The following is a 52355-nucleotide window of genomic DNA, read 5'->3' as shown; positions in this document are numbered from 1 at the left end:
CAACCAGAAATATCGACCGTTCATCGCCGGTCTTGAGCGCCAGCATCATGCGACATCCCTCCCGAGGTGCTTTGCACGCAGGCTCTGGATGTAGCGCAACAGGGCCTTTTTGCGGGCGTCGAAGTCCTTCCCCTGGCCAATCAGCAGCACGTCGCGGATCTCGATGAGAGAAACCAGCAGCAACTCCTGGGCGCTGAGCTGATCACGATCCCGGCCGGCGAACTGTCCGGTGATCACGTGGTTGATCAACCGAGCTTCGTTGATGAAGTGGTGGCGCTGGGGCGCCTTGCCGCGCTCCTCGCAGGCGATAGCGAGGGCATCGCACAGACCGCGATAGCCGACAGCAGATTGCAGGCGGGCCTGCTGCCAGCTGCCTTGCTCACCGCGTAGCAGGGCGTCGATTTGCTCGTCGCACCAGATTTCAAAGTCCACGGAAAGCCAGCGGGCGAACTTCACCGCCAACTTCGGGTGCAGCCACGTACCGCCACCACGATCCGCACGAGCACGGCTGGTTTTTACATACGGGATTTCCCCGTATCTACGTTGCAACCCTTCAAGGTAACGCTCGGTATCTGGCAGTCGCAGCCATTCGTGAGGCTCCTTGCCGAAGCGGGCAGCGGCCTCAGTGGCATGAATCCAGCCGTCAGCATTGAAGCGCACGACCTGGCCATCGTAGTCGAAGGGAATGATCTTGGCCGTCATACCGCCACCTTCTGCGCCTGGCTGGCGCTCAGGAAGTAGGTGGCCACCTTCCGGTGCTCGCGGCCTTGGTCGTCCTTGAGCGTGCCCAGGTGGGTGACGATGTGATGGCCCAGGTCCCGCAGCTCAGAGATGCGTGCACCGGGGCGCAAGATGTTCAGCAGCGTAATCGCCTGGAAAGTGTTGATCGAACCATGCTGGCGCAGATGTGCAAGAAGACGACTACGTTGCGCGCTGCCGCTGGTATCATGGACCTGCATATCTTTGGGGCTGGCCTGTTGGTCGGCCTTTCTTTTGCTCATTAGGCAGCCACCTCGCGCAATGCGATGCGCTGGCGCACCCAGGCCTGAACCTCCGCGAGCACCCAACCAACCGGAGCGCCCCGAGATTTGCTGTTGCTCAGCGGCACGGGCCTGGGAAAGGTAGGGTCATCTTTGAGACGCTTATAAACAGTCGGACGCGCTAATCCGGTCATAGCCTCAACATCAGGCATCCTGATGAGAGTATCCGCAGGGCTGAGCTCCAGACCAGAGCTAGTTGCAAAAACAGGCGTGGCGTTCATTGTGACTCCCGATACTGGTTTAGACGGGAGTCAGCGTGTCAGGTGATGCTCTGCCGGGCATTGCAGCTGCAATTTTCAGATTTGCAACTGCAATTCTAAGGGCTATCCGCGGGTAGCACGCTCTCGAATTTCGGCTTTGCTTTGGGCGGTATTTTCCGCATCCCGCGCCACTTTCTTGGCATCTGCCACCAAGTGGTTGAGGGTCGACTCACTTGCCCCAGCCCAGCCTTTGGCCGCTACTTCAGCGATGACATTTTCTTGGGTGTGTCGGTTACGAGTCGTGGTAGTGATGTACTCAACCATTCCCGCGATCAGCAAGTAAGCAGATTTTTTCGGCGATTCAACTGCCTGCTGCTCAGATAGCTCCTGCGCTCGCGCAAGCTCATCCCGCAGCTCGCCAAGTCGCTCATTCGCATCATGCAGGCTCAACAAAGCTTGCTGCTTTTCGGCCCGGAGCTGATTAGCGATCTGCTGATACTCCTCGATTTTGCGAGCCTCAGCCGCCAGCTCCTCAGCGTTAATAAGGTCAGCTAGCGCCTGGATGTGAGGTGATTTGAAAACGGGCGCGAAGTCCTCGAACTGCCCCGTAGTGAACCAGCAGGTTTCGGCATGGTTGATGGACTTGTCCGATTCAAAAATCATCACCTTCCCAGAAAGCTGGAAGGTCACCTGAGCCCCAGACCTGCTCCTAAGCACTTCTGGATTTTTCAGAAGGTGATAACCAGAGCCACTGACTTCCTTTGTCCAAGTCTCCTCGTCGTTACCCGAGCAGCCGCCACCAACATTCACGTAGACAGAAATGCGGCCGGCTTCACAGAAGCTCAGAACGATGTCCTCGGTAATACCGACCCGGGTCAGAGACCGAAGCCACTCTGCTGCCTGATCTAGCCGCAGCCAAGGAAGAAGTCTGTAAACCTTATCCATGCCCATCCCTTTGGGTTTCACGGTCCGATACGTGAGCCCGCAAATGACGCGGCAGGCCTTTAGATTCTTTTCGAATGCTGGTTGCTTAACCAGTGGTTAAACAGTCTATATCTGTCCACACACGCAATGGAAGGCCCGCTTCAGGCCCTCTTGATCGGTACCACGTTGGCAGAGTCTTCTGTTCGATGGGCATAGTCATAGGGTGTGATATGCCTTTCCCGGTTCGCTTCAAGGTAGTCGGCCCACCACTGGACCATCAGCCGGCGCTCCTCGATGTACTCAGCCTTGTGGATGTAGGCTGCTCGCACGCTGTTTCGCTCTTGGTGGCTCATCTGCCGCTCTACCGCGTCCTTGCTCCACAGTCCCGACTCGACCAGGGCGGAACAGGCCATGGCCCTGAACCCGTGCCCGCACACCTCAGTCTTGGTGTCGTAGCCCATGCGCCGAAGCGCCTTGTTCACCGTGTTCTCGCTCATGGGCTTCCAGTGGTTACTGTCGCCGGCGAACACCAGGTCGAAGCGCCCGGTAAGCTGGCGCACCTGCTCAAGCGTGGCCAAGGCCTGGCGACTCAGCGGCACCAGGTGGGGCGTGCTCATCTTGGAGCCGCGATGCGAGTTCTTCACGCCCTCGATTTGCTGGCGCTCGCCGGGGATCTCCCACATGGAGCGGCCGGTGTCGATCTCTGGCCAGCGAGCAAACCGCAACTCACTGGATCGGATGAAGACCAGCAGGGTGAGCTGGGTTGCCAGGCGGGTCAGCGGCCGGCCGGTATCGCTGTCGATTCTTTGCAACAGCTCGGGCAGCCGATCCAGCGCCAGCGCAGGCCGGTGGACAGTCTTGCGTGTGGCGGTTGCGCCCTGGAGGTCCACCGCTGGGTTGGTGTCGATGTGTCCGTGCTGGACAGCCATGCGCATGATGCCGGTCATGTACTGCCGTAGCCGGCCGGCAGTATCCAGGACTTCGCGTTTCTCCACTGCCTTGAGCGGCGCCAGCAGGTCTCGGGTCTTCAGGCCGGCCACCGGGCGCTGGCCCAAGGCCGGGAGTAGGTAAGTTTCGATCCGCCGCCACACCGTCGCCGCATGACCTGATGACCATTTCTTGGAACAGGCCTCATGCCAGTCCTTGGCCAGCACGCCGAAGGTGTTGGCCCTCGCATTCGCCGCTTCGAGCTTCCCCTGCCTGGCGCTCTCGATCGGGTCTTTCCCATGCGCCAGCAACTCCAGCGCTTCGGCCCGGCGCTCACGGGCGGCTTTGAGCGTCAGTGCGGGATAGTTGCCGAAGGTGGCCAGCCCCTCCCTGCCATCCGGTCGCTTGAACTTCATGCGCCAGATTTTGCTGCCGTTCTTCTTGACCAGCAGAAACAGGCCCTGGCCGTCGAACAGGGTGTAGTCCTTGTCCCGCGGCTTGGCGGCCTCGCATTTGGGGTCTGAGAGGGGCGTAACGGTGCGTGCCATAGGTATACGTTTTCTCGTCGAACCGGCGTATACCCTAACGTATACCTAAAATCGGTATATGCCTAGAGACAGAACGAGACAGCCAGAAACAAGAAAGCCCGCACTTGGCGGGCTTTTCAGGGGGTTCCGTATACAAGGGGAGACGTATCGGAACAGTTGGATGGTGCCGGAGACAGGAATCGAACCTGCGACCTTCGCGTTACGAGTGCGCTGCTCTACCGACTGAGCTACACCGGCGTGAGCGCAACGCTACCACTGCCGCCACGCTTACGCAAACCCCTGTTTCCCCTCATTTATTCCCCTCCCCCGCCCCAACCCTCAAGCCCCGCCACAACCGCTGGGCGCGAGGTCGGCCTCGATATCGCTGGAACACGCCCACCCAGTGGCCGAGCGGGTCAGCGTAATCTGCTTGCCGACCACGTTCGCCGGCGCATCCGCCAGGGTGCAGGTAATGCTGGCCGTGCCGTCCGCCGCCGTGCCGCGCGCGGTGATGGCGCAATGCGCGGTGCTGGGCTGGCCGCCGAGGGCGGCGACGTCGGTGACGTCCTTGCCTTCGTTCAGGCGCAGGTCCATCGGGGTCTTGAGGGCGGAAATCTCCAGCAGCGCCGCCGCAGCCTTGGTGCGCGACTGGTGGTTGGTGTACATCGGGATGGCGATGGTCGCCAGGATGCCGATGATCGCCACGACGATCATCAACTCGATGAGGGTGATGCCTCGTTGTCCTTGCATGAAGGTTTTTCCTTGTTGATACGGGTAGTGATTGGATCCAATCTTCGACCCCATGCCGCCAGCCGCGCAGTAGAGCCGAAAGGACACCTTTTGTCACCCCTGCCCGGCTGGACGTGATGATCGCTGAACTACTCTAGTGACCAGCAGGGAAATCCGCCCAGGAACGGGCGCGGCAAGCTGTTTCGAGGCTTGTCGTCACAGTGGCAGGGAGCGTTGCATGAGTCGATCGACACGGTTGTACGCCTGGGAAGGTGACGATGCCAGTGGGGCGCGGGTACGGGGCCAGGCGCAAGGGCGCAGCCCGGCGTGGGTGCGGGCGGGGTTGTTGCGCCAGGGGGTGCGGGTGGCGTGGGTGCGGCCGGCCGGGGGGATGGGTTGGCAGTTGCCGGCACGGCGCGAGCGGGCCGACCCGGCGGGGTTTTCTCGGCAGTTGGCGACCTTGTTGAAGGCCGGGGTGCCGTTGTTGCAGGCATTCGACGTGATGGCGCGCAGCAGTGGCGATGCCGGGTGGTTGGCGCTGTTGCGCCAGCTTCAGCAAGACGTGACGGTGGGGTTGGGGCTGGCGCAGGCGTTGCAGCGCCACCCACGCTGGTTCGATGCGTTGTACTGCAACCTGGTGCGGGTGGGCGAGCAGTCGGGCACGCTGGATCGCCAGCTGGAACAGCTGGCCCAGGTGCTGGAGCGGCGGGCGATGCTGCGGCGCAAGCTGCGCAAGGCGATGGTGTACCCGCTGTTTCTGCTGTTGACCGGGCTGGCAGTGGCGGCGTTGCTGTTGCTGGAGGTGGTGCCGCGCTTCGAGGGGTTGTTCGCGGGTGTGGATAAAGCACTGCCGGCGTTTACCCAGTGGGTGATCGATTTATCCACAGGGCTGGGTCGGCACTTGCTGACAGTGCTCGGGGTCGCGGGGGTGTTGGGGCTAGGGGTTGCGCGATTGTATCGTCGGCACCTGCCCTCGCGCCTGTGGATGCTTCGTCAGGCGCTGCGGCTGCCGGTGCTGGGGCGGTTGTTGAGCCGCGCGGCGCTGGCGCGCTTTGCGCGCAGCCTGGCGACGGCCTATGGCGCGGGGGTCGCCTTGCTGGATGCGCTGGATACGGTGGCGGCAGCCAGCGGCGATGCGCTGCACGAGGGGGCGATTCGCCAGTTGCGCCAGGGCATGGCCAATGGGTTGGGGTTGCACCAGGCGATGGCTGCGCAACCGCTGTTCGCGCCGCTGCTGGTGCAATTGACGGCGATTGGCGAGTCCAGCGGTACGCTTGAAATGATGCTGGGCAATGCGGCCGATCATTACGAGGAGCAGGTCGGGCAGGCCTTGGAGCAACTGACCAGCTTGCTGGAACCGGCCATCGTGCTGGTGCTCGGGGTGTTGGTGGGTGGCCTGGTGGTGGCCATGTATTTGCCGATCTTCCAGTTGGGAAGTTTGATCTGACATGAACCTGTGGACTTTTCTGGTCGACCAGCCGGGTGTTTTCCTGGCCTTCGCCACGGTACTGGGGCTGCTGGTGGGCAGCTTCCTCAACGTGCTGGCGCACCGCTTGCCATTGATGCTGGAGCGCCAGTGGCAGGACGAGGCGCGCGAGGTGCTGGGGCTGCCCGGGGTGGCGCATGCGCGGTTCGACCTGTGCCTGCCGGCCTCGCACTGCCCGCAGTGCCAGCACCGCCTGCGCGCCTGGGAGAACATTCCGCTGCTGAGCTACCTGCTGCTGCGCGGGCGCTGCTCGGCGTGCAAGGCGCGCATCAGCCCGCGCTACCCGCTGGTGGAACTGGCCTGCGCGGGGCTGTCGCTGGCCACCGCGTGGCATTTTGGCGTGAGCCTGGCGGCGCTGGGCGCCTTGCTGCTGGGCTGGTGCCTGTTGGCGTTGGCGCTGATCGATGCCAAGCACCAGGTGCTGCCGGACGTGCTCGTGCTGCCGATGCTGTGGCTGGGGCTGGTGCTCAATGCGTTCGAACTGTTCGTGCCGTTGGCCGATGCGCTGTGGGGCGCGGTGGCCGGCTACTTGAGCCTGTGGACGGTGTACTGGGCGTTCAAGCTGGTCACCGGCAAGGAGGGCATGGGCTACGGCGACTTCAAGCTGCTGGCGTTGCTCGGCGCCTGGGGCGGCTGGCAGTTGCTGCCGCTGACCCTGCTGCTGTCGTCGCTGGCGGGGGCGCTGATTGGCCTGTGCCTGCTGCGTCTGCGCAGGGCGTCGATGGGCACGGCGCTGCCCTTTGGGCCGTACTTGGCCATCGCGGGCTGGATCGCTTGGCTCTGGGGTGATGAAATATACGCTTCCTACCTGCAACTGCTTGGATTCCGATGACCACTGCTGTATTCACCCCCTGGATTCTCGGCCTGACCGGCGGCATCGGCAGCGGCAAGAGCGCCGCGGCCGAGCGCTTCGTCGAGCTGGGCGTGCACCTGGTCGATGCCGACCAGGCCGCGCGCTGGGTCGTGGAGCCGGGCCGGCCGGCGCTGACGAGCATCGTCGAGCGCTTCGGCGCGGGCGTGCTGCTGGACGACGGCCAGCTCGACCGCGCGGCCCTGCGCCAGCTGATCTTCGCCGACCCGGCCCAGCGCCGCTGGCTCGAGGAACTGCTGCACCCGTTGATCGGGCAGGAGATCTTCAGCTACCTGGCCAAGGCCGAATCGCCTTACGCGGTGTACGTGTCGCCGCTGCTGATCGAGTCGGGGCAGTACCGCAAGACCCAGCGCATCCTGGTGATCGACGTGCCGCAAGAGGTGCAGGTGCAACGCACGCTGCTGCGCGACAACACCAGCGAGGCGCAGGTGCAGGCGATTCTCAAGGCCCAACTGGCCCGCGAGGAGCGGCTGCGGCATGCCGACGATGTGGTGGTCAACGACCGCGACCTGGCTTGGCTGCACGAGCAGGTCGACCGCCTGCACCATTTCTACCTGACTTTACGAGGAGGCCAACCATGAGCCAGCCACTGACCGTTGATTGCCCCACCTGTGGCGCGCCCGTGGAATGGAACGAGAAAAGCCCGAACCGGCCGTTCTGTTCTGACCGTTGCAAGTTGATCGATCTGGGCGCCTGGGCGGCCGAAGAGCACAAGATCCCGGGGGCGGCGGAGTCGGAAGATGAGCTGTATTCGGGGGACCTGGAGCCTCGGCATTGAGCCTGGCGAAATGAATGCGCTGAGTCGGCGGGCCCTATCGCGGGCCCGCGATAGGACCGGCACAGCCCCCCACCCTCACCGCTCATCATCCTTCCACGGCGCCTGCAAATAGCGGGTGCGGTTGAAGGTCTCCAGCCACTCGGGGCAGAACACCACCAACGCGCTGACCACGGTGCCGTTGATGAAAGCCTCGGGAAAGATCATCAACCAGAGATAGCCGACGAAGTCGCCGAGCCATTCCGGCATGGCGAACCGCCCATCCAGCCACAGCAGCCCAAGCCCGGCCAGCAGGCACAGCAAGGTCGCCAACGCGGCGGCGAAGAACCCCGAACAGAAGATATACACGAACAGGTTGCGCGGCTGGGCGCGCTCGACCAGCAGCGCGCACACCTCGGTCACCAGCACCGGCAGGCCGATGATCAGCAGGCCGTTCACGCCGACGGCGGCAAGGTCCTGGCGGCCCAGGGCGAGCAGGCCAAGCTGGGCGAGGAAGCCGCCGAGAATGGCCAGCGGCCAGTCCAGCAGCAGGGTCACGGCGGTCATGCCGATGAAGTGGTACGACACGCCCGTGTCGAAGTCACGCCGCACCAACCACAAGGCGAACAGCGCGAACACCGTGCCGAACAGCAGGTGCTGGCGGCGGGTGTCGCTGAACAGCTCGACCCAACCGGTGCGGCTCGCCGCCCAGAGCAGCAGCGGTACGTAGGCCAGCCAGCCGACGGTCAGGCTGGTGGTGGACAGGACCTGTGCGCTGATCACTTCGACCTCGCGTGCATGTCGGACTGTTTCGAGTCTACACCCCCTGCCCGATTCCTACGGGCAAACAGGACCTTACCGTTCACAATTGCAGGCTAAGCTTGTTCCCATGGATGACTCAGACTACCTGCGCCTGCTCACCATCCAGGCCGAACAAGCCAATGCGTTCCTGTCCAATGCCCGCAAATGGGAGCGTGAGCGTTGGGTCTGCCAGCGCCTGCTGCAAGGGCTGAACATCCCCTACCGCAGCGAGGATTTCACCCCCGCCGGGCAAGAGCCGCCGGACGTGCTGTTCCGCGACGCGGCGTTCGAGGTGTTCTTCGTGCTCGACGAGGGGCGTCGGCTCAACGACGAATGGCGCGAGGAGCTGCAACGCCGGCGCAGCGCCTTTTCCCTGAGCCAGCTGGTGCGCCGCGAAGCACGCCCGAGGCGGATCAGCGCCCAGGAGTTGCTGGCGCGCCTGGCGCCGACCCTGCGCAAGAAGTCGCACAACTACCGCGAACGCGGGCTGGATTTGAGCGAGCTGGACATCATCGCCTTCGCCAGCCTCAAGCGCGAGGTGCTCGACCTCAACAGCCATTTTCCGCCGCCGACCGAATACCTGCGCCAGGGCTGGCGCTCGCTGTCGCTGGTGGGGCCGACCTTCGCCCGGGTGCTGTTCGCCCACCCCGACGCGCCAGACTTTTTGCGCGGCAACCTGGGGCGCAGCATCGTGTTCGACGTGGGTATCAGTCTTTGATCCTGTGCCGAGTGTGTTTGCGATGGCGTACACTCGGCGCCGGGGATGGAAAGTATTATCATTTGTTTCAGCCGTTTGCGGGAACGTTGTAGCGTTCCCACGATCCCAAGCGTCTACAAGCGAGGCCCACCATGACCAGCCGCCTGAATCCGGAAGATCAGCGTCGTGTCGATGCGTACCTGCGAGCCCCCCAGCACCAAGTCGAGCGCAAGCCTTTCCGGCCGTTGCTGCTCCTTGCCCTGGTGGTGATCGTGACCATTGGTCTGGGCCTGCTCAGCCGCCTGCTGAGTGGACTGGTGCTATGAGCTGCCTGGCGCTCGCCCTCCCCTCTCGCCTGCTGCGGCCGGGCGTCGTTGCCACGACGACGCCCACGAATTCCGTAAAACTTGTGAGATATCCCAATGACTCATCGCATCGTGATTGTCGGCGGCGGCGCCGGCGGCCTGGAACTGGCGACCCGCCTGGGTAAAAGCCTGGGCAAGCGCAAGCAGGCCGAAGTGACCCTGGTCGACGCCAACCTGACGCACATCTGGAAGCCGCTGCTGCACGAAGTGGCCGCCGGCTCCTTGAACTCCTCGGAAGACGAACTGAACTACGTGGCCCAAGCCAAGTGGAACCACTTCAACTTCCAACTGGGGCGCATGAGCGGCCTGGACCGCGCGGGCAAGCAGATCCAACTGGCCGCCACCCTCGACGAAGACGGCCGTGAGCTGTTGCCGGCACGCACCTTGGGCTACGACACCCTGGTGATCGCGGTGGGCAGCAACACCAACGACTTCGGCACCCAGGGCGCGGCGCAGCACTGCCTGTTCCTCGACAGCCGCAAGCAGGCCGAGCGCTTCCACCAGCAACTGCTCAACCACTACCTGCGCGCGCACGCCGGGGACGTGGCCAGCGAGAAGATCAGCGTGGCCATCGTCGGCGCTGGCGCCACGGGCGTGGAACTGGCCGCCGAACTGCACAACGCCGCGCATGAACTGGCGGCCTATGGCCTGGACCGCATCCAGCCCAAGGACATGCACATCACCCTGATCGAAGCCGGCCCGCGCGTGTTGCCAGCACTGCCGGAGCGCATCAGCGTGCCGGTGCACAAGACCCTGGAGAAGCTTGGGGTCACGGTGATGACCAACGCGGCGGTCAGTGAAGTGACCGAGAGCGGTTTGAAGACCGCCAGCGGCGAGGTGATCCAGGCCAGCCTGAAGGTGTGGGCGGCGGGCATTCGCGCGCCGGGGTTCCTCAAGGACATCGATGGGCTGGAGACCAACCGCATCAACCAGTTGGTGGTGCGCCCGACCCTGCAGACCACGTTGGATAACGACATCTTCGCCTTCGGTGATTGCGCGGCCTGCCCGCAGCCGGGCAGCGACCGCAACGTGCCGCCACGGGCGCAGGCGGCGCACCAGCAGGCTTCGATGCTGGCCAAGAGCCTGAAGGCGCGGCTGGAGGGCAAGGCGCTGCCGACCTATGCGTACAAGGATTATGGGTCGCTGGTGTCGTTGTCGCGGTTCTCGGCGGTGGGCAACCTGATGGGCAACCTGACCGGGAGCGTGATGCTGGAGGGGTGGTTGGCGCGGATGTTCTATGTGTCGTTGTACCGGATGCACCAGATGGCCCTGTATGGGACGTTCCGCACGTTGATGTTGATGCTGGGCAGCAAGATCGGGCGCGGGACCGAGCCGCGGTTGAAGCTGCACTGATTGGGCTGGACGGGCGGGCCCCGCGATGGGGCCCGCCACTACACCACCATCCCATCGAACCCCACACGCACCCCGGTCGGCAGGCTGCCCGGGTGGTCGATGAGCCAGTCATCCAGCGTATGCCCCGCATGGGTCAACACCGCCTCCTTCGGCGCCAGCCGTTCGATGATATCCAGCGCCAACGCCAGGTCATTGTGGTTGCGCGGCGCCACCGGCTGCGGCGGCATCGAGCAATCCAGCACCAGCGTATCCAGCGCCTCGCGCGAAAGATGCGCGAAGGTGTCTTCCGGCAACCCCACCGTATCGGTGAGGTAGGCGATTCGCCGCCCCTCCCCCTCCAGCAAATACCCCAACGTCGGCTTGGAATGCAGCAACGGCAACGCCGTCACCCTCAACCCGCCCAGCATCCGCCGCTCCAACGCCGTGAACGGCTGGCTGAAGTCGAGCATGCCCGGGTGCTTGTACAGGTCGGCCAGCCCCTCCGGGTCCACCGGCCCATGCACCGGCACCACCCAGCCCTGCCCCCAACGCAGGTGCAACAGCCCCTGGGCATGGTCGGCGTGGTAATGGGTCTGCAGGATGCCGTCGAAACTGCGCGGCGGGAAACGCTCGGTGAGGTCCGGCAAGCCGCTGTCGATCAACCAACGCTGCCCGCCGCACTCGACCAGCGCGCTGCACGGGCCACGACGGTACCTCGGCTCATCGCGCGCGCGTTCGCAGGCCCGGCAAGCACAGCCATACACCGGCACCTGCCGGGCGTCGCCGGTGCCGAGCAAGGTCAGGCGCATGCGTTCTCCAGGTGCGCGAGCAGGCGCGCCACGGTGTCGGCCAGCGGGCCGGAGTTGTCCAGCACCAGCACCGTGGCGTCGTAGTCGAACAGCTCGCTGGCGAAGCGGGCATTGCGCGCAAGGCGCGCCTCCACCTCCACCGGCAGCTCGCGGCCCCGCGCCAGCAGGCGCTGGCGCAGCACCGCCGGCTCGACGCTCAGCAGCACCACCTGCGCATCCGGGTAGCGCTGCCGGGCTTGGGCCAGGTAGCCGCGCGAGCCATTGACCAGCACGTCATGCCCCTGCGCCAGCCAGGTGTCGATTTCCCGAGGGATGCCGTAGTGCAAGCCGTTGGCCTGCCAATGCAGGGCGAAGGCACCGTCGGCGCGCAACTGCTCGAACTGCGCCGCGCTCACCGCCAGCGCGGCTTCGCCCATGGCCTCGGCGGAACGGGTGATGACCCGCCGGGCGATACGGCAGCCGCGCGCCACCAGGGCCTCGCGGGCGGCGTCGAGCAGGCTGTCCTTGCCCGAACCCGAAGGGCCTATCAGGTAGATCAGCCGGCCGGCCATCAGTACACCCTCCTCGCCTCGCGCCACACCTGGCGCAACAGCGGCGTGCGCGGGTGGTGGCGCACCTGCAGGAGGTCGGCGCGCAGGCCGGCGCGGATGTCGCCACGGTCGGCCAGCCCCGCCGCGCGGGCCGGGGCGCCGCTGACCATCTGGATCGCCTGCGGCAGGCCGACGCCGCTGCCCTCGGTGGTGCCGAGGATGAACGCGGCGTGCAACAGGCTGGCTGGGTAATAGTCGCTGGAGAGGATGTCCAGCAGCCCCTCGCGCGCCAGCGCCGCCGCCGCCACGTTGCCCGAGTGCGAGCCGCCACGGACGATGTTCGGCGCGCCCATCAGCACCTTCATGCCCAGGCGCTGGCAACTGCGCGCGGCCTCCAGGGTGGTGGGGAACTCGGCGATGCTCATGCCGAACGCCGCCGACTCCTCCACGTGCGCCACGGTGGCGTCGTCGTGGCTGGCCACCGACAGGCCGCGCGCCCGGCAATCTTCGACGATGGCCTTGCGGTAGCGGTCGCTGTAGGTCTTGGCGTTGGCCACCTGCTCGACGATGAACGCATCCATCTGCGCGTCGCTGAGGTGGTACTTGCCCATGTAGTACTCGCGGTACTTCTCCTCCAACGCGAACTGGCGCTGGCCCGGCGAGTGGTCCATGGCCGACACCAGTTGCACCAGCGGGTGGCCGACCAGGTCGCGGAACACCGCCAGGGTGTCGGGGTGGCACACCTCGCAGCGCAGGTGCAGGCGGTGTTCGGCGCGGGTCTGCCCGGCGCTGCTGGCCTCGCTGATCGCCGCCAGCATGCCGGGCAGCTGCTGCATGCGCTTGCCCTTGGGGTTCACGTCGCCGATCGACAGCGCGTCGAATACCGTGGTGATGCCTGCGGCGATGATCTGTGCATCGTGCGCCAGCACCGCCGGGGCCGAGGGCCAATCGACGCCGGGGCGTGGGCCGAGGTACTTCTCCAGGTTGTCGGTGTGCAGCTCGACCAGGCCGGGCAGCAGGTAATCGCCCTCCAGGTCGATGGCCTGGGGCAGTTGGCTGGCGCCGCAGTCCACGGCGGCGATGTAGCCGCCGCGCAGCAGCACGCTACCGTGGAACTCGCCGTCGGCGGTCACCACCCGGGCGTTGCTCAGAATCGTCTCGTTCATGCCGGAAGCTCCTGTTCGCTCATGTCCAGCCAGCGGTCGGCCACGGCCTCGCGCGCCAGGCGGTCGTGGAAGATGCCGATCACCGCGCTGCCGGCGGCCTTGGCTTCCTCGATCAATGCCAGAACCACATGACGGTTGTTGTCGTCCAGTGACGCCGTGGGTTCGTCGAGCAGCAACACCGGCCACTCGACCATGAAGCCACGGGCGATATTGACCCGTTGCTGCTCGCCCCCGGAGAAGGTGCCGGGCGCCAGTTGCCAGAGGCGCTCGGGAATGTTCAGCCGGGCCAGCAAGGCTTCTGCGCGGGCACGGGCCTGGGCCTTGGGCCAGCCGCGGGCCAGGGCGGGCTCCATCACCACGTCGAGCGTCGCCACACGGGGGATCACCCGCAGGAACTGGCTGACATAGCCCAGGGTGCGCTGGCGCACGCCGAGCACCTGGCGCGGCTCGGCGCCGACCAGCTCCAGCCAGTCGCCGTCATGGCGCACACGGATGCTGCCGCCCGCGGCCAGGTAGTTGCCGTAGAGCGTGCGCAGCAAGGTGCTCTTGCCCGCGCCGGACGGGCCGTGCAGCACCAGGCACTCGCCCGCCTGGACGCTGAACGACAGCGCGCGCAGCACGTTGAGCACCAGGCCGTCGTGCTGGTGCAGGGTGAAGGTCTTGGCCAGGCCGACGACCTCGAGGGATGGGTTCATGGGTTCACCTGCGTCGCGGTTCATGGTTGCAGCACCGAAGACACCAGCAGCTGCGAATACGGGTGCTGCGGGTCGTCCAGCACCTGGTCGGTGAGGCCGGTCTCGACCACCTGCGAGCGGCGCATCACCATCAGCCGGTCGGCCAGCAGGCGCGCCACGGCCAGGTCGTGGGTGACGATCACCACCGCCAGGTCCAGTTCGCGCACCAGGCCGCGCATCAGGTCGAGCAAGCGCGCCTGCACCGACACATCGAGGCCGCCGGTGGGCTCGTCCATGAACACCAGCCGTGGCGACGACACCAGGTTGCGGGCGATCTGCAGGCGCTGCTGCATGCCGCCGGAGAAGGTGCGTGGCAAGTCGTCGATGCGCGCCGGGTCGATCTCCACCTGGCGCAGCCAGTCGATGCCGGCCTGGCGCAGTTGCTGGTAGTGCCGCGCGCCCTGGGCCATCAGGCGCTCGCCGATGTTGGCGCCGGCCGACACGGCCATGCGCAGGCCGTCGCGCGGGTTCTGCTCGACGAAGCCCCACTCGGTGCGCAGCAGGGTGCGGCGCTCGGCTTCGCTGGCCTGGTACAGGTCCAGCCAGCGCGCGTCGCGGCCCCGGTAGCGCACGCTGCCGGCGTCCGGCGGGCAACGGCCGCTGAGCAGCGAGAGCAAGGTCGACTTGCCCGAGCCGGACTCGCCGACGATGCCCAGCACTTCGCCGGGGTACAGCTTGAAGCTCACGCCCTGGCAGCCCTTCTCCGGGCCATAGAGCTTGCCCAGGCCCTGCACGTCCAGCAGCGGCTGGTCGGCCAGGGCCGCTGTGTCGATGGCAACCGGTGCCGGTGCGCCACTCATGGTCGTTCCCCTTGCTGGCTGGCGCGCTGGGCGCAGTAATCGGTGTCGGAGCAGACGAAGCGCTGGGTGCCGGCGTCATCGACGATCAGTTCGTCGAGGAACGACGCGCGGCTGCCGCAGATGGCGCAGGCGTGGCTCCAGCGCTGGGCCTCGAACGGGTGGTCTTCGAAGTCCAGGCTCACCATCCGGGTGTAGGGCGGCACGGCGTACAGACGTTTTTCACGACCGGCGCCGAACAGCATCAGCGCCGGGTTCATGTCGAGCTTGGGGTTGTCGAATTTGGGGATGGGCGACGGGTCCATCACGTAGCGTTCATCCACCGTCACCGGGTAGGCGTAGGCCGTGGCGATATGGCCGAAGGTGGCGATGTCTTCGTACAGTTTCACGTGCATCACCCCGTAGTCGCCCAGGGCGTGCATGGTGCGGGTCTCGCGCTCGGACGGCTCGATGAAGCGCAGCGGTTCGGGGATCGGCACCTGGAACACCAGGATCTGCTCTTCGTGCAGCGGGGTTTCCGGGATGCGGTGGCGGGTCTGGATGATGCTCGCCTCGGGCGTGCGCTCGGTGGTGGCCACGCCGGCGGTGCGGGCGAAGAAACGCCGGATCGACACGGCGTTGGTGGTGTCGTCGGCGCCCTGGTCGATCACCTTGAGGGTGTCGTCGGCGCCGAGGATGGCGGCGGTCAGCTGCATGCCGCCAGTGCCCCAGCCATAAGGCAGCGGCATCTCGCGGCCGCCGAACGGGGCCTGGTAGCCGGGGATGGCCACGGCCTTGAGCAGGGCGCGGCGGATCATGCGCTTGGTCTGCTCGTCGAGGTAGGCGAAGTTGTACGCCGGCTCGGTTGTGGTGAGGGCGTTCATCAGCGGGTCTCCTGCGGGTTGTGCGGCGCGCGCAGCTTGCGCAGCAACTCCAGTTCGGCCTGGAAGTCGACGTAGTGCGGCAGCTTGAGGTGCGAGACGAAGCCGGCGGCCTCGACGTTGTCGCAATGCGCCAGCACGAACTCTTCTTGCTGGGCGGGCGAGACCACCTCCTCGGCGTACTCCCCGGCGCGCAGCGAGCGGTCGACCAGGGCCATGGCCATCGCCTTGCGCTCGGCGTGGCCGAAGGTCAGGCCGTAGCCACGGGTGAATTGCGCGGGCTCGGTGGCCGAGCCGACGAACTGGTTGACCATCTCGCACTCGGTGATGGCGATCTCGCCCAGAGCGATGGGGAAGCCCAACTCCTCGGGCTCGATCCACACCTCCACGTGGCCGATGCGGATCTCGCCGGCGAACGGGTGGTTGCGGCCATAGCCGCGCTGGGTCGAATAGCCCAGCGCCAGTAGGAAGCCTTCGTCGCCCCGGGCCAGCGCTTGCAGGCGCTCGGCGCGGTTGGCCGGGTACTCCAGCGGTTCGCGGGTGATGTCCGGCACCGGCGCGCCATCGTCGGCTTCCTGCTTGACCAGGCCCTCGCGGGCCAGCAGGTCGAGCACGTGCGGGCAAGGTTCGGTGGCCTTCGCTGCGCGGGTGTCGGGGCCGGGGAAGTCGCCCTCGGCCAGCAAGGTGAAGTCCAGCAGGCGGTGGGTGTAGTCGAAGGTCGGGCCAAGGCGCTGGCCGCCGGGCAGGTCCTTGAAGGTCGCCGAGATGCGCCGCGACAGCTGCATGTTCGCGGTGTCCAGCGGCAGGCTGGCGCCGAAACGCGGCAGCGTGGTGCGGTAGGCGCGCAGCAGGAAGATCGCTTCCACCAGGTCGCCGCCGGCCTGCTTGATCGCCAGCGCGGCGAGCTGTTCGTCGTACAGCGAGCCTTCGGTCATCACCCGGGCCACGGCCAGTGGCAGTTGCTGGCGGACCTGCTCGACGTCGAGCTCGGCGATGGCGGTGTCGCCCCGGCGCTGCTTGGCCAGCAGGCGGTGGGCATTGTCGATGGCCTGTTCGCCACCTTTGACGGCTACGTACATCAGTTGCCCTCCTGTGCGCTGACGCGGGTGCTGCGGGGCAGGCCGAGCAGTTGCTCGCCGGCAATCAACAGCAGGTCGAGGCCACGCGGGAATGCGTTGCGCGCGGCACGCTGCCGCCAGAAATCGGCGGCCACCGGCAACATCACCGCCTGTTGCTCGCGAATGCCGGGGCCGCGCCACAGCGTCACGTCGCCGCCGTCCAGGGCCGGCAGTTGCACCAGCAAGGTGCAGGACTGGTCCGGGTAGCGGTCATTGCCGCTGTCGAAACCGGACAGGTCGTCCAGCCCGCTGGCATTGAGCAGGGCGAAGCGCGCCTGCGGGCGCTCAGCGACGATCGGGCAGCCGCAGTGGAAGCCCAGGTTGGCGCGGATGGCCGGGGTGTCGAAGGCCGGCGCCAGCCACAGCGGCGTGTCGACATCCAGCAGCGCCAGGCACAGGGCATAGGTGGCCGGGTGCAGGCCGTTGAGCGGCGCAGGCAGGGTCGCGGGCGCCAGGGCCTGGGGCTGGCCGGGGTTGGCCAGGGCCTTGAGGGCCGCGCGGAAGCTGCGCTGGGCGTCCAGCACCGGGTCGCTGAAGGCCGGTTGCAACAGGGCACTGCTCATGGGTTTTCTCCTCTGACCAGGGTGAAGAACTCCACCCGCGTGGCGGCGGTTTCCGCGTCGTGGCGCGCGCGGCGTTCGGCCTGGGCGCGGGCCAGCGGCTCGATCAATTGGGCCAGCCAGTGGGCCTGGCGGGCGCCTTGCAGGTGGGCGTCGGCCAGCGCGGCCAGCTCGGCGCAGCGCTTGTCACGCCCGGCCAGGTAGCTGTAGCCGGTGCGGCCATCGGCCAGGCGCACCACGCAGCGGGTCACGGTCATCTCGCCGAGGTTGAACGGCGCGCCGCTGGCGCCCATGCGGCCGCGCACCAGGGCCATGCCGATTTCCGGGGCGCGGATCAGTTGGTAATCGACGTCGCGCAGGGCGGCCTCGTGGGCGCCGAGCTCGCCGGGGTGGGCGCGGCCGAGCACACCGATCCACTGCTGGCGCGGGGTAAGCTGCGATTGCGAAGGGGTCATGGGTGGTTCCTCCCTCAGGTCATGACCTGGTACTGGAAGCGGTCGGAGCGGCTGATGGAGTAGGCGATCTCCACCGGTTGGCCGCTCGCGTCGCGGGACAGGGTGAGCACGGTGAGCACCGGCAGGTGCCGGGGCATCAACAGGTCGGCGGCCTCGTCACGGCTGGGCAGGCGCGCGCCGATCACACTGAAGGCGCGCGACAGCGGCAACTGGCGTTCGGCGAAATAGGCGCGCAGCGAGCCGCCGTGGTAGTCGGCGAGAAACGCCGCGCGGCTGGCGCAGTAGCGGTGGCGAATCAGGCTCACCGGTTGCTCGTCGAGGCGGCGCAGGGTGTGCAGTTCGAGCAGCGTGGCCTGCTCGGCCAGGCCCAGGTGGCCGGCCTCCTCCGGGCTGGCGCGGCAGGGCCGGCGTTGCAGCAGTTGCGCCTGCACGCCCAGGCCCTGGGCCGAGAGCGATTGGCTGTAGGCGCTTTCGGCGGCCATCGGGTACACCAGCGGGCGAGTCAGCACCTGGGTGCCCTTGCCTTGGCGGCGCAGCAGGCAGCCCTCCTGCACCAGCTCGTCGACGGCGCGGCGCACGGTGTGGCGGTTGACCCGGAAACGCGCCGCCAGCTGGACCTCGGCGGGCAGGAAGTCGCCGGCACGGTAGTCGGCCAGTTCGCGGCGCAGGGTGGCGGCGAGCTCCAGGTAGATGGGCTCGGCTTGTCTAGACATTTCCATCGTTTAAAAAAGGGCCAATGCCCTCTCCTGTCGTTCGAATCAGATGAACTGCTTGCGCAGGCGCTGGGAGGCGACGTCGATCAGGCTGACCACCAGGATGATCACCAGCAGCACCGAGCAGGTCTGGGTGAACTGGAAGGCGCGGATGTTTTCCCAGAGGATCACGCCGATACCGCCGGCACCGACCATGCCCACCACCGTGGCCGAGCGCACGTTGGACTCGAAGCGGTACAGCGCGTAGGAGATCCACAGCGGCAGCACCTGCGGGATCACTGCGAACACCACTTCCTGCACGGCGCTGGCGCCGGTGGCGCGCACGCCCTCGACCGGGCCGGGGTCGATGGCCTCGACCGCCTCGGCGAACAGCTTGGCGAGCACGCCGGTGGTGCTTATCCACAGGGCCAGCACGCCGGCGAACGGCCCCAGGCCGACGGCCACCACGAACAACATGGCGAACACCATTTCGTTGATCGAGCGGCAGGCATCCATGCAGCGGCGCAGCGGCTGGTGCACCCACCAGGGGGTGATGTTGTCGGCGCAGAGGATGCCCAGCGGGATGGCGCAGACGATGGCCAGCACGGTGCCCCACAGGGCGATGTGCACGGTCACCAGCATTTCCTTGAGGTAGCTGCGCCATTCGGTGAAGTCGGGCGGGAAGAAGTCGGCGGCGAAGGTGGCCATGTTGCCGCCGTCGCGCAGCAGCGCCTGGGGGTTCATTTCGGCGCCGTTCCAGGCCCAGGCCATGACCACGGCGAACAGGCCCCACCCCAGGTAGCGTGACCAGCCGCGCCGGTCGGTGGGTGGGGTGGCAATCGCGGATGTACTCATCAGGTCGTCCTCTGCAAGGGGCGCGGCAGCGCTTGGCCGCGCCCTGGGTAGGTCAGCCGGCGCGGGCCGCGGCTTTCTGGTCGAGTTCGGAGATGCGCTGTTGCAACTTGGCCAGGCCGTCGTCGAGCTCCTTCACGCGCTTGGCTTTTTCCTCCGCGGACAAGCCGGTGCTGGCGAGCACTTCGGTGCGCTGCTTGTAGAGCTCGAGCTGGCGGATGGTCAGCAATTGGTCGTCGCTGGAGCTGCGGAACTTGCTCATCTGCATGTTGGCCAGCACGGCCTTTTCCTCGTCGCTGTCGCCGTAGCGGGCGAAGAATTCGCGCACCTTGGCCTTGGTCGCGTCCGACAGGCCCTTGCGCCAGACCATCGGGTCGGCCGGGATCAGCGGCGACTTCCAGATCACCTTGAGCAACGCGGCCTTGTCCGGCTGGGTGACTTCCAGGCGGTCCCAGCTCTCGGTGTTGAAGGTGGCGACGTCGACCTGGCCCTTGGCCACGCTCAGCGCGTTGACCTCGTGGCTGGAATTGAGAGTGCGCTTGAAGATCTTGCTGGGGTCGACGTTGTTCTGGGCGAACACGTAGTAGCCGGGCACCAGGTAGCCGGAGGTGGAGTTCGGGTCGCCGTTGCCGAAGGTCAGCTCCTTGGCGTGCTTGAGCAGGTAGTCGACCGAGTCGACCGGGCTGTCCTTGCGCGCGATCAGCACGCTCCAGTAGCCCGGCGCGCCGTTGGCGGCGGCGGTCTGGGCGAAGATCTCGCCACCGGCGCGGTCCACCGCTTCCAGGGCCGCCTTGTTGCCGAGCCAGGCGACGTCGACCTTGTCGAAGCGCATGCCCTGGATCAGGCCGGCGTAGTCGGAAGCGAAGGTGGCGTTGACCTTCAGGCCGGTCTTCTTGGCCATGTCGTCGAGGAACGGCTGCCAGATGCTCTTGAGGTTCTGCGATGACTCGGTGGACATGATGCCGAAGTTGATGCTGGTTTCACTCGCCTGGGCAGTGCCTAACAGGCTGCTGGCCAGCAGCGCGGCGGCGGCGCAGGCGCGACCGATACGGTTGAACATGATGAGCTCCTGGGTGTGGGGGCGTGGGCAGGGGTTGGGTCAGGCGCGCGCCAGGGTCAGTGGCACGGCGCGGCTGTGTTCGGTCTGGCCGCCGAACATCAGGCTCGCGCCCTCGTCGGCGCCGTACAGGTCGTTGAGGAAATCGGGCTTCAGGTTGGCGGCGGGCCCGTCGAAATGGATGCGCCCGGCCTTGAGCGCGACGCTGCGCCGGCAATAGCGCACGGCGTAGTCGACCTGATGCAGGGTCACCACCACGGTCTTGCCGTCGCGGCGGTTGATGTCGGCGAGGATCTCCATGACCTTGCGCGCCGACTCGGGGTCGAGCGAGGCGATGGGTTCGTCGGCGAGGATCACTTCGGCACGCTGGGTGAGCGCGCGGGCGATGGCCACCCGCTGTTGCTGGCCGCCCGACAGCGTCGAGGCGCGTTGCCGGGCGCGGTCGGCCAGGCCTACGCGCTCCAGGGCATGCAGGGCGCGCTGTTGCTCTTCGGCATTGAACAGGCCCAGGGTGCCGCGCCAGCGCGGCATGCGCCCGAGGCCGCCGAGCAGCACGTTCTGCAACACACTCAGGCGCGCGACCAGGTTGAACTGCTGGAAGATGTAGCCGATGTCGGCGCGCTGGCGGCGCAGGCTGCGGCTCATGCGCCCGTCGCACTGCACGTCGCGGCCCAGCACCTGGATGCTGCCGCCGTTGTGCTTGTCGCAACTGGCCAGGCCCGCCAGGTGGCGCAGCAAGGTCGACTTGCCGGAGCCGGACGCACCGATCAACGCGACCATCTCGCCTGGTTGTATGGACAACGACACGTCCGTGAGCGCGGACTTGTGGGCGAAGGATTTGTTCAGGTGGTCGATGTGGATGACTGCGTTCATGGGCGGTCTCTGTCTTGTTGGATGAACAGGCCGGCCAGCCATGGGCCGGGTTCGGTTGCAGATGAACCTAGGCCCGATGTGTGGCAGTTCGGTGAAGCGTGGGTGACGGAGTGCTGACAGCAGGGTGACGGTTGGGTGCTCGGGGGAAGGTGGTCCAGGTGGACAAGTCGGGGGGATGGGGCTGGGATGGGGGGATGGCGGGTAGACAACCGAGGGTGTTGTCTAGACATCGAAGGAGGGATGACCGTTCGTCGGTTTTTCAGAAAACAACCGGGGCCGCAGGGTCGACGCTGTTGTTTGGTCGGGCCCTGTCGCGGGGCAAGCCCGCTCTTACCGATGCGGCGCTGTGGGCCAGCCCTGAAACCTCCAGAGGTTTTTCAGGCGCAAAGAAAAAGGGCATCTCATGCGAGATGCCCTTTTTACATGGTGGGTCGTGTAGGATTCGAACCTACGACCAATTGGTTAAAAGCCAACTGCTCTACCAACTGAGCTAACGACCCGGAAAATGGTCGGGGTGAGGGGATTCGAACTCCTGACATCCTGCTCCCAAAGCAGGCGCGCTACCGGACTGCGCTACACCCCGAATTTGGCTCCGCGACCTGGACTCGAACCAGGGACCCAATGATTAACAGTCATTTGCTCTACCGACTGAGCTATCGCGGAACTACAACTTCGTTTACAACTTCGAAGGCTGGTTAGCTTCGATCTCTTCGGCATCCGCTTTCGCGTTGTTGCCTCTGAGGCGCGCTATTCTACATCCTCCGATTCGCTTGTCAACCCCCAATTTGCTTTCAACTTACTGATTTGCAAATTGTTTTCAGATCGCCTTTACCGCCGGTGATCTGTGTAGTGCCTGACAGCGGGGCGCATATTAAGCGCACTCGAAGCGAAATGCAAAGAAAAATTTCAAGATTCTCAAAAGGTTATACAAACCGGTACGCCAAGCCCCGTGCCCACGAGGGGTACGGCATGAAAAAGCCCCGCCATGGGCGGGGCTTGGGGGTCAGCCGAAGACGATCTCGTCGCCCTCCACCTTCGCGGTGATCGCCGCGCCGGGCAGGAACTGCCCGCTGAGGATCAACTGCGCCAGCGGGTTCTCGATCCAGCGCTGGATCGCCCGCTTCAAAGGCCGCGCGCCATACACCGGGTCGTAACCCACGGCGATCAGCTTGTCCAACGCCTCCGGGCTCAAGCTCAACGACAGTTCGCGCTCGCCCAGGCGGCTGCGCAGGCGGCCCAGCTGGATCTCGGTGATGCCGGCGATCTGCTCGCGCCCCAGCGGCTCGAACACCACCACTTCGTCGATACGGTTGATGAACTCGGGACGGAAGTGCGAACCCACCGCGTCCATCACCGCCGCGCGTTGCGCCTCGCGATCACCGACCAGCTCCTGGATCTGCGCCGAGCCCAGGTTGGAGGTCATCACGATCACCGTGTTGCGGAAGTCCACGGTGCGGCCATGGCTGTCGGTCAGGCGGCCATCCTCCAGCACCTGCAGCAACACGTTGAACACATCCGGGTGGGCCTTCTCCACTTCGTCGAGCAGCACCACCGAATACGGCTTGCGACGCACCGCCTCGGTCAGGTAACCGCCCTCCTCATAGCCAACGTAGCCTGGCGGTGCGCCGATCAGGCGCGCCACGGAGTGCTTCTCCATGAACTCGGACATGTCGATGCGCACCATCGCCTCTTCGGTGTCGAAGAGGAATTCGGCCAGCGCCTTGCACAGCTCGGTCTTGCCCACGCCGGTGGGCCCGAGGAACAGGAACGAGCCACTGGGCCGGTTCGGGTCGGAAAGCCCGGCGCGGGAACGGCGCACGGCATTCGCCACGGCGGTCACCGCCTCGTTCTGGCCGATCACCCGCTGGTGCAGCAGGTCTTCCATCTTCAGCAGCTTTTCGCGCTCGCCTTCGAGCATCTTCGACACCGGGATGCCGGTCCACTTGGAGACGACCTCGGCGATCTCTTCCTCGGTGACCTTGTTGCGCAGCAGCTGGTTCTCGGTCTTGCCGTGCTGGTCGACCATCTGCAGGCTGCGCTCCAGGTCCGGGATCACCCCGTACTGCAGCTCGGCCATGCGGCTGAGGTCGCCTTTGCGGCGTGCGGCTTCCAGTTCCTGGCGGGCCTGCTCGATCTTCTGCTGGATCTGCGCCGAGCCTTGCACCTCGGCCTTTTCCGACGCCCAGATTTCCTCGAGGTCGGAATACTCACGCTCCAGGCGCTCGATTTCCTCGGTCAGTTTCTCCAGGCGCTTCTTCGCGGCCTCGTCCTCTTCCTTCTTCAGGGCCTGCGACTCGACCTTCAGCTGGATCAGGCGACGGTCGAGGCGGTCGAGCACTTCCGGCTTGGAGTCGATCTCCATGCGGATGCGGCTGGCGGCCTCGTCGATCAGGTCGATGGCCTTGTCCGGCAACTGGCGGTCGGTGATGTAGCGGTGGCTGAGCTTGGCCGCGGCGATGATCGCGCCGTCGGTGATGGCCACCTTGTGGTGCACTTCGTAGCGCTCTTTCAGGCCACGCAGGATGGCGATGGTGTCTTCCTCGCTCGGCTCTTCTACCAGCACCTTCTGGAAACGCCGCTCCAGCGCCGCGTCCTTCTCGATGAACTGACGGTATTCGTTGAGCGTGGTGGCGCCGACGCAGTGCAGCTCGCCACGGGCCAGGGCGGGCTTGAGCATGTTGCCAGCGTCCATGGCGCCCTCGCCTTTGCCGGCGCCGACCATGGTGTGCAGCTCGTCGATGAACAGGATGATCTGGCCTTCCTGCTTGGACAGCTCGTTGAGCAGCGCTTTCAGGCGCTCCTCGAACTCACCGCGATACTTGGCGCCAGCGATCAGCGCGCCCATGTCCAGGGCCAGCAGGCGCTTGCCCTTGAGGCCATCGGGCACTTCGCCGTTGATGATGCGCTGGGCCAGGCCTTCGGCGATGGCGGTCTTGCCGACGCCGGGCTCGCCGATCAGCACGGGGTTGTTCTTGGTACGCCGTTGCAGCACTTGCACGGTGCGGCGGATCTCATCGTCACGACCGATCACCGGGTCGAGCTTGCCTTCCTCGGCGCGTTTGGTCAGGTCGACGGTGTACTTGTCCAGGGCCTGGCGCGATTCCTCGGCGTTGGCGTCGTTCACCGCCGCGCCGCCGCGCAGGTTGTTGATGGCGTTTTCCAGGGCCTTCTTGCTCACGCCCTGGCCGAGCAGCAGCTTGCCGACCTTGCTGTTCTCGTCCATGGCGGCGAGCAGCACCAGCTCGCTGGAGATGAACTGGTCGCCTTTCTGCTGGGCCAGGCGGTCGGCCTGGTTGAGCAGGCGCGCGAGGTCCTGGGACATGTTCACGTCGCCGGTGGGGTTCTGGATTTTCGGCAGTTGGTCCAGTTCCTTGGTCAACGCCTGGCGCAGACTGTTGATGTCGAAGCCGACCTGCATCAGCAGCGGCTTGATCGAACCGCCCTGCTGCTCGATCAGCGCCTGCAGCAGGTGCAGGGGCTCGATGGCCGGGTGGTCCATGCCCACGGCGAGGGATTGGGAGTCGGATAACGCCAGTTGCAGCTTGCTGGTCAAACGGTCTATTCGCATGGGGATACCTTCCTTTTGGGCAGGCCGGAGCGATGGACACACCTAGATGAAGAAACCTGCCAGAGATGAGCAATAGATATGGCCCATTCTGGAAGATTCAAGCTTAGCGGGGGTTGATGAGGGGCAGCTCGGAATTGGCCTACGCGCCAGCGATGTTGGCTGCCCCGCGAAGAGGCCGGCATTGACGGAACAAAGGCGTGGCGCCCCCAGAGGCCGGGGCCGCCCTTCAGGCGGTGGGGTCCAGCCAGACCAGGGAAGCGAAGCGCCCGCCCTGCGGGGTGCGGCGGTAGGAGAAGAAACGTGGGTCACTGACCGTGCACAAACCACCGCCATACACGGCAGTGACGCCACGCGCCGCCAGGCGGATGCGCGCAAGCTTATAAATGTCGGCGATCAACTTGCCCGGCCGCTCACCGGCGACGAACGCCTCGGCCGCCTGAGGATGCACGGCGGTAAAGGCATCGCGCACCTCCAGCCCAACCTCGAAGGCCTGCGGGCCAATGGCTGGGCCAAGCCACACCAGCACCTCTTCCGGCGCCAGGGCCAAGCGGTCCAGGGTCGCCTCCAGCACGCCACCGGCCAACCCGCGCCAGCCGGCATGGGCCGCCGCCACACGGGTGCCGGCACGGTCGCAGAACAACGCGGGCAGGCAGTCGGCGGTCATCACGGTGCAGGCGATGCCGGGCTGGTCGGTCCAACTGGCGTCGGCCTCGGCCACCACCGACGGGTCGGCATCGGCCACGCTCAAGCCATGCACCTGCTTGAGCCAGGCCGGGCGGATGTTGAATGCGGCGCCCAAACGGCGGCGGTTCTCGGCGACCGCGGCCGGGTCATCGCCGACGTGGTCACCGAGGTTGAAGGTGTCGAAGGGCGGCAGGCTGACGCCGCCCTCGCGGGTGGTGACGCAGGCGCGAACCGCGGCCGGGGCCGGCCAATCGGGGAGGATCAGCGACCGCGTCAGGTCGCTCATCCGATGAAGCTCTCGCGGTCCTGGTTGAGCAGCGACAGCAGCCAGACGAAGTCGTCCGGCAGGGCCGAGGCCCATTCCATGCGCTCACCGGTGGTCGGGTGGTCCAGCGCCAGGAAGCGCGCGTGCAGGGCCTGACGGGGAAAGTGCTTGACCGCCTCGACCATGGCCACGCTGGCCGCCGGTGGAATGCGGAAGCGCCCGCCGTAGGTCTGGTCGCCGACCAGCGGGAAGCCGACATGGGCCATGTGCACGCGAATCTGGTGGGTACGGCCGGTTTCCAGCTTCACCCGCACATGGGTGTGCGAACGGAAACGCTTGAGCACGCGGTAGTGGCTGACCGCCGGCTTGCCGCCGTCGGTGACCGCCATGCGCTGGCGCATGCCGCCGTGGCGGCCGATGGGCGCGTCGATCTTGCCCCCGGCGGTGACCACGCCCACCACGATGCATTCATAGATGCGGCTGACCGAACGCTTCTGCAACTGGTCGACCAGGTTGGTCTGCGCCTGCAGGGTCTTGGCCACCACCATCAGGCCGGTGGTGTCTTTGTCCAGGCGGTGCACGATGCCGGCGCGCGGCACGTTGACGATGTCCGGCACGTGGTGCAGCAGGGCATTGAGCAGGGTGCCGTCGGCATGCCCGGCAGCCGGGTGCACCACCAGGCCCGCAGGCTTGTTGATCACCAGGATCTGGTCGTCTTCGTAGACGATGTCCAGCTCGATGTCCTGGGCCACCCACTCGCCCTGGGCTTCCTGCTCGGCCTCGAGGGCCAGGATGGCGCCACTATGGACGGTGTCGCGCGGGCGCAGCACCGCACCGTCGACCGTCAGTCGGCCATCTTTGATCCACGAGGACAGGCGCGAACGCGAGTACTCGGCGAACAATTGGGCGGCGACCTGGTCGAGGCGTTGGCCGCCCAGTTCGGACGGGACCTCTGCGCTAAGTTGAATGATCTGGGACATGCTCGAATCGACGGGCGCACAGCCTTTGGTTTCGGCTGCGCGCTTGTGGTTAAATACGGCTTCTTTTGCCCCGGGGTTGGCCGGGGGCGCTCATCATAACAGGACGGCACCGCCCAAGACAGCGGCCGTCAAAGGGACGCAAGCCGCCATGCAAGTGAAACACCTGCTGCTGATCGCCATCCTCGGGCTCACCGCTGCCTGTTCCTCGAACAAGGAAGTGATTGACGAGAACCTCAGCGAAGCCGAGTTGTACCAGCAGGCGCAGGCCGACCTGGACAACCACAGCTACACCAGCGCCGTGAACAAGCTCAAGGCCCTGGAATCGCGCTACCCGTTCGGCCGCTACGCCGACCAGGCCCAGCTCGAGCTGATCTACGCCAACTACAAGAACACCGAGCCGGAGGCCGCCAAGTCCGCCGCCGAGCGCTTCATCCGCCTGCACCCGCAGCACCCGAACGTCGACTACGCCTACTACCTCAAGGGCCTGACCTCGTTCGACCAGGATCGCGGCCTGCTGGCGCGCTTCCTGCCGCTGGACATGACCAAGCGTGACCCGGGCGCGGCACGCGACTCGTACAACGAGTTCGCCCAGCTCACCAGCCGCTTCCCCAACAGCCGCTACGCGCCGGACGCCAAGCAGCGCATGATCTACCTGCGCAACCTGCTGGCCTCCTACGAGATCCACGTCGCCGACTACTACCTGAGCCGCGAGGCCTACGTGGCCGCTGCCAACCGTGGCCGCTACGTGGTCGAGAACTTCCAGGAAACCCCGTCGGTCGGCGATGGCCTGGCAGTGATGACCGAGGCCTACCAGAAGATGCACCTGGACGACCTGGCCGCCACCAGCCTGGAAACCCTGAAGCTCAACTACCCGAACCACCCGAGCCTGGTCGACGGCCAGTTCGAGCCCAAGCAGGGTGAGTCCGATGGCCGTTCGTGGCTGTCCAAGGCGACCCTGGGCCTGATCGAGACCGACACCCCGCTGCCGCCGGGCGAGACCCGTGCCAACCAGGATGTGGTCCGTCAGTTCAAGGACGCCCGCGACGAGATGTCGCCCGACCTGCTGCCCAAGGACGAGAACGGCGACCCGGTCCTGCCGGCAGGCCCGAAGGAAGCCGAGCAGGACCGTTCGTGGTTCAGCTACCTGACCTTCGGTCTGTTCGACTGATAGCACGCGCTAAAGAGAAAGGGAGGCCCAGGCCTCCCTTTTTTCATGGCCGCGTCCTAGACTGTGGCTTCTCTTCAAGGACAAGCTGGACACCATGGTTCGCCTACTCTTCTGGATCGCCCTGATCGCCGCCGCGTTCTGGCTGTGGCGCAAGTTCAAAGTCAGCCAGCAGGCGCGCCCCGAGCAGCGCCTCGACGACCCGCTGAAGATGGTGCGCTGCGCCCATTGCGGCGTGCACCTGCCCAACGACCGCGCGCTGCAACTGGGCAACGACTGGTACTGCAGCCAGGCACACCTGGAGCAGGGGCCTGGCCGCAAAGGCTGAGCCGTATCTCCCCCGATGTCACGCAGACACCTGTAGGCGCGGGCTTGCCCCGCGATCACCGGCCACGCCGGTGACACGCGCCGGGTGGGCGCAACGCTGAACACGCCCGCCCCTACAGTGCACTGGGTTTTGCACTTACCTCTCCCCGACCCTTTCGCACCATTTGCGACACCTCCCCCCGCGCCACCATTGACCCCTTCCGGCAAAACTCGCTAAATCCTATTTATCCGCATAAATATGAAAAATAGCGAAATGCTCAAAGCCAAACGCAAGCGCCAGAAGCTCTCCGACGTGATCGTCGAATCGGTCAAGCGCTCGATCGTCACCGAAGCGTTGCACCCTGGCGACCGCCTGCCCACCGAGCGCGAACTGATGGAGCACTTCGAATGCTCCAAGGGCACCGCCCGCGAGGCGCTCAAGGCCCTGGAGGTCGAAGGCCTGGTCAATACCCGCACCGGCCCCACCGGCGGCGCCTACCTCGCCGAGGTGGGCACCGAGCCCGCCAGCCGTGCGCTGCGCAACTACCTGCACTTCCAGCACCTGGATGGCGAACAGGTGTACCAATTGCGCAAGGTCATCGAGGTGGAACTGGCGGTCTCGGTGATGGACCAGCTGAGCGCGGCCGATTACGCCGCGCTGCAGGCCAACATCGACTTCTGCGGCGCGCCGGAAGACAGCGAACAGGGCCAGCGCGAACAGCGCCTGGCGGAAATCGAGTTCCACACCCTGCTGGCCCAGCGTTGCCCCAACCCGTTGCTGCGCTTCATGGCGATGTTCCTCAACGACCTGCTGCGCGACCTGGTGGTGCTGAAGAAAGCCTACCTGCCCAAGCGCCAGGCGTTCGCCGCCGCCAACATCGACTACCACAAGCAGTTGCTGGCCGCCCTGCGGGCCAGCGACGAGCAGGCCGTGCGCCGACTGATGCACGAGCACATGTGCGACGCCGAACACCACATGACCGCGCTGGAGGGCGAGGTCGAACGCAACTTCCTGCTGGAGTTCGAGCACCACCACTGATTCAGCCTGGACAGAGGCCTGCGCACAGGCCCGCCGACCCCGCTTTGCCATTGCCACTCCTGCCTAATAACCAGAATCAAGGAGTTACCCATGCAAAGACGTACCCTGCTCAAGGCAGGCCTGGCCCTGGGGGCCCTCGGTGGTCTGCCCCTCGGGGCGCACCGGGCCTTCGCCGAAGAGCCGCTGACCTTCTACGGGCTCAAGTCGATGTCCGGCGCCTTCGCCAGCTATGGCAAGTACGCCGACATGGGCTCGCGCCTGGCGATCGCCGAACACCCGCAGGTGCTCGGGCACCCGCTCAAGTACAAGGTCATCGACACCGAAGGCAACGCCGGCAAGGCGGTGCGCAAGGTGCAGGAAGCCATCGGCCAGGATGGCGCGCGGTTCTTCCAGGGCTGCACCTTGTCGTCCTCGGCACTGGCGGTGTCCAAGGAAATCCACAAGGCCGGCGGCGTGTTCATGACCCCGGTGGGCGCCGACGAGATCACCGGCAAGGACTGCAACGCCTCGACCTTCCGCTGGTCGGTGCCCACCTATGGCGCCATCCGCGAAACCCTGGTGCCGATGATCCGCCTGCTGCCCCAGGCCAAGCGCTGGTACACCATCACCCCGCAATACGTGTTCGGCGACGCCCTGCTCGACAACGCCCGCAAGGTGTTCGCCGAGCACGGCGTGGAGCACATCGGCAACAGCTACCACTCGCTGCAGGAGCAAGAGTTCTCCGGCTACCTGACCAATGCCATCGCCGCCAAGCCCGATGTGCTGGTGCTGCTGAACTTCGGCAGCCAGTCGTCCAACGCCCTGCGCCAGGCGGTGAATTTCGGCATCAAGGAACGCATGAAGGTGCTGCTGGTGTGGTCGGCCGGGCTGGACCAGTTCCAAGAACTGGGCAGCGACGTGCTCGAAGGCGTGTACCTCGGCGCGCAGTACTGGCACCAGGTCGACACGCCGCTGAACAAGCAGTTGGTGGCCGCCACCCAGAAGGCCTACGGCATCAACCCCAACTACCCGCTGGCGGCCGACTACATCAGCACCAAGGTGATGCTCGAGGCCATCGTCCAGGCCGGCACCCTCGACGGCGCCAGCGTGGCCCGCAGCCTGCAGGGCATGCGCTTCCAGGGTCCGACCGGCGAGGAGCTGATCCGCCCCGGCGACCACCAGGTACTCAAGGACTACTACCTGCTGCGCGGCAAATCCCAGGCGCAGATGCGCGACGAGGACGACCTGGCCGAGGTGCTCAGCGCCGGCCGCTCGTTCGTCGAGGTCGATCACACCGGTTGCGCCCTGGCCTGAGCCACGGCATTCGTTCCACTTCTACGCAAACGCAGGCGCCCGGCGCGCTGCGGAGGGCACGCTCATGCTCGACTTGTACCTGTTCCAGCTGCTCAACGGCCTTGGCCTGGGGATGATCTACTTCCTCATCGCCGTGGGCCTGACGATCATTTTCGGCCTGCTCAACTTCGTCAACTTCGCCCATGGCGCGTTCTTCCTGCTCGGCGCCTACCTGTGCTACACCGCCGTGGCGGTCACCGGCAGTTTCTGGATGGCGCTGCTGATCGCCCCGCTGCTGGTGGCGGCGCTGGCCTGGGCGGTGGAGCGCCTGCTGATCAAGCGCATCTACCACCTGCCGCACACCTTCCAGATCCTCGTCACCCTGGGCATAGCGCTGATCATCCAGGAAGCCTCGGTGATCATCTGGGGCCCGGTCGGCAAGCACATCGCCGTGCCGCCGGAGTTGCGCGGGGTGCTGATCGTCGGTGACTTCATCTATCCCTACTACCGCCTGTTCCTGATCGCCTTCGCCGCGTTGGTCGGCTTCGGCCTGTGGCTGCTGCTGGAGCGCACACGCTTCGGCGCCCTGGTGCGGGCCGGCAGCGAAAGCACCGAGACCGTGTCGCTGCTGGGCACCAACATCTTCCGCCTGTTCTCACTGACCTTCGCCCTGGGCGTGGGCCTGGCCGGGGTCGCCGGGGTGCTGTTCGCGCCGCTGCGCGGCGCGCAGCCATTCGTGGGGCCGGAGATCCTCGGCATCGCCTTCGTGGTGGTGGTGATCGGTGGCATGGGCTCGTTCGGTGGCGCGCTGGTCGGCGGGCTGCTGGTGGGCGTGGTGCAAAGCATGATGACCAGCCTCTGGCCGCAAGGCGCCAGCTTGATGATCTACGGCGCCATGGCGGCGGTGATCCTGGTCCGTCCCTACGGCCTGTTCGGGAGAGCATGAAGATGAATGAAAAGAACCCACTGGCCGTGGCCAAGCACCGCGCCCCTGCCCTGCTGTTGCTGGTGATCGCCAGCCTGGTCGGCCTGCCGCTGCTGCTGCCCTCGGCGACCCTGGCCACCGAGATCCTGATCTTCGGCCTCGCGGCGCTGGCCTGCAACCTGCTGCTGGGCTACACCGGGCTGCTGTCGTTCGGCCAGGGCATCTTCTTCGGCGCCGGCGCCTATGGCGCGGCACTGCTGATGATCCACCTGCACTGGGGCCTGTTCAGCGCCCTGCTGGGCGCGGCGCTGTTCGGCGCCACCCTGGCGCTGCTGGTGGGCGCCCTGGCGATCCGTCGCAAGGGCATCTACTTCGTCATGCTGACGCTGGCCTTCAGCCAGATGGCCTACTTCCTGGCCTACACCCTGAGCGGCTGGACCGGTGGCGACAACGGCCTGCTCGACGTGCCGCGGCCGAACCTGGTGATCGCCGGCCACACCCTGGTGGACCTGGCCGACCCTCGGCACTTCTATGCCTTCGTCGCGCTGCTGTTCCTGTCGATCTTCGCCTTCGCCCTGCGGGTGATCCGCTCGCCGTTCGGCAGCACGTTGCTGGCGATCCGCGAGAACGAGACCCGCGCCGCGGCCATCGGCTACGACGTGCGCCACTTCAAGATCCTGGTGTTCATGCTGTCGGGCGCCATCACCGGCATCGCCGGGGCGCTGTACGCGATGCTGCTGCACTTCGCGCCGCTGTCGAACATCGACCTGATGATGAGCGAGAACATCCTGATCATGACCATCGTCGGCGGCACCGGCTCGCTGTTCGGTTCGCTGCTGGGCGCAGGCGCCATCGTGGTGCTGGGCGACGTGTTGTCGGAGTTGTGGCCGCGCTGGCTGATGCTGCTGGGGGCGATCCTGATCCTGGTGGTGGTGTTCATGCGCGGCGGCCTGTGGGGCGGCCTGGCCGAGCTGGGCAAGCGCCTGTGCCTGGCCCGCCCGTCCACCGCCAAGACCAAGGAGACCCTGTGATGAGCGACCTGCTTCTGGAAACCCGTGGCCTGGAACTGGCCTACGGGCCGTTTCGCGCCGTCAGCGGTGTCGACCTGAAAGTCCGCGCCGGCACCATACACACCGTGATCGGCCCCAACGGCGCCGGCAAGACCAGCCTGTTCCACTGCCTGACCGGCGAGCGCCAGGCCACCGCCGGGCAGATCCTGTTCAACGGCCAGGACATCGTCCGCAAGCCGTCGCATGGCCGGGTGGCGCTGGGCATGGCGCGCTCGTTCCAGCTCACCAGCCTGTTCCAGAACCTCTCGGTGCGCGAGAACCTGCGCCTGGCCGCGCAAGGCCGCGACGGCCTGGGCGCGCTGAACTTCTGGCGCAGCGTCGAGCACAAGCGCAGCCACTGGGACACCGCCGACCAGGTGCTCGAACGCCTCAAGCTGGGCGGCCGCGCCGAGACCCTGGCCGGCGAGCTGTCCCACGGCCAGCAACGGGTGCTGGAAGTGGGCATGTCGATCTGCGCCAGGCCGACCCTGCTGATGCTCGACGAACCCACCTCGGGCATGGGCATCGATGACATCCCGGTGATGACCGAGCTGATCAGCGACCTGGGCCGAGACCACACCGTGCTGCTGATCGAGCACAACATGAGCATCGTCATGTCGATCAGCCAGCGCATCACCGTCATGAGCCACGGCCAGATCCTGGTCGAGGGCACCCCGGACCAGGTGCGCAACGACGAGCGCGTGCGCACCGCCTACCTTGGAGAGGCAGCCTGATGCTCACCGTCGACTCGATCCACTCCTACTACGACAAGAGCCACGTGCTCGAAGGCGTCTCGCTGCAGGTCGGCGCGGGCGAGCTGGTGACCCTGCTGGGGCGCAACGGCGCCGGCAAGACCACCACCCTGCGCAGCATCCTCGGCATCGTCCGCCCGCGCCAGGGGCAGATCCACTTCAACGGCCAGGCCCTGGTCGGCCGCGAGATCTTCGACATCGCCCGCCAGGGCATCGCCCTGGTGCCGGAGCACCGGGGCATCTTCCGCCTGCTCAGCGTCGAGGAGAACCTGAAGATCGCCGCGCGCAAGGGCAGCCGCTGGCAGTTGGAAGACGTGTACGCGATGTTCCCGCGCTTGCGGGAGCGCCGGCGCAACAACGGTTTCGCCTTGTCTGGCGGCGAGCAGCAGATGCTGGCCATCGCCCGCGCCCTGCTCAACGACCCCAAGCTGCTGATCCTGGACGAGCCCACCGAGGGCCTCGCCCCGGTGATCGTCGACGAACTGGTGAAGATCCTGCGGCGGATCAAGGGCGAGGGCCTGTCGATCCTGCTGGTGGAACAGAACCTGATGGTCTGCGATGCCCTCGCCGACCGCCACTACGTGCTCGAACAAGGCCGCGTCGCCTACCAAGGCAGCGCCGCCCAGTTCCGCGAAGACCCGAGCATCAAGAATCGCTACCTGGCCCTGAGCGCCTGAACGGAGACTGCCCATGAACACCCGCATCGATCCCTCGCGGCACCTGCTCGGCAAAGGCCCGCAGGTCAACCGCGAGCGCCTCTGGCAATCGCTGATGGACCTCGCCGAACTCGGCGCCACGGCCAAGGGCGGCGTTTGCCGCCTGGCCCTGACCGACCTCGACCGCCAAGCCCGCGACCTGTTCGTGCGCTGGTGCAGCGAGGCCGGCTGCACGGTCAGCATCGACGCCATCGGCAACCTCTTCGCCCGCCGCCCCGGCCGCAACCCGAACCTGCCCCCGGTGATGACCGGCAGCCACATCGACACCCAGCCCACCGGCGGCAAGTTCGACGGTTGCTATGGCGTCATGGCCGGGCTGGAGGTGGTCCGCACGCTCAACGACCTGGGCCTTGAAACCGAAGCGCCACTGGAGGTGGTGGTGTGGACCAACGAGGAGGGCTCGCGCTTTCCGCCATGCATGATGGGTTCGGGCGTGTTCGCCGGGAAGTTCGACCTGCAAGAGACCCTGGACAAGGTCGACGACCAGGGCCTGTCGGTGGGCGCGGAGCTGGCGCGCATCGGCTACGCTGGCCCTCGCGTGCCGACCGGGCATGCGGTCGGCGCCTATTTCGAGGCGCACATCGAGCAGGGCCCGGTACTGGAAGACCAACGCACCACCATCGGTGTGGTCCAGGGCTGCCTGGGGCAGAAATGGTTCGACCTGGTGCTGACCGGCGTCGAAGCCCACGCCGGCCCGACGCCCATGCACCTGCGCAAGGACGCCCTGGTCGGCGCCGCCGAGGTGGTCGCCGCGGTCAACCGCGTGGCCCACGCCCACCAGCCGCATGCCTGCGGCACGGTCGGCTGCCTGAACGTGCACCCCGGCTCGCGCAACGTCATCCCCGGCCAGGTGCACATGACCCTCGACCTGCGCCACCTCGACCCCGGCCACCTCGATGCCATGGTCGCCGAGGTGCGGGCCGCCATCGAGGCGGCGGCGGCCAGCCACGGTTTGCGCGTCGAGATCACGCCCACCGCCGACTTCCCGCCGCTGTACTTCGCCGAAGCCTGCGTCGCCGCCGTGCGCCAGGGTGCCCAAGACCTCGGCCTGAGCCACCTGGACATCGTCAGTGGCGCCGGCCACGACGCGATCTTCCTCGCCGAACTGGGCCCGGCCGGGATGATCTTCGTGCCGTGCGAAGGTGGCATCAGCCACAACGAAATCGAGAATGCCGCCCCCCAGGACCTGGCCGACGGCTGCGATGTGCTGCTGCGCGCCATGTTCCAGGCGGCCAACCCGGGAGCCCGTTGAGATGAGCGAAAAGACCGCATTGGGCGAGTTCAGCGCCGTCGAGCTGCTCGAACTGTACCAGCGTCGCCAGGTGTCGCCGCTGGAGGTGCTCGACGATGTGCTGGCCCGCATCGACCGCCACAACCCGCAGGTCAACGCCTACTGCCACGTCGACCACGAAGGCGCCCGCGCCGCCGCCCGCGCCAGCGAGCGCCGCTGGCAGCGCGGCGAACCCTGTGGGCGCCTGGACGGCGTGCCCGCCTCGATCAAGGACCTCACCCTGACCCGCGGCATGCCCACCCGCAAGGGCTCGCTGACCACCTCGGCCAGCGGCCCCTGGGAGGACGACGCGCCATTCACGGCCTTCATGCGCGCCGCCGGCGCGGTGCTGGTGGGCAAGACCACCACGCCGGAGTTCGGTTGGAAGGGGGTGACCGACAACCCGCTGTACGGCATCACCCGCAACCCTTGGGACACCCGCCTGACGGCGGGCGGCTCCTCGGGCGGCGCGGCGGCCGCGGCGGCACTGAACCTCGGGGTGCTGCACCAGGGCAGCGACGCCGGCGGCTCGATCCGCATTCCCTGCGCCCTCACCGGCACCTTCGGCATCAAGCCGACCTTCGGCTACGTGCCGCAATGGCCGGCCAGCGCGATGACCGTGCTGTCGCACCTGGGGCCGATGACCCGCACCGTGGACGACGCGGTGCTGATGCTCGACTGCGTGGCGCGCCCCGACCCACGCGATGGCCTGGCCGGTGCTCCGCGCCAACGCCCCTGGCTGGCCGACGAACAGGACCTGAGCGGCCTGCGCATCGCCTACAGCGCCGACTTCGGCTACGCCCGGGTCGACCCGCAGGTCCAGGCCCTGGTGGCCCAGGCGGTGCAGCGCCTGGCGCGGCTGGGGGCGCGGGTGGAGGAAGTCGACCCGGGCTTCGCCGACCCGCTGGCCACCTTCAATACCTTGTGGTTCGCCGGTGCCGCACGGCTGACCCGCCACTTCAGCGCAGCGCAGCGGGCGGCGCTGGACCCTGGCTTGCGGGCGATTGCCGAGCAAGGCGCGGGGATCACGCTGGCCGACTACACCGAGGCGCTGGAAGCGCGGGCGGAGCTGATCGCGCGGATGAACGCCTTTCACCAGCGCCATGACGTGCTGGTGTCACCGATGCTGCCGTTGGTGGCGTTCGAGGCCGGCCAGGATGTGCCGCCGGGCTCGGGGATGGGCCAATGGATGGAATGGACGCCGTTCAGCTACCCCTTCAACCTGACCCAACAGCCGGCGGCGTCGGTACCCTGTGGTTTCACCCGCGAGGGCTTGCCGGTGGGCTTGCAGGTGGTGGCGGGCAGGTTCGCCGACGAACAGGTGCTGCGGGTGTGCAAGGTGTATGAGCAGCATTACCCGAGCCGCCACCTGATGGCGCCGGTCGTCGGCTAGGGTCGCCCAGTAGGCGGTGTTACCCGCCGCCACAGGGCCATGCTTGCCTCACGCGGCCGCCCTCACCCCAGGCGGCCAGCGGGCGCATACGGCGCCGGGTCGATGATCGGCTCGGCGCCGGTCAACAGGTCGGTGAACAGCTGGCACGACGCCGGCGCCAGCACCAGCCCGTTGCGGTAATGCCCGCAGTTCAGCCAGAGCCCCGCATGCCCGGGCACCGGCCCGATGTACGGGATGCCCTCCGGCGAGCCAGGCCGCAAACCCGCCCAGTGCCCCACCGGGGTCGCTTCGGCCAGCGCTGGCAACAGCTCGATCGCCGAGGCCTTGAGGCTCGCGAGCGCATCGTCGGTGGGGGTCTTGTCGTAACCGGCATGCTCCAGGGTGCTGCCCACCAGGATATGCCCGTCTCGCCGGGGGATGGCATAGCGCCCCTTGGCCAGCACCATGCTCGGCAGGAAGTCTTCAGCGCACTTGAACAGGATCATCTGCCCCTTCACCGGCTCCACTGGCAGCGCCAGGCCGAGGGTACGCAGCAAATCGCCGCTCCAGGCCCCGGCGCTGAGCACCACGTCATCGGCGGCGAGCACGCCGTCGTCGGTGCGCACGCCGGTGATGCGCCCGCCATCCTGCTGGAAGCCGCTGATGCGGCAGTGTTCGCGCAGGGTCACGTTGGGCAGCGCCAGCAGCGCCGCCTTCAGCGCCTTGACCAGCCGCGGGTTGCGCACGTTGGCCACACCGTCCATGTAGATCGCGCATTGGTAGCCAGGGCCGAGCACCGGCACCGCGTCGTAGGCCGCCGAGATGTCCACGGCACGGAGCGGGCGCTGCTCGCGCTGGGCCCAGGCCAGCGCTTCGGCCTCGTCGTCCAGGTCCAGCCAGTACAGGCCGGTGGTGTGCACCTCGGGGTCGATGCCGGTGCTGGTGAACAGGCGCTCGCCCAACTGTGGATAGAAATCCTGCGACCAGTGCGCCAGGGCGGTGACCGCCGGGCTGTAGCGCCAGGGGTAGAGGGGCGAGACGATGCCTCCGCCGGCCCAGGACGACTCGCGGCCGACCTCGCCCTGGTCGCAGAGCACCACCCGTTCGACCTTTGCCGCCAGGTTGAACGCAGTCAGCAGGCCGATCACCCCGCCGCCGACAATCACTACTTGCTTGCTCATCTGTCGATCCAACACCTGATGTGGAACCTGGAGGCCCTATCGCGGGGCCCGCCCATACTGCAAAAACCCTCAACCACCCCAGCACCCCCCGGTGTCGCCGAGCGCCCCCGGGTTGCCCCGCAGACCGGTCTGGTCGAGCGAATAGTCACCACAACGGTCACGCGCCATCAGCCCCTGGGGCACGCGCACGGCCAGCAACTGGTAGCCGTCGTCGTCACGCCGGGCTTGCAAGCGGTAATAGCGGCTGCCAGCGGGCAGCGGCGTGCGCAACTCGTCGTTATCGGCGTATTGGCCGACACGGGCATGGTGGCGCTCCAGGCGCAAGGCGGCGTCCTGCAGCACGCCGACCACTTCGCTGCGCGCGGCACGCCGAAGCTGGTCGCTATAACTGGGGTAGGCAATGCCCGCCAGAATGCCGGTCACGGCCACGACAAGCAACAACTCGATCAAGCTCAGGCCCCGTTGCATGTCAGGGCTCCCGCAGGCGCTGGCGCCAGAAGAGACGATGAGGCGGCCCGCCCTGTTCCAGGTCGAGCGCATAGACCGCCTCCAGCACCTGCCGCGCGCGCACCTGGCGGCTGACTGCGGTGACCCGGTACAACGCCACCCGCACACCGTCGGCCAGGTGCGCGGCGCGGGTGGTTTCCCCCAGGTGCTGCACGAGGAAGAAGCCATCGTCACCGCGCTGCCAGAGCGGCTCCCCCCCGCGCAGGTCATGGGCATCGCGCGGTGGCGGGCAAGCCAGGCAAGGCGCCTGGGGTGCCTCACCGAGCCGCTGGGCGCCATCCACCAGGCTCGCCTCGGCCTGCTCCAGCGCCTGGGCGGCAGAGGCCAGTTGCCCAGCCGCTTGGGTCTGCAACAACGCATCACGCAGGCTCGAGGACGCGAGCAACCCGATTAGCACGCTCAGCACCAGGGCGAGCAACAGCACCATTCCACGCTGGCGTCTCATGAGGGCGGCAACCGGTTGCGCAGGGCCACGCTCAGCGCATGCCGCTGCTCGATCCGCAGCACTGGTTCGAACAGCTCGAGGCGCAGGTCCAGCCGCTCGCCCTCCCCCGCCTGCTCGCGGGTTATCCACAGCCCCCTGACGTTGTCGATCAACCGCGCGTTGAGGCCCCCGCTGCCGAGCATCAGGCTCCCGTCCTGCACACGGTAGAGGTGTTGGCGCAGGGGAAAGGCCAGGGTGTCGCCGCTGCCCAGGTGGCGCCCCGGCCTGACCTGCGCCCAGCTGCGGCAATCGGTAAGCAGGGTCCAGTCGGGTTGGCCGAACCCACCGGGCAGTTCGGCGGCGAGCAGGCTCAGGCTGGTCAGGCGGCCATCGGCGCCGTGGTTGATCTGCAAGGGGGTGGCGAATGCCCGGGCGACGCCCGGGTCGGGAAAGTCGATGGCCGCGTGAGCCAGGCAACCGAACATGCCGGTCATGCGAATATCCTGGGCCAGGCGTTGCAAGGCCAGGCGCGCGTCGTCCTGCAAGCGGGCAGCCGCACCTTGCAGGTGCCAGGCCTGCTGCACCGCAACCGCCAATTGGCCTGCCGCCGCCAGTAGCATCAGCCCCAGGGCCAGGGCCAGCAACGCCTCCAGCAAGCCGAAACCAGCTTGCCAGCGGCTCATGGCGCGACCTTGCCATGCAGGTGGATGACCTGCCAGCCCGCCTCGCGTGGGTCGCGCCAGCGCACCTCCAGTGCCAGCAGCTCGCCCTGGCGCACGGCGCGGCCTTCAGCCGACGCCCCCAGCTGACGGGCGAGCTGTGCCCGCCAGTTGGCCAGGTCGCCGGCCTGCAAGCGCCCCGCCGCCCGGGCCTGTTCCAGCAGCCCTTGGGCCAGATGCACCGCCTGGGTGTCGCGCCGAGCGCCTTCCGTCGCCTGTTGCGCGCGCACCTGCAAGGCCGCGCTGGCGAACAGGCCGAGCCCCAGCGCCAGCAGCGCCAATAGGACTTCCAACAAGGTCATGCCTTGCGCCCTGGATTTCATGATTACGCCTCCTGCGAATTTTCCTGCGGCATTTGCCTGGCCTGGCCGACTGGACCTCCTGGTCGCCGACCTCGACGCTATAGCGAAGCACTTCCAGGGAGGAATGCACGGTGCGGCAACAGGGCGCAACACTGATACAAATGATGATCGCGCTGAGCGTGGTTGGCCTTCTGGTGCGGCTTGGCGCACCGTCCTACGCAAGCCTGAGCGAAGACCTACACCTCGCAGCAGCCGCACGCGACCTGGCGCAGACCCTGCGCAGTGCGCGCAGTCATGCGTCGCTGCAGCACGCCGCAGTGCGGGTGCAGCCCTTGCAGGAAGATTGGGGGGTGGGGTGGCGCGTGCTGCTGGAGCACGACGGTCAGGTGCTGCGCGAACAACGCCTGGTGCGGCGGGTGCGGATCGTCGCCAACCTGGGCGAGGTGCGCTTCAGTGGGCTAGGTGTGCCGCAACACCGCAGCGGCGCATTTTTCGGCGGTACCCTGGCCTTCTGCAAAGGCCTGAGTGGCTTGAGCTCGCAGCACGTGGTGGTGGCACCCAGCGGAAGGGTCAGCCTGCGCACCGGGGCCAGTGACCAGCCACGGTGCGCGAGCCGCTGATCAAATCAGCGAGCGAACCCGCAGTTCCTTGGGCATGGAGAAAGTGATGTTCTCCTCACGGCCATCGAGTTCCTCGGCGCCGCTGGCACCCCAGGCCTTGAGCTGGTCGATGACCCCGCGCACCAGCACTTCCGGCGCCGAGGCACCCGCGGTGATGCCGATACGGGCGACGCCGTCGAACCAACCCTGTTGCAAGTCCTCCGCGCCATCGATCAGGTACGCCGGGGTGCCCATGCGCTCGGCCAACTCGCGCAGGCGGTTGGAGTTGGAGCTGTTGGGGCTGCCCACCACCAGTACCACATCGCTCTCGTCAGCCAATTGCTTGACCGCGTCCTGGCGGTTCTGGGTGGCGTAGCAGATGTCGTCCTTGCGCGGGCCGCCGATGTTCGGGAAGCGCGCGCGCAGGGCGTCGATGACCCGGCTGGTGTCATCCATCGACAGGGTGGTCTGGGTGACGAAGGCCAGGTGGTCCGGGTCGCGCACCTGCAGGGTGGCGACGTCTTCCTCGTCCTCGACGAGGTAGATGGCACCACCGTTGCTGGTGTCGTACTGGCCCATGGTGCCCTCGACCTCCGGGTGCCCGGCGTGGCCGATGAGAATGCACTCACGGCCATCACGGCTGTACTTGGCGACTTCGATGTGCACCTTGGTCACCAGCGGGCAGGTCGCGTCGAACACCTTCAGGCCGCGGCCGGCGGCTTCCTGGCGCACGGCCTGGGAAACGCCGTGGGCGCTGAAGATAACGATGACGTCGTCCGGCACCTGGTCGAGTTCCTCGACGAACACCGCGCCACGGTTGCGCAGGTCCTCGACCACGAACTTGTTGTGCACCACTTCATGGCGCACGTAGATCGGCGGGCCGAAGACTTCCAGGGCACGGTTGACGATTTCGATCGCCCGGTCCACCCCCGCACAGAAGCCGCGGGGGTTGGCGAGTTTGATTTGCATGCGAGGCTCCAGGCTCACAGGCCCTTGACGTCGAGGATCTCAACCTCGAAGTTCAGGGTCTTGCCGGCCAGTGGGTGATTGAAGTCGATGGTCACTTGCTGGTCATCGAAGGCTTTTACCACGCCCGGCAGCTCGGTGTTGGCGGCGTCGTTGAAGATCACCAGCAAGCCCTCGGACAGCTCCATGCCCTCGAACTGCGAACGCGGCATTACCTGCACGTTCTGCGGGTTCGGCTGGCCGAAGGCGTTTTCCGGGGCGACCACCACGGTGCGCTTGTCGCCGGCCTTGAAACCGAACAGCGCGCTCTCGAAGCCGGGCAGCAGGTTGCCGTCACCGACCTTGAAGGTGGCCGGGGCCTTGTCGAAGGTGCTGTCGACGGTGTCGCCGTTTTCCAGGTGCAGGGCGAAATGCAGGGTCACTTCGGTATTCTGGCCGATACGGGTCTCAGTCATGGACCGGCTCCTCGGTTTTCTTGCTCTTGAACATGTCCAGCGCCAGCATCACCGCGCCAACGGTGATGGCGCTGTCGGCCAGGTTGAAGGCCGGGAAATAGTGGGTGTTGCGCCAGTGCACGAGGATGAAGTCGACCACATGGCCCAGCACGACACGGTCGTACAGGTTGCCCAGCGCGCCACCCAGCACCAGGGCCAGGGCGACCGCCAGCCAGGTCTCGTTGCGCCCCAGGCGCTTGAGCCAAACCACCAGCACGGCGCTGACCACCACGGCGATCAGGGCGAACAGCCAGCGCTGCCAGCCGGAGCTGTCGGCCAGGAAGCTGAAGGCCGCGCCAGTGTTGTAGGCCAGGGTCCAGCTGAAGTAGTCGGGGATGACCACGATCTGCTGGTACATGGTCAGCGCGCTGTCGAAATACAGCTTGGTGGCCTGGTCGGCGACCAGCACCACCAGGCTCAGCCAGAGCCAGACAAGGCGCCCGAAGCGCCCCGCCGCCGCGGGATTAGGCATAGTGGCGCACCTCGCCGTTGCCGCTGATGTTGTCGACGCAACGGCCGCAGATTTCCGGGTGCTCCGGGTGGCTGCCGACGTCGGCGCGGAAGTGCCAGCAACGGCCGCACTTGGCGTGGCCGGACTTGACCACCTTCAGCTTGAGCCCCTCGACCTCGGTTGTCACCGCCTCGGCTGGCGCCTGGACGAACGGCACCACGCTGGCGGCGGAGGTGATCAGCACGAAGCGCAGCTCGTCGCCCAGCTTGGCCAGGTCGGCGCTCAGGCCCTCGTCGGCGAACAGGGTCACTTCGGCTTGCAGGTTGCCGCCGATGACCTTGGCCACGCGCTGGTTCTCCAGCTCCTTGTTGACCGCCGCCTTGACCGCCATGACGCGGTCCCAGTACGCGCGGTCCAGCTCGGCGCCTTCCGGCAGCTCGGACAGGCCCTGGTACCAGGTGTTGAGCATCACCGATTCGTTGCGCTCGCCCGGCAGGTACTGCCAGATCTCGTCGGCGGTGAACGCCAGGATCGGCGCGATCCAGCGCACTAGCGCCTCGCTGATGTGGTACAGCGCGGTCTGGCAGGAACGCCGCGCGACGCTGTTGGCGCCAGTGGTGTACTGGCGGTCCTTGATGATGTCGAGGTAGAAGCCGCCCAGCTCCTGCACGCAGAAGTTGTGCACCTTGGAATAGACGTTCCAGAAGCGGTATTCGGCGTAGTTCTCTTCCAGCTCGCGCTGCAGCAGCAGGGTGCGGTCGACCGCCCAGCGGTCCAGCGCCAGCATGTCTTCGGCGGGCAGCAGGTCGCGCGCGGGGTCGAAGCCGGAGAGGTTGGAGAGCAGGAAGCGCGCGGTGTTGCGAATACGTCGGTAGGCATCGGCGCTGCGTTGCAGGATCTGCTCGGAGACGGCCATCTCGCCGGAGTAGTCGGTGGCCGAGACCCACAGGCGCAGGATGTCGGCGCCCAGGGTGTCGTTGACCTTCTGCGGCTCGATGGTGTTGCCGAGCGACTTGGACATCTTGCGGCCACTCTCGTCCACGGTGAAGCCGTGGGTCAGCAACTCGCGGTACGGCGCATGGCCGTCGATGGCGCAACCGGTCAACAGGGAGGAGTGGAACCAGCCGCGGTGCTGGTCGGAACCTTCCAGGTACAGGTCGGCGCGCGGGCCGGTGGCGTGGCCGATGTTGTGCGAACCACGCAGCACGTGCCAGTGGGTGGTACCGGAGTCGAACCACACGTCCAGGGTGTCGGCGATCTTGTCGTACTGGGCGGCTTCGTCGCCCAGCAGCTCGGCGGCGTCGAGCTTGAACCAGGCCTCGATGCCCTCCTGCTCGACGCGCTTGGCCACCTCTTCCATCAGCTCGACGGTGCGCGGGTGCAGCTCGCCGGTCTGCTTGCTGAGGAAGAACGGGATCGGCACGCCCCAGTTGCGCTGGCGCGAGATGCACCAGTCCGGACGGTTGGCGATCATCGCGTGCAGACGCGCCTGGCCCCAGGACGGTACGAACTTGGTTTCTTCGATGGCCTTCAGGGCACGCTCGCGCAGGGGCTCGCCGTTGTTCGGCTGCTTGTCCATGCCGACGAACCACTGCGCGGTGGCGCGGTAGATCAGCGGGGTCTTGTGGCGCCAGCAGTGCATGTAGCTGTGGCTGATGGTTTCGGTGTGCAGCAGCGCACCGACTTCTTGCAGTTTTTCGACGATGGCTGGGTTGGCCTTCCAGATGAACTGGCCGCCGAAGAACTCCAGGGAGGGCACGTACACACCGTTGCTCTGCACCGGGGTGAGGATGTCGTCGTTGACCATGCCATAGCGCTTGCAGGTAACAAAGTCGTCCTCGCCATAGGCCGGCGACGAATGCACCACGCCAGTACCGGCGCCCAGTTCGACGTAGTCGGCCAGGTACACCGGCGACAAGCGGTCATAGAACGGGTGGCGGAAGTTGATCAGCTCCAGCGCCGAGCCCGGCGCGGTGGCCAGCACCGAACCTTCGACGCCGTAGCGCTTCAGGCACGACTCGACCAATTCCTCGGCCAGCACCAGCAGGCGGTCGCCCGTATCGACCAGGGCGTAGGTGAACTCCGGGTGGATGTTCAGCGCCTGGTTGGCCGGGATGGTCCATGGGGTGGTGGTCCAGATCACGATGGCGGCGGGCTTGGCCAGCGTGCCCAGGCCGAAGGCGGCGGCCAGCTTGTCTGCGTCGGCGACCGGGAAGGCGACGTCGATGGTCTGGGATTTCTTGTCGGCGTATTCGACCTCGGCCTCGGCCAGCGCCGAGCCGCAATCGAAGCACCAGTTCACCGGCTTGAGGCCCTTGAACACGTAACCTTGCTTGACCATCTCGGCCAGGGCGCGGATCTCGCCGGCCTCGTTGGCGAAGTCCATGGTCTTGTAGGGGTTGCCCCAATCACCCAGCACGCCCAGGCGGATGAACTCGGTCTTCTGCCCTTCGATCTGCTCGGCGGCGTAGGCGCGGCACAGCTCGCGGGTCTGGTCCGGGGTCAGGTGCTTGCCGTGGGTGACCTCGACCTTGTGCTCGATCGGCAGGCCGTGGCAGTCCCAGCCCGGCACGTAGGGCGCATCGAAGCCCGACAGGGTCTTGGAGCGGACGATCATGTCCTTGAGGATCTTGTTCAGCGCATGACCGATGTGGATCTTGCCGTTGGCATAGGGCGGGCCGTCGTGCAGGACGAACTTCGGACGGTCCTTGCCAATTTCGCGCAGCTTCTGGTACAGGCCAATGCTGTCCCAGCGCTGCAGGATCTGCGGTTCGCGCTGAGGCAGGCCGGCCTTCATCGGGAAGGCGGTGTCCGGAAGGTTTAGCGTGGCTTTGTAGTCGGTCATTTCAGGCTCTTCGTTAGCGGTTGAGCGTGCCAGTGGGCACGTGCGGCGGCGATGTCCGCGTCGATCGCCGACTTCAGCGCCTCCAGGGAGGCGAAACGCTGCTCCTCGCGCAGCTTGTGGTGGAATTCCACCGTCAGGCGCCGGCCATACAGGTCACCGGCGAAGTCCAGCAGATGAATCTCCAGGTGGGGCCGACCATCACCGGCGACGGTGGGCCGTACCCCGATGTTGGCGACACCCGGCCAGCGCTGGCCGTCGATCTCGGCGCTGGTCAGGTAGACCCCGGACAGCGGCACGCGGCGGCGCTTGAGCTGGATGTTGGCGGTTGGCGTGCCGAGCTGACGGGCCAGCTTCTGGCCATGCAGCACGCGACCACAGATGGTGTACGGGCGGCCCAGCAGGTGCTCGGCGAGCACGAAGTCGGCGTTGGCCAGCGCGGTACGCACTTCGGTGCTGCTGACGCGCAGGCCATCCTGGACCACGGTGTTGGCCGCCTCGACGCTGAAGCCATAGCGTTTGCCGGCCTCGACCAGGAAGTCGAAGTCGCCGGCGCGATCGCAGCCGAAGCGGAAGTCGTCACCGACCTCCAGGTGGCGCACGCCCAGGCCATCCACCAGCACCGCCTTGACGAAAGCGTCGGCGCTGAGTTTGCTCAGGCGCTGGTTGAAGGCCAGGCACAGCACCCGGTCGATGCCCTCGCCGGCCAGCAGCTCGACCTTTTCGCGCAGACGCGCCAGACGAGCCGGCGCGGTGTCCGGGGCGAAATATTCGCGCGGCTGCGGCTCGAAGATCACCACGCAAGTGGGCAGGCCCAGCGCCTGGCCGCGCTCACGCAAACGCGCCAGGATTGCCTGGTGGCCCCGGTGAACCCCGTCGAAGTTGCCAATGGTGGCGACACAGCCCCGGTGCTCGGGGCGCAGGTTGTGAAGACCTCGAACCAGCTGCATAACGCGCTTCTTGCTCATAAAGTGGCCGATTATAACCACACCCGGGCGCTGGCGACAGGCAGCAGCGCCGTTGCGCGGTGTGGAAGGTGAAAAACCGACGCCTGGCCCGTGACCGGGCTCAGTGCAGGGCCTTGCGGGCGAAATGCCGGGGGCGCAAACCACACAGGTACAGGCAACCGAAGTAGGTCACCACCCCCGCCACGATCAATGCCCCCAGCCGCAGGAAGCGCTCGAGCATGTTGCCTTGCTCCCAGGCCGGCAGGAAATGCATCCCCGCCAGCAGCACCGCCGACATCAGCAGCACCGCCAGCACCAACTTGGCGAGGAACCTCGCCCAACCGGCCTGGGGCTGGAACAGCTTCTGGCTACGCAGCCTCCAGTACAGCAGCCCGGCATTCAGGCACGCGCCGAGGCTGATCGCCAGGGCCAGGCCGGCATGCTTGAGCGGGCCGATCAGCGCCAGGTTGAACAGCTGGGTGCACACCAGGGTGAAAATGGCGATCTTCACCGGGGTACGGATGTTCTGCTGGGCATAGAAGCCGGGGGCCAGCACCTTGACCAGGATGATCGCCAGCAGGCCCACGGAATAGGCGATCAGCGCGCGCTGGGTCATGGCCGCGTCGAAGGCGCTGAACTTGCCGTACTGGAACAGCGCCACGGTCAACGGCTCGGCGAGGATCGCCAGGGCCAGGGTGCACGGCAACACCAGCAGGAAGCACAGGCGCAGGCCCCAGTCGAGGATGCGCGAATACTCCTCGCGGTCCTTGTTGGCGTAGGTCTTGGCCAGGGTCGGCAACAGGATGGTGCCCAGGGCAACGCCCAGCACGCCGGAAGGCAGCTCCATCAGGCGGTCGGCGTAGTACATCCACGACACCGAGCCAGCCACCAGGAAGGAGGCGAAGATGGTGTTGATGATCAGCGAGATCTGGCTCACCGAGACCCCAAGGATCGCTGGCAACATCTGCTTGAGTACCCGCCACACGCCGGTGTCGCGCAGGTTCAGGCGAGGCAGCACGAGCATGCCGATCTTTTTCAGCGCCGGCAGCTGGTACAGCAACTGCGCCAGGCCGCCGGCCAGTACGCCCCAGGCCAGGGCCATGATGGGCGGGTCGAAGTACGGGGTCAGCAGCAGGGCGAAGGTGATCATCGCCACGTTGAGCAGGGTCGGCGTGAAGGCCGGCACCGAAAAACGGTTCCAGGTATTGAGGATGGCCCCGGCCAGCGACGACAGCGAGATCAGCAATATATAAGGAAACGTCACCCGCAGCAGGGCGGTGGTCAGCTCGTATTTCTCTGCGCTATCGACGAAACCGGGCGCGGTGACCCACACCACCCATGGCGCGGCGAGGATGCCCAGGGCGGTGACCAAGGCCAGCACCAGGGTCAGCAGACCGCTGACGTAGGCGATGAAGGTACGGGTGGCCTCCTCGCCCTGCTGGGTCTTGTACTCGGCCAGAATCGGCACGAACGCCTGGGAAAACGCGCCTTCGGCGAAAATCCGCCGAAGCAGGTTGGGGAGCTTGAAGGCGATGAAGAAGGCGTCGGTGGCGATACCGGCGCCGAACACGCGCGCCAGGATGGTGTCGCGCACGAAGCCCAGCACCCGCGAAATCAGGGTGATGGAACTGACGGCGGCAAGGGATTTGAGCAGGTTCATCGAAAAGTTTTCACGTCAGGGACATAAGAGCGCTGCCAGATCGCGCCCGAGTGTGCGATAATCCCGCTTCTATGCAGGGGAAGCCAAAACTCCCGAGTTTACAGGTCGCTGCGCAGAAAGGAATCTCTCCTTCCGCATCAGCACGCCACTCGGCGGAACCCTGCAAGTGGCCTTGACATCCGCTCGACTCATCGGCATGATTCGCGGCCTATTTTGTTTGCTATTTACCCAAAAGTCTTTCGAGGAGCTCGACGGTGGCCAACACACCTTCCGCCAAGAAACGTGCAAAACAGGCTGAGAAGCGTCGCAGCCACAACGCCAGCCTGCGTTCCATGGTCCGTACCTACATCAAGAACGTAGTCAAGGCCATCGACGCTAAAGATGCTGAAAAAGCGCAAGCCGCCTACACCCTGGCTGTGCCTGTAATCGACCGTATGGCCGACAAGGGCATCATCCACAAGAACAAGGCTGCTCGTCACAAAGGCCGTCTGAACGGCCACATCAAGGCGCTGAAAGAAGCTGCAGCTGCCTAAGTGATGCGCTTGTTGAAAAACCGACCCTAGGGTCGGTTTTTTATTGCCTGCGATTTGCCAAATGCGCCTCTGCATCTGTGCATCGCGAAAGGGCCGCGTAGCAGCCCGGATCGTCTGACAGGGGGCGGCTTCGCCCCCTTTCGACACAAGGCCGCGCCTACGGCGCGGGTTACTCCACCGCCGCCGGCTGCCCGATCTGGATCTTCGGCGCCCACTGCAGCCATTCGTCCTCGGCCTTGTCGAACAAGGCGAAGGTCTGCTGCGGCCGCGCCGGGTTACCCATCTTCTCGCCATCGGGCGTGGCGAAGGCGATGCCACCGTCGATCAGCGTCTCCAGCGACTCGGTACGCACCGTGGCGCCCTTGAACAGCCCCCAATCGAAGCCAAACCCGCTGCTGTTCCAGAAGCGGCTGCCACCGCGCACCAACGCCGCATAGCGCGGCTCGATGAGGATGTGGATCAGCACACGGTCGGCGTTCTGCCCCAGCTCGAACCCGGTGACCTTGCCCACCGTGACTTCGCGGTAGGTGACCGGTACACCCGGCTTGATCGAGCCACGGCGCGGCGCGCTCAAGGTCAGCGGCAGGCCGACCTCCTTGCCGGTAAGCTCCGGCGCCTCGGCCAAGGCGATGAAGTCACGTTGCGGCCCCTTGCTCTTTTGTGCGGGCAGCACTTCCAGGTACTGCCCGCCGATCAGGGTGTCGAGGTTCTCGGTGCGTACCAGGCCCAAGGCCGGCTTGACCACCCAGAACTGCGTGCCCGAGCGGGCAATGCGATCCGCGGCATCGGTGATGCGCGCGCGCAATAGCACCGCCTGCATATCGTTGGTCAGGTCGACACTCTCTACACTGCCCACGTCCAGGCCACGGAAACGGATCGGCGTGCCGGGCTTGAGGCCATCGGCGCGATCGACGCGGATGGTGATCGGAGTACCGGCACGGTTGGCCGCCTCTTCGTTTTCCAACAGGCGGAAACGGGGGATATGGCGTTTGAGCGGCACGTTCGGTTGCGGCGTGTCGAAGGCGATACCACCCGCCATGAGGGTCTGCAAGGACTCACTCTTGATCTTGATCCCCGACAAGCCGCCGGAAAGCGTGACACCACTGGCGTTCCAGAAGCGCGTCGAACCGTTCACCAGGTTGGCGTATTCCTTCTCGATGTGCACGCCGATCAGGATACGCTTGCTGTTGCGGGCGAACTGATAGCTCTGCACGCTGCCGACCTTGACCTGACGGTACATCACCGGGCTGCCGACCTCCAGTGAGCCCAAGGTGTCGGCGAACAGCACCAGGTGCAGGCCCGGCGCCTTGAGGTCGAGCGGCGGCGCCTTCGGCCGTGCCTCGAACTCACGTTGCGGCCGGGCGCCCTTCTCGCCTGGTCGAATGGCGATGTAGTTACCCTTCACCAACGCCTCCAGGCCGGTGATGCCTGCCAGCGAGATAGACGGCTTGACCACCCAGAACTGCGTGCCTTCGACCAGGTAGTCCTCGGCCAGCGGGTCGAGGGTCAACTCGGCCATGGCGCTGGCCAAGTCGTCCTCGATCTTCAAGCCCTTCATCGAGCCGACCTGGATGCCCTTGTACATCACCGGCGTGCGCCCCGCCTGCAGGCCCTCGTAGTCACTCAGGCGCACTTTCACGCGAATGCCGGCCTGGGCCGCATCGAAGTCCTCGTAGAGGCGGAATGGCAGGCTTGGATCAGTGGGCGGGCTGTCCTTGCGGTGCTCGGGGGTGGCGAAGGCGATACCACCGGCAACGATGCTGGAGAGCGACTCGCTGCGCACCTTCACGCCGGACAGGTCAGCGTCGATGCTGATGCCGCTGGCATTCCAGAAGCGCGTGTGCTTGCGCACCAGGCTGGCGTAGGCCGGCTCGATGAACAGCTTGATCTCCACAGTGCCCTGGTCTTCGGAGAGGCGGTAACTCTTCACCCGGCCGACCTGGATCTGCTTGTAGAACACCGGGCTGTCACGGTTGAGCGAGCCCAGACGGTCGGCCTTGAGGGTCAGGTGCAGCCCCGGCTCACTATCGGACAGCGGCGGCGCCTCTGACAACGCGGTGAAACGGCGGACGGACTCGCCCTTGCCAGGGTCAACGGCGATGTAGTTGCCAGACACCAGAGTTTCCAGGCCAGAGATACCAGCCAAGCTGACACTCGGCTTGACCAACCAGAAGCGCGTGCCGGTATTGAGGTGCGTTTCGGCGGCCTTGTTCATTTCGATGGTGGCGATCACCCCGGTCTGGCTGCCTTCGGCATCGAGCACCAGCTTGGTCACCTTGCCGACCGACATGCCCTTGTAGATCACTTCGGTCTTGTTGGCGACGATGCCTTCACCGGTAGCGAAGCGCACCTGGATCTCCACACCGGCGTCCCGATAGGCCTGCCACCCCAGCCAGCCGCCGATCACCAAGGCGATCAGCGGCAGGATCCAGATGGCCGACCAGTTCGAGGCTGGGCGGGTTTTAGCCGTAGGCAGGTCACTCATGGTCGTCATCCGACTCCGTGTTATCCCAGATCAGTCGGGGATCGAAAGTTAAAGCGGCGAGCATCGTCAAAATCACCACGCAGGCGAAGGCGACGGCGCCCAGGTTGGCTTCGACACTGGCAATGCGACCGAAATTCACCACTGCCACCAAGATGGCGATGACGAAGATGTCGAGCATGGACCAACGGCCGATGAATTCGATGAAGCGATACATCAGGATGCGCTGACGCGCCGACAGCGGCTGATGCCGTTGCACCGAGTAGAGCAGCAGGCCGATACCGACCAGCTTGAAGGTCGGCACCAGGATACTGGCGATGAACACCACTGCGGCGATGGGCAGCATGCCGTGCTTCATCAGGGTGATGACGCCGGACATGATGGTATCGGGGCTACCCTGGCCAAGGGTACTGACGGTCATGATCGGCAACACATTGGCGGGGATGTAGAGGATCATCGCCGTGATCAGCAACGCCCAGGTGCGCACGATGCTGTTGGGCCTGCGCGCATGGACGACAGCACCGCAGCGGGTGCAGGTTTGCGCGTCGCTGTCGGTGTCGTGCCGGTTCAGTTCGTGGCATTCGTTGCAGACCACGATACCCGCATCAATCGCCCGCATGGGTGTCCTCCCCCGACAACGCGACCCAGATCTGGTGTGGCGACATCACCACCTCCAGCCAAACCTGCACCAATAGCAGACTGATGAAGCAGAACAGGCCCAGGCCTATCGTCAGCTCAGCCAGGTCCACCAATTTGACGATGGCGACCAGCACGCCCATGAAGTACACCTCGAGCATCCCCCACTCTTTCAGATGATGGTAGATGCGGTAGAACAGCAAGCCATGGCCGCGGCCGAAGTTCAGGCGGATGCTCAGCAGCACCGCCAGTTGGCAGAGCAGCTTGAGCAAGGGGACGGCCATGCTGCACAGGAACACCACCACGGCAATGCCGCCCATGCCGGAGTTGTACAGGCCTAGGACGCCGCTCCAGACGGTGTCGTCGGAAGTCTGGCCGAGCAGGTGCAGCTGCATGATGGGCAGGAAATTGGCTGGGACGTAGAGCAACAAAGCGGTCAATACCAGGGCCAGGCTGCGGTTGACGACATTGTGACGGTGCGCGAAAAGCTCATAGCCGCAGCGGGGGCAATGGGCCTTTTCATCGTTCTGCAGGGAAGGCTTGCGCAGCAGCAGGTCGCACTCATGGCAGGCCACGAGCTGATCCAGTGGCAAACCTGCCAGCGCTTCTGGGTCCACGGGGTTGGGCATACGGGAGGTCTGAAAGGGAATGTGGGCTCTATTCTAGTGTTCCGGCTCGAATTGTGGGAGATAGACGCGAGGTTCGCCGGAGCATGTGGCCAATCAGGCACACCATCACTGCGGACGCACCGTCTTTTCCCACGCGCAAAGACAAAACCCCTACCTGCTCGCGCAGATAGGGGTTTTGCGAAATGAATCTTGACGATGACCTACTCTCACATGGGGAAACCCCACACTACCATCGGCGATGCATCGTTTCACTGCTGAGTTCGGGATGGGATCAGGTGGTTCCAATGCTCTATGGTCGTCAAGAAATTCTGTAGCCAGAATGTCCTGTTGGACAGCCCAGCGAATTCGGATATGTGAATTTGTGGTCTTACGAATCTTCGGCTCTTTCGTCTTCACCACCACAATTCGGCGTCTGACGCTCAAATTGCTTGGGTGTTATATGGTCAAGCCTCACGGGCAATTAG

57 protein-coding genes, 4 tRNA genes and 1 rRNA gene (1 of these 62 running past the window's edge) are annotated in these 52355 nt (G+C 66.1%); 19 read left to right on the top strand and 43 right to left on the bottom strand.

Translation table 11 applies throughout. The features are described from left to right. The 8 genes from P0Y43_RS00480 to P0Y43_RS00445 all read right to left on the bottom strand — a co-directional run. Nucleotides 1-49: the 5' portion of a hypothetical protein gene (locus tag P0Y43_RS00480; protein WP_275635362.1), read on the bottom strand. Its footprint begins 434 nt before the window's first position; 49 of the gene's 483 nt are visible here — the first part of the coding sequence; it begins with the start codon at nt 47-49; its stop codon lies off the left edge, out of view. Next, nucleotides 46-702 (bottom strand): KilA-N domain-containing protein, encoded by a 657-nt coding sequence (locus P0Y43_RS00475; RefSeq protein ID WP_275635335.1) that lies wholly within the window; start codon nt 700-702, stop codon nt 46-48. The genes P0Y43_RS00480 and P0Y43_RS00475 overlap by 4 nt, the downstream gene beginning before the upstream one ends. Next, on the bottom strand, nt 699-1001 hold the full coding sequence (locus P0Y43_RS00470) for a helix-turn-helix domain-containing protein (protein ID WP_275635334.1): 303 nt from the start codon (nt 999-1001) through the stop codon (nt 699-701). The genes P0Y43_RS00475 and P0Y43_RS00470 overlap by 4 nt, the downstream gene beginning before the upstream one ends. Beyond that, a complete protein-coding gene (locus tag P0Y43_RS00465; protein ID WP_275635333.1) occupies nt 1001-1261 on the bottom strand; it encodes a helix-turn-helix transcriptional regulator in 261 nt (86 codons plus the stop codon). Before P0Y43_RS00465 ends, P0Y43_RS00470 begins: the two co-directional genes overlap by 1 nt. 102 nt (nt 1262-1363) lie before the next feature. Then, nucleotides 1364-2185, bottom strand: a complete 822-nt coding sequence (locus P0Y43_RS00460; protein WP_275635332.1) for a hypothetical protein — start codon at nt 2183-2185, stop codon at nt 1364-1366. Nucleotides 2186-2325: 140 nt separating this feature from the next. Further along, complete coding sequence (locus tag P0Y43_RS00455) at nt 2326-3639, bottom strand: tyrosine-type recombinase/integrase (protein ID WP_275635331.1); 1314 nt, start codon at nt 3637-3639, stop codon at nt 2326-2328. Nucleotides 3640-3800: 161 nt separating this feature from the next. After that, a tRNA-Thr gene (locus P0Y43_RS00450) sits at nt 3801-3876 on the bottom strand. 81 nt (nt 3877-3957) lie between these two features. Next, on the bottom strand, nt 3958-4368 hold the full coding sequence (locus P0Y43_RS00445; protein ID WP_275635330.1) for a pilin: 411 nt from the start codon (nt 4366-4368) through the stop codon (nt 3958-3960). A gap of 217 nt (nt 4369-4585) precedes the next feature. Between P0Y43_RS00445 and P0Y43_RS00440 the strand changes: the two genes are divergently transcribed. The 4 genes from P0Y43_RS00440 to yacG are packed head-to-tail and all read left to right on the top strand — an operon-like array spanning nt 4586 to nt 7482. Further along, nucleotides 4586-5794 carry a type II secretion system F family protein gene (locus tag P0Y43_RS00440; RefSeq protein ID WP_275635329.1) on the top strand — a complete coding sequence of 403 codons (1209 nt, stop codon included), beginning with the start codon at nt 4586-4588 and terminating at the stop codon, nt 5792-5794. 1 nt (nt 5795) lies between these two features. Beyond that, complete coding sequence (locus P0Y43_RS00435; RefSeq protein WP_275635328.1) at nt 5796-6665, top strand: prepilin peptidase; 870 nt, start codon at nt 5796-5798, stop codon at nt 6663-6665. Next, complete coding sequence (coaE, locus tag P0Y43_RS00430; protein ID WP_275635327.1) at nt 6662-7285, top strand: dephospho-CoA kinase; 624 nt, start codon at nt 6662-6664, stop codon at nt 7283-7285. The genes P0Y43_RS00435 and coaE overlap by 4 nt, the downstream gene beginning before the upstream one ends. Then, nucleotides 7282-7482 carry a DNA gyrase inhibitor YacG gene (gene yacG, locus P0Y43_RS00425; protein WP_275635326.1) on the top strand — a complete coding sequence of 67 codons (201 nt, stop codon included), beginning with the start codon at nt 7282-7284 and terminating at the stop codon, nt 7480-7482. Before coaE ends, yacG begins: the two co-directional genes overlap by 4 nt. 75 nt (nt 7483-7557) lie before the next feature. Here yacG and P0Y43_RS00420 read toward each other — a convergent pair whose 3' ends face one another. Further along, on the bottom strand, nt 7558-8241 hold the full coding sequence (locus P0Y43_RS00420) for an energy-coupling factor ABC transporter permease (protein ID WP_275635325.1): 684 nt from the start codon (nt 8239-8241) through the stop codon (nt 7558-7560). Nucleotides 8242-8347: 106 nt separating this feature from the next. Here P0Y43_RS00420 and P0Y43_RS00415 point away from each other — a divergent pair, with 106 nt between their 5' ends. The 3 genes from P0Y43_RS00415 to P0Y43_RS00405 all read left to right on the top strand — a co-directional run bounded on the left by P0Y43_RS00415 (nt 8348) and on the right by P0Y43_RS00405 (nt 10674). Beyond that, complete coding sequence (locus P0Y43_RS00415; RefSeq protein ID WP_275635324.1) at nt 8348-8977, top strand: DUF1780 domain-containing protein; 630 nt, start codon at nt 8348-8350, stop codon at nt 8975-8977. A 131-nt stretch (nt 8978-9108) separates the two neighbouring features. After that, nucleotides 9109-9282 carry a DUF3094 family protein gene (locus P0Y43_RS00410; RefSeq protein WP_275635323.1) on the top strand — a complete coding sequence of 58 codons (174 nt, stop codon included), beginning with the start codon at nt 9109-9111 and terminating at the stop codon, nt 9280-9282. Nucleotides 9283-9378: 96 nt separating this feature from the next. Next, nucleotides 9379-10674 (top strand): NAD(P)/FAD-dependent oxidoreductase, encoded by a 1296-nt coding sequence (locus P0Y43_RS00405; protein ID WP_275635322.1) that lies wholly within the window; start codon nt 9379-9381, stop codon nt 10672-10674. Between the two features lie 38 nt (nt 10675-10712). On the opposite strand, the gene phnP is transcribed toward P0Y43_RS00405, so the two are convergent. The 19 genes from phnP to rluD all read right to left on the bottom strand — a co-directional run bounded on the left by phnP (nt 10713) and on the right by rluD (nt 26653). Continuing rightward, nucleotides 10713-11462, bottom strand: coding sequence for a phosphonate metabolism protein PhnP (gene phnP / locus P0Y43_RS00400; protein WP_275635321.1), 750 nt, complete (start codon nt 11460-11462; stop codon nt 10713-10715). Further along, entirely contained in the window at nt 11453-12013 is a 561-nt protein-coding gene (gene phnN / locus P0Y43_RS00395) for a phosphonate metabolism protein/1,5-bisphosphokinase (PRPP-forming) PhnN (protein WP_275635320.1), read from the bottom strand. Before phnN ends, phnP begins: the two co-directional genes overlap by 10 nt. Beyond that, nucleotides 12013-13158 carry an alpha-D-ribose 1-methylphosphonate 5-triphosphate diphosphatase gene (locus tag P0Y43_RS00390; protein WP_275635319.1) on the bottom strand — a complete coding sequence of 382 codons (1146 nt, stop codon included), beginning with the start codon at nt 13156-13158 and terminating at the stop codon, nt 12013-12015. Before P0Y43_RS00390 ends, phnN begins: the two co-directional genes overlap by 1 nt. After that, nucleotides 13155-13853: a phosphonate C-P lyase system protein PhnL gene (gene phnL / locus P0Y43_RS00385; protein WP_275635318.1), complete on the bottom strand. Its 699-nt coding sequence runs from the start codon at nt 13851-13853 to the stop codon at nt 13155-13157. Before phnL ends, P0Y43_RS00390 begins: the two co-directional genes overlap by 4 nt. 20 nt (nt 13854-13873) lie before the next feature. Further along, nucleotides 13874-14692, bottom strand: a complete 819-nt coding sequence (gene phnK, locus P0Y43_RS00380) for a phosphonate C-P lyase system protein PhnK (protein WP_275635317.1) — start codon at nt 14690-14692, stop codon at nt 13874-13876. Then, complete coding sequence (locus tag P0Y43_RS00375) at nt 14689-15552, bottom strand: alpha-D-ribose 1-methylphosphonate 5-phosphate C-P-lyase PhnJ (RefSeq protein ID WP_275635316.1); 864 nt, start codon at nt 15550-15552, stop codon at nt 14689-14691. Before P0Y43_RS00375 ends, phnK begins: the two co-directional genes overlap by 4 nt. Continuing rightward, nucleotides 15552-16628: a carbon-phosphorus lyase complex subunit PhnI gene (locus P0Y43_RS00370; protein WP_275635315.1), complete on the bottom strand. Its 1077-nt coding sequence runs from the start codon at nt 16626-16628 to the stop codon at nt 15552-15554. Before P0Y43_RS00370 ends, P0Y43_RS00375 begins: the two co-directional genes overlap by 1 nt. Beyond that, entirely contained in the window at nt 16628-17230 is a 603-nt protein-coding gene (gene phnH / locus P0Y43_RS00365) for a phosphonate C-P lyase system protein PhnH (RefSeq protein ID WP_275635314.1), read from the bottom strand. The genes P0Y43_RS00370 and phnH overlap by 1 nt, the downstream gene beginning before the upstream one ends. Beyond that, the gene (gene phnG / locus P0Y43_RS00360) at nt 17227-17682 is read right to left on the bottom strand and encodes a phosphonate C-P lyase system protein PhnG (RefSeq protein WP_275635313.1); all 456 of its coding nucleotides are present in this window, start codon (nt 17680-17682) and stop codon (nt 17227-17229) included. Before phnG ends, phnH begins: the two co-directional genes overlap by 4 nt. A gap of 14 nt (nt 17683-17696) precedes the next feature. Continuing rightward, entirely contained in the window at nt 17697-18401 is a 705-nt protein-coding gene (phnF, locus tag P0Y43_RS00355; RefSeq protein WP_275635312.1) for a phosphonate metabolism transcriptional regulator PhnF, read from the bottom strand. A 39-nt stretch (nt 18402-18440) separates the two neighbouring features. Continuing rightward, nucleotides 18441-19229 (bottom strand): phosphonate ABC transporter, permease protein PhnE, encoded by a 789-nt coding sequence (gene phnE / locus P0Y43_RS00350; protein WP_275635311.1) that lies wholly within the window; start codon nt 19227-19229, stop codon nt 18441-18443. 52 nt (nt 19230-19281) lie between these two features. Further along, a complete protein-coding gene (gene phnD / locus P0Y43_RS00345) occupies nt 19282-20286 on the bottom strand; it encodes a phosphonate ABC transporter substrate-binding protein (protein WP_275635310.1) in 1005 nt (334 codons plus the stop codon). Between the two features lie 39 nt (nt 20287-20325). After that, the gene (gene phnC / locus P0Y43_RS00340) at nt 20326-21156 is read right to left on the bottom strand and encodes a phosphonate ABC transporter ATP-binding protein (protein WP_275635309.1); all 831 of its coding nucleotides are present in this window, start codon (nt 21154-21156) and stop codon (nt 20326-20328) included. Nucleotides 21157-21580: 424 nt separating this feature from the next. Further along, nucleotides 21581-21656: transfer RNA gene (locus P0Y43_RS00335), tRNA-Lys, on the bottom strand. A 6-nt stretch (nt 21657-21662) separates the two neighbouring features. Further along, a tRNA-Pro gene (locus tag P0Y43_RS00330) sits at nt 21663-21739 on the bottom strand. 4 nt (nt 21740-21743) lie between these two features. Beyond that, nucleotides 21744-21819, bottom strand: a tRNA-Asn gene (locus P0Y43_RS00325). Nucleotides 21820-22159: 340 nt separating this feature from the next. After that, the gene (gene clpB / locus P0Y43_RS00320; protein WP_275635308.1) at nt 22160-24724 is read right to left on the bottom strand and encodes an ATP-dependent chaperone ClpB; all 2565 of its coding nucleotides are present in this window, start codon (nt 24722-24724) and stop codon (nt 22160-22162) included. Nucleotides 24725-24950: 226 nt separating this feature from the next. Next, entirely contained in the window at nt 24951-25694 is a 744-nt protein-coding gene (gene pgeF / locus P0Y43_RS00315) for a peptidoglycan editing factor PgeF (RefSeq protein WP_275635307.1), read from the bottom strand. Further along, nucleotides 25691-26653, bottom strand: a complete 963-nt coding sequence (rluD, locus tag P0Y43_RS00310) for a 23S rRNA pseudouridine(1911/1915/1917) synthase RluD (protein WP_275635306.1) — start codon at nt 26651-26653, stop codon at nt 25691-25693. The genes pgeF and rluD overlap by 4 nt, the downstream gene beginning before the upstream one ends. A gap of 148 nt (nt 26654-26801) precedes the next feature. Here rluD and P0Y43_RS00305 point away from each other — a divergent pair, with 148 nt between their 5' ends. From P0Y43_RS00305 to P0Y43_RS00260, 10 genes are all read left to right on the top strand, one after another. Continuing rightward, nucleotides 26802-27821, top strand: a complete 1020-nt coding sequence (locus P0Y43_RS00305; protein ID WP_275635305.1) for an outer membrane protein assembly factor BamD — start codon at nt 26802-26804, stop codon at nt 27819-27821. A 94-nt stretch (nt 27822-27915) separates the two neighbouring features. Beyond that, nucleotides 27916-28146, top strand: coding sequence for a PP0621 family protein (locus P0Y43_RS00300; RefSeq protein WP_275635304.1), 231 nt, complete (start codon nt 27916-27918; stop codon nt 28144-28146). A 252-nt stretch (nt 28147-28398) separates the two neighbouring features. After that, nucleotides 28399-29163: a FadR/GntR family transcriptional regulator gene (locus P0Y43_RS00295; protein WP_275635303.1), complete on the top strand. Its 765-nt coding sequence runs from the start codon at nt 28399-28401 to the stop codon at nt 29161-29163. Between the two features lie 90 nt (nt 29164-29253). After that, a complete protein-coding gene (locus P0Y43_RS00290; protein WP_275635302.1) occupies nt 29254-30456 on the top strand; it encodes an ABC transporter substrate-binding protein in 1203 nt (400 codons plus the stop codon). Between the two features lie 64 nt (nt 30457-30520). Beyond that, a complete protein-coding gene (locus P0Y43_RS00285) occupies nt 30521-31381 on the top strand; it encodes a branched-chain amino acid ABC transporter permease (RefSeq protein ID WP_275635301.1) in 861 nt (286 codons plus the stop codon). Between the two features lie 2 nt (nt 31382-31383). Further along, the gene (locus P0Y43_RS00280) at nt 31384-32391 is read left to right on the top strand and encodes a branched-chain amino acid ABC transporter permease (protein ID WP_275635300.1); all 1008 of its coding nucleotides are present in this window, start codon (nt 31384-31386) and stop codon (nt 32389-32391) included. Further along, entirely contained in the window at nt 32391-33143 is a 753-nt protein-coding gene (locus tag P0Y43_RS00275; protein WP_275635299.1) for an ABC transporter ATP-binding protein, read from the top strand. The genes P0Y43_RS00280 and P0Y43_RS00275 overlap by 1 nt, the downstream gene beginning before the upstream one ends. Then, complete coding sequence (locus tag P0Y43_RS00270) at nt 33143-33838, top strand: ABC transporter ATP-binding protein (protein ID WP_275635298.1); 696 nt, start codon at nt 33143-33145, stop codon at nt 33836-33838. The genes P0Y43_RS00275 and P0Y43_RS00270 overlap by 1 nt, the downstream gene beginning before the upstream one ends. Nucleotides 33839-33851: 13 nt before the next feature. Continuing rightward, entirely contained in the window at nt 33852-35129 is a 1278-nt protein-coding gene (locus P0Y43_RS00265) for a Zn-dependent hydrolase (RefSeq protein WP_430540205.1), read from the top strand. Between the two features lies 1 nt (nt 35130). Beyond that, a complete protein-coding gene (locus P0Y43_RS00260) occupies nt 35131-36540 on the top strand; it encodes an amidase (protein ID WP_275635297.1) in 1410 nt (469 codons plus the stop codon). 62 nt (nt 36541-36602) lie between these two features. Here P0Y43_RS00260 and thiO read toward each other — a convergent pair whose 3' ends face one another. The 5 genes from thiO to P0Y43_RS00235 form a co-directional block, all read right to left on the bottom strand. Continuing rightward, nucleotides 36603-37700 (bottom strand): glycine oxidase ThiO, encoded by a 1098-nt coding sequence (gene thiO, locus P0Y43_RS00255; RefSeq protein ID WP_275635296.1) that lies wholly within the window; start codon nt 37698-37700, stop codon nt 36603-36605. Nucleotides 37701-37769: 69 nt separating this feature from the next. Then, the gene (locus P0Y43_RS00250) at nt 37770-38168 is read right to left on the bottom strand and encodes a type IV pilin protein (protein ID WP_275635295.1); all 399 of its coding nucleotides are present in this window, start codon (nt 38166-38168) and stop codon (nt 37770-37772) included. 1 nt (nt 38169) lies between these two features. Beyond that, on the bottom strand, nt 38170-38652 hold the full coding sequence (locus P0Y43_RS00245) for a hypothetical protein (RefSeq protein ID WP_275635294.1): 483 nt from the start codon (nt 38650-38652) through the stop codon (nt 38170-38172). Continuing rightward, nucleotides 38649-39314, bottom strand: a complete 666-nt coding sequence (locus tag P0Y43_RS00240; RefSeq protein WP_275635293.1) for a PilW family protein — start codon at nt 39312-39314, stop codon at nt 38649-38651. The genes P0Y43_RS00245 and P0Y43_RS00240 overlap by 4 nt, the downstream gene beginning before the upstream one ends. Further along, complete coding sequence (locus P0Y43_RS00235) at nt 39311-39673, bottom strand: prepilin-type N-terminal cleavage/methylation domain-containing protein (RefSeq protein ID WP_275635292.1); 363 nt, start codon at nt 39671-39673, stop codon at nt 39311-39313. Before P0Y43_RS00235 ends, P0Y43_RS00240 begins: the two co-directional genes overlap by 4 nt. Before the next feature lie 110 nt (nt 39674-39783). Here P0Y43_RS00235 and P0Y43_RS00230 point away from each other — a divergent pair, with 110 nt between their 5' ends. Then, complete coding sequence (locus tag P0Y43_RS00230; RefSeq protein ID WP_275635291.1) at nt 39784-40272, top strand: GspH/FimT family pseudopilin; 489 nt, start codon at nt 39784-39786, stop codon at nt 40270-40272. Here the strand turns inward: P0Y43_RS00230 and ispH are convergent, their stop codons facing one another. The 6 genes from ispH to murJ form a co-directional block, all read right to left on the bottom strand. Next, nucleotides 40273-41220 carry a 4-hydroxy-3-methylbut-2-enyl diphosphate reductase gene (ispH, locus tag P0Y43_RS00225; protein ID WP_275635290.1) on the bottom strand — a complete coding sequence of 316 codons (948 nt, stop codon included), beginning with the start codon at nt 41218-41220 and terminating at the stop codon, nt 40273-40275. 14 nt (nt 41221-41234) lie between these two features. Beyond that, entirely contained in the window at nt 41235-41672 is a 438-nt protein-coding gene (locus tag P0Y43_RS00220) for an FKBP-type peptidyl-prolyl cis-trans isomerase (protein WP_275635289.1), read from the bottom strand. Continuing rightward, nucleotides 41665-42183, bottom strand: coding sequence for a signal peptidase II (gene lspA, locus P0Y43_RS00215; protein WP_275635288.1), 519 nt, complete (start codon nt 42181-42183; stop codon nt 41665-41667). The genes P0Y43_RS00220 and lspA overlap by 8 nt, the downstream gene beginning before the upstream one ends. After that, on the bottom strand, nt 42176-45007 hold the full coding sequence (gene ileS, locus P0Y43_RS00210) for an isoleucine--tRNA ligase (protein WP_275635287.1): 2832 nt from the start codon (nt 45005-45007) through the stop codon (nt 42176-42178). Before ileS ends, lspA begins: the two co-directional genes overlap by 8 nt. Continuing rightward, nucleotides 45004-45954, bottom strand: a complete 951-nt coding sequence (gene ribF, locus P0Y43_RS00205; protein WP_275635286.1) for a bifunctional riboflavin kinase/FAD synthetase — start codon at nt 45952-45954, stop codon at nt 45004-45006. Before ribF ends, ileS begins: the two co-directional genes overlap by 4 nt. A 118-nt stretch (nt 45955-46072) precedes the next feature. Further along, a complete protein-coding gene (murJ, locus tag P0Y43_RS00200; protein ID WP_275635285.1) occupies nt 46073-47611 on the bottom strand; it encodes a murein biosynthesis integral membrane protein MurJ in 1539 nt (512 codons plus the stop codon). Nucleotides 47612-47865: 254 nt separating this feature from the next. On the opposite strand from murJ, the gene rpsT reads away from it, so the two are divergent. Beyond that, nucleotides 47866-48144: a 30S ribosomal protein S20 gene (rpsT, locus tag P0Y43_RS00195; protein WP_029614579.1), complete on the top strand. Its 279-nt coding sequence runs from the start codon at nt 47866-47868 to the stop codon at nt 48142-48144. Nucleotides 48145-48313: 169 nt separating this feature from the next. Here the strand turns inward: rpsT and P0Y43_RS00190 are convergent, their stop codons facing one another. The 4 genes from P0Y43_RS00190 to rrf all read right to left on the bottom strand — a co-directional run bounded on the left by P0Y43_RS00190 (nt 48314) and on the right by rrf (nt 52194). After that, a complete protein-coding gene (locus P0Y43_RS00190) occupies nt 48314-50629 on the bottom strand; it encodes a PqiB family protein (protein ID WP_275635284.1) in 2316 nt (771 codons plus the stop codon). After that, nucleotides 50622-51245, bottom strand: a complete 624-nt coding sequence (locus P0Y43_RS00185; protein WP_275635283.1) for a paraquat-inducible protein A — start codon at nt 51243-51245, stop codon at nt 50622-50624. The genes P0Y43_RS00190 and P0Y43_RS00185 overlap by 8 nt, the downstream gene beginning before the upstream one ends. Further along, nucleotides 51232-51891 (bottom strand): paraquat-inducible protein A, encoded by a 660-nt coding sequence (locus P0Y43_RS00180; protein ID WP_275635282.1) that lies wholly within the window; start codon nt 51889-51891, stop codon nt 51232-51234. Before P0Y43_RS00180 ends, P0Y43_RS00185 begins: the two co-directional genes overlap by 14 nt. Before the next feature lie 187 nt (nt 51892-52078). Beyond that, a 5S ribosomal RNA gene (rrf, locus tag P0Y43_RS00175) occupies nt 52079-52194 on the bottom strand. Nucleotides 52195-52355: the final 161 nt, after the last annotated feature.

This window comes from Pseudomonas entomophila, assembly GCF_029193575.1.
Classification (GTDB): domain Bacteria; phylum Pseudomonadota; class Gammaproteobacteria; order Pseudomonadales; family Pseudomonadaceae; genus Aquipseudomonas; species Aquipseudomonas entomophila_G.
The sequence above is the reverse complement of the archived record's forward strand: the minus strand, read 5'-3'. Positions and strand labels throughout refer to the sequence as shown.

Excerpts from the sequence above, each read along its gene's own strand:
- P0Y43_RS00475 (WP_275635335.1), bottom strand. The coding sequence starts at position 702 with ATGACGGCCAAGATCATTCCCTTCGACTACGATGGCCAGGTCGTGCGC.
- P0Y43_RS00470 (WP_275635334.1), bottom strand. The coding sequence starts at position 1,001 with ATGAGCAAAAGAAAGGCCGACCAACAGGCCAGCCCCAAAGATATGCAG.
- P0Y43_RS00465 (WP_275635333.1), bottom strand. The coding sequence starts at position 1,261 with ATGAACGCCACGCCTGTTTTTGCAACTAGCTCTGGTCTGGAGCTCAGC.
- P0Y43_RS00460 (WP_275635332.1), bottom strand. The coding sequence starts at position 2,185 with ATGGATAAGGTTTACAGACTTCTTCCTTGGCTGCGGCTAGATCAGGCA.
- P0Y43_RS00455 (WP_275635331.1), bottom strand. The coding sequence starts at position 3,639 with ATGGCACGCACCGTTACGCCCCTCTCAGACCCCAAATGCGAGGCCGCC.
- P0Y43_RS00445 (WP_275635330.1), bottom strand. The coding sequence starts at position 4,368 with ATGCAAGGACAACGAGGCATCACCCTCATCGAGTTGATGATCGTCGTG.
- P0Y43_RS00440 (WP_275635329.1), top strand. The coding sequence starts at position 4,586 with ATGAGTCGATCGACACGGTTGTACGCCTGGGAAGGTGACGATGCCAGT.
- P0Y43_RS00435 (WP_275635328.1), top strand. The coding sequence starts at position 5,796 with ATGAACCTGTGGACTTTTCTGGTCGACCAGCCGGGTGTTTTCCTGGCC.
- coaE (WP_275635327.1), top strand. The coding sequence starts at position 6,662 with ATGACCACTGCTGTATTCACCCCCTGGATTCTCGGCCTGACCGGCGGC.
- yacG (WP_275635326.1), top strand. The coding sequence starts at position 7,282 with ATGAGCCAGCCACTGACCGTTGATTGCCCCACCTGTGGCGCGCCCGTG.
- P0Y43_RS00415 (WP_275635324.1), top strand. The coding sequence starts at position 8,348 with ATGGATGACTCAGACTACCTGCGCCTGCTCACCATCCAGGCCGAACAA.
- P0Y43_RS00410 (WP_275635323.1), top strand. The coding sequence starts at position 9,109 with ATGACCAGCCGCCTGAATCCGGAAGATCAGCGTCGTGTCGATGCGTAC.
- P0Y43_RS00405 (WP_275635322.1), top strand. The coding sequence starts at position 9,379 with ATGACTCATCGCATCGTGATTGTCGGCGGCGGCGCCGGCGGCCTGGAA.
- phnP (WP_275635321.1), bottom strand. The coding sequence starts at position 11,462 with ATGCGCCTGACCTTGCTCGGCACCGGCGACGCCCGGCAGGTGCCGGTG.
- phnN (WP_275635320.1), bottom strand. The coding sequence starts at position 12,013 with ATGGCCGGCCGGCTGATCTACCTGATAGGCCCTTCGGGTTCGGGCAAG.
- P0Y43_RS00390 (WP_275635319.1), bottom strand. The coding sequence starts at position 13,158 with ATGAACGAGACGATTCTGAGCAACGCCCGGGTGGTGACCGCCGACGGC.
- phnL (WP_275635318.1), bottom strand. The coding sequence starts at position 13,853 with ATGAACCCATCCCTCGAGGTCGTCGGCCTGGCCAAGACCTTCACCCTG.
- phnK (WP_275635317.1), bottom strand. The coding sequence starts at position 14,692 with ATGAGTGGCGCACCGGCACCGGTTGCCATCGACACAGCGGCCCTGGCC.
- P0Y43_RS00375 (WP_275635316.1), bottom strand. The coding sequence starts at position 15,552 with ATGAACGCCCTCACCACAACCGAGCCGGCGTACAACTTCGCCTACCTC.
- P0Y43_RS00370 (WP_275635315.1), bottom strand. The coding sequence starts at position 16,628 with ATGTACGTAGCCGTCAAAGGTGGCGAACAGGCCATCGACAATGCCCAC.
- phnH (WP_275635314.1), bottom strand. The coding sequence starts at position 17,230 with ATGAGCAGTGCCCTGTTGCAACCGGCCTTCAGCGACCCGGTGCTGGAC.
- phnG (WP_275635313.1), bottom strand. The coding sequence starts at position 17,682 with ATGACCCCTTCGCAATCGCAGCTTACCCCGCGCCAGCAGTGGATCGGT.
- phnF (WP_275635312.1), bottom strand. The coding sequence starts at position 18,401 with ATGGAAATGTCTAGACAAGCCGAGCCCATCTACCTGGAGCTCGCCGCC.
- phnE (WP_275635311.1), bottom strand. The coding sequence starts at position 19,229 with ATGAGTACATCCGCGATTGCCACCCCACCCACCGACCGGCGCGGCTGG.
- phnD (WP_275635310.1), bottom strand. The coding sequence starts at position 20,286 with ATGTTCAACCGTATCGGTCGCGCCTGCGCCGCCGCCGCGCTGCTGGCC.
- phnC (WP_275635309.1), bottom strand. The coding sequence starts at position 21,156 with ATGAACGCAGTCATCCACATCGACCACCTGAACAAATCCTTCGCCCAC.
- clpB (WP_275635308.1), bottom strand. The coding sequence starts at position 24,724 with ATGCGAATAGACCGTTTGACCAGCAAGCTGCAACTGGCGTTATCCGAC.
- pgeF (WP_275635307.1), bottom strand. The coding sequence starts at position 25,694 with ATGAGCGACCTGACGCGGTCGCTGATCCTCCCCGATTGGCCGGCCCCG.
- rluD (WP_275635306.1), bottom strand. The coding sequence starts at position 26,653 with ATGTCCCAGATCATTCAACTTAGCGCAGAGGTCCCGTCCGAACTGGGC.
- P0Y43_RS00305 (WP_275635305.1), top strand. The coding sequence starts at position 26,802 with ATGCAAGTGAAACACCTGCTGCTGATCGCCATCCTCGGGCTCACCGCT.
- P0Y43_RS00300 (WP_275635304.1), top strand. The coding sequence starts at position 27,916 with ATGGTTCGCCTACTCTTCTGGATCGCCCTGATCGCCGCCGCGTTCTGG.
- P0Y43_RS00295 (WP_275635303.1), top strand. The coding sequence starts at position 28,399 with ATGCTCAAAGCCAAACGCAAGCGCCAGAAGCTCTCCGACGTGATCGTC.
- P0Y43_RS00290 (WP_275635302.1), top strand. The coding sequence starts at position 29,254 with ATGCAAAGACGTACCCTGCTCAAGGCAGGCCTGGCCCTGGGGGCCCTC.
- P0Y43_RS00285 (WP_275635301.1), top strand. The coding sequence starts at position 30,521 with ATGCTCGACTTGTACCTGTTCCAGCTGCTCAACGGCCTTGGCCTGGGG.
- P0Y43_RS00280 (WP_275635300.1), top strand. The coding sequence starts at position 31,384 with ATGAATGAAAAGAACCCACTGGCCGTGGCCAAGCACCGCGCCCCTGCC.
- P0Y43_RS00275 (WP_275635299.1), top strand. The coding sequence starts at position 32,391 with ATGAGCGACCTGCTTCTGGAAACCCGTGGCCTGGAACTGGCCTACGGG.
- P0Y43_RS00270 (WP_275635298.1), top strand. The coding sequence starts at position 33,143 with ATGCTCACCGTCGACTCGATCCACTCCTACTACGACAAGAGCCACGTG.
- P0Y43_RS00265 (WP_430540205.1), top strand. The coding sequence starts at position 33,852 with ATGAACACCCGCATCGATCCCTCGCGGCACCTGCTCGGCAAAGGCCCG.
- P0Y43_RS00260 (WP_275635297.1), top strand. The coding sequence starts at position 35,131 with ATGAGCGAAAAGACCGCATTGGGCGAGTTCAGCGCCGTCGAGCTGCTC.
- thiO (WP_275635296.1), bottom strand. The coding sequence starts at position 37,700 with ATGAGCAAGCAAGTAGTGATTGTCGGCGGCGGGGTGATCGGCCTGCTG.
- P0Y43_RS00250 (WP_275635295.1), bottom strand. The coding sequence starts at position 38,168 with ATGCAACGGGGCCTGAGCTTGATCGAGTTGTTGCTTGTCGTGGCCGTG.
- P0Y43_RS00245 (WP_275635294.1), bottom strand. The coding sequence starts at position 38,652 with ATGAGACGCCAGCGTGGAATGGTGCTGTTGCTCGCCCTGGTGCTGAGC.
- P0Y43_RS00240 (WP_275635293.1), bottom strand. The coding sequence starts at position 39,314 with ATGAGCCGCTGGCAAGCTGGTTTCGGCTTGCTGGAGGCGTTGCTGGCC.
- P0Y43_RS00235 (WP_275635292.1), bottom strand. The coding sequence starts at position 39,673 with ATGAAATCCAGGGCGCAAGGCATGACCTTGTTGGAAGTCCTATTGGCG.
- ispH (WP_275635290.1), bottom strand. The coding sequence starts at position 41,220 with ATGCAAATCAAACTCGCCAACCCCCGCGGCTTCTGTGCGGGGGTGGAC.
- P0Y43_RS00220 (WP_275635289.1), bottom strand. The coding sequence starts at position 41,672 with ATGACTGAGACCCGTATCGGCCAGAATACCGAAGTGACCCTGCATTTC.
- lspA (WP_275635288.1), bottom strand. The coding sequence starts at position 42,183 with ATGCCTAATCCCGCGGCGGCGGGGCGCTTCGGGCGCCTTGTCTGGCTC.
- ileS (WP_275635287.1), bottom strand. The coding sequence starts at position 45,007 with ATGACCGACTACAAAGCCACGCTAAACCTTCCGGACACCGCCTTCCCG.
- ribF (WP_275635286.1), bottom strand. The coding sequence starts at position 45,954 with ATGCAGCTGGTTCGAGGTCTTCACAACCTGCGCCCCGAGCACCGGGGC.
- murJ (WP_275635285.1), bottom strand. The coding sequence starts at position 47,611 with ATGAACCTGCTCAAATCCCTTGCCGCCGTCAGTTCCATCACCCTGATT.
- P0Y43_RS00190 (WP_275635284.1), bottom strand. The coding sequence starts at position 50,629 with ATGAGTGACCTGCCTACGGCTAAAACCCGCCCAGCCTCGAACTGGTCG.
- P0Y43_RS00185 (WP_275635283.1), bottom strand. The coding sequence starts at position 51,245 with ATGCGGGCGATTGATGCGGGTATCGTGGTCTGCAACGAATGCCACGAA.
- P0Y43_RS00180 (WP_275635282.1), bottom strand. The coding sequence starts at position 51,891 with ATGCCCAACCCCGTGGACCCAGAAGCGCTGGCAGGTTTGCCACTGGAT.